Origin of the sequence: Streptomyces polyasparticus (assembly GCF_014493765.1) — a bacterium.
GTDB lineage: Bacteria > Actinomycetota > Actinomycetes > Streptomycetales > Streptomycetaceae > Streptomyces > Streptomyces polyasparticus.
This window is the reverse complement of sequence record NZ_JACTVJ010000005.1, coordinates 741,322-798,424: the sequence shown is the minus strand read 5'-3', so window position 1 is coordinate 798,424 and position 57,103 is coordinate 741,322. Positions and strand designations below refer to the sequence as shown.

47 protein-coding genes and 4 pseudogenes (2 of these 51 running past the window's edge) are annotated in these 57,103 nt (G+C 71.6%); 25 read left to right on the top strand and 26 right to left on the bottom strand.

Going from position 1 to position 57,103, the window contains the following annotated elements; translation table 11 throughout:
* A pseudogene (locus H9Y04_RS48440) lies at positions 1 to 562 on the top strand (aldehyde dehydrogenase family protein); its annotated part reaches 200 nt to the left of the window's first position; the annotation flags it as partial.
* Positions 563 to 656: 94 nt separating this feature from the next.
* Positions 657 to 1,205, top strand: coding sequence for an aldehyde dehydrogenase family protein (locus tag H9Y04_RS47485; protein WP_187813701.1), 549 nt, complete (start codon positions 657 to 659; stop codon positions 1,203 to 1,205).
* A 44-nt stretch (positions 1,206 to 1,249) separates the two neighbouring features.
* Here the strand turns inward: H9Y04_RS47485 and glxA are convergent, their stop codons facing one another.
* Both glxA and H9Y04_RS11880 read right to left on the bottom strand, forming a co-directional pair.
* Positions 1,250 to 3,265 carry a radical copper oxidase GlxA gene (gene glxA, locus H9Y04_RS11885; RefSeq protein WP_187813700.1) on the bottom strand — a complete coding sequence of 672 codons (2,016 nt, stop codon included), beginning with the start codon at positions 3,263 to 3,265 and terminating at the stop codon, positions 1,250 to 1,252.
* Between the two features lie 101 nt (positions 3,266 to 3,366).
* Complete coding sequence (locus H9Y04_RS11880; protein ID WP_187813699.1) at positions 3,367 to 4,149, bottom strand: VOC family protein; 783 nt, start codon at positions 4,147 to 4,149, stop codon at positions 3,367 to 3,369.
* 126 nt (positions 4,150 to 4,275) lie between these two features.
* On the opposite strand from H9Y04_RS11880, the gene H9Y04_RS11875 reads away from it, so the two are divergent.
* On the top strand, positions 4,276 to 5,124 hold the full coding sequence (locus H9Y04_RS11875) for a sulfurtransferase (protein ID WP_187813698.1): 849 nt from the start codon (positions 4,276 to 4,278) through the stop codon (positions 5,122 to 5,124).
* A gap of 226 nt (positions 5,125 to 5,350) precedes the next feature.
* Here H9Y04_RS11875 and sepH read toward each other — a convergent pair whose 3' ends face one another.
* Entirely contained in the window at positions 5,351 to 6,460 is a 1,110-nt protein-coding gene (gene sepH / locus H9Y04_RS11870) for a septation protein SepH (protein ID WP_187813697.1), read from the bottom strand.
* Between the two features lie 474 nt (positions 6,461 to 6,934).
* Here sepH and H9Y04_RS11865 point away from each other — a divergent pair, with 474 nt between their 5' ends.
* Positions 6,935 to 8,191 (top strand): DUF4179 domain-containing protein, encoded by a 1,257-nt coding sequence (locus tag H9Y04_RS11865; RefSeq protein WP_187813696.1) that lies wholly within the window; start codon positions 6,935 to 6,937, stop codon positions 8,189 to 8,191.
* 99 nt (positions 8,192 to 8,290) lie between these two features.
* On the opposite strand, the gene H9Y04_RS11860 is transcribed toward H9Y04_RS11865, so the two are convergent.
* On the bottom strand, positions 8,291 to 9,616 hold the full coding sequence (locus H9Y04_RS11860) for a D-arabinono-1,4-lactone oxidase (RefSeq protein ID WP_236070770.1): 1,326 nt from the start codon (positions 9,614 to 9,616) through the stop codon (positions 8,291 to 8,293).
* Positions 9,570 to 10,847, bottom strand: a complete 1,278-nt coding sequence (locus tag H9Y04_RS11855; RefSeq protein ID WP_187813694.1) for an MFS transporter — start codon at positions 10,845 to 10,847, stop codon at positions 9,570 to 9,572. The genes H9Y04_RS11860 and H9Y04_RS11855 overlap by 47 nt, the downstream gene beginning before the upstream one ends.
* 147 nt (positions 10,848 to 10,994) lie before the next feature.
* Between H9Y04_RS11855 and H9Y04_RS11850 the strand changes: the two genes are divergently transcribed.
* Together H9Y04_RS11850 and H9Y04_RS11845 are read left to right on the top strand one after the other, a co-directional pair.
* A complete protein-coding gene (locus H9Y04_RS11850) occupies positions 10,995 to 12,122 on the top strand; it encodes a ferrochelatase (protein WP_187813693.1) in 1,128 nt (375 codons plus the stop codon).
* Positions 12,123 to 12,130: 8 nt separating this feature from the next.
* Entirely contained in the window at positions 12,131 to 12,967 is an 837-nt protein-coding gene (locus H9Y04_RS11845; RefSeq protein WP_187813692.1) for an inositol monophosphatase family protein, read from the top strand.
* Positions 12,968 to 13,063: 96 nt separating this feature from the next.
* Here the strand turns inward: H9Y04_RS11845 and H9Y04_RS11840 are convergent, their stop codons facing one another.
* Positions 13,064 to 13,225, bottom strand: coding sequence for a hypothetical protein (locus H9Y04_RS11840; RefSeq protein ID WP_187813691.1), 162 nt, complete (start codon positions 13,223 to 13,225; stop codon positions 13,064 to 13,066).
* Positions 13,226 to 13,676: 451 nt separating this feature from the next.
* Here H9Y04_RS11840 and H9Y04_RS11835 point away from each other — a divergent pair, with 451 nt between their 5' ends.
* The 4 genes from H9Y04_RS11835 to H9Y04_RS11820 all read left to right on the top strand — a co-directional run bounded on the left by H9Y04_RS11835 (position 13,677) and on the right by H9Y04_RS11820 (position 17,259).
* The gene (locus tag H9Y04_RS11835) at positions 13,677 to 14,330 is read left to right on the top strand and encodes a response regulator transcription factor (protein WP_052575660.1); all 654 of its coding nucleotides are present in this window, start codon (positions 13,677 to 13,679) and stop codon (positions 14,328 to 14,330) included.
* A 7-nt stretch (positions 14,331 to 14,337) separates the two neighbouring features.
* The gene (locus tag H9Y04_RS11830; RefSeq protein WP_187813690.1) at positions 14,338 to 15,585 is read left to right on the top strand and encodes a sensor histidine kinase; all 1,248 of its coding nucleotides are present in this window, start codon (positions 14,338 to 14,340) and stop codon (positions 15,583 to 15,585) included.
* Between the two features lie 394 nt (positions 15,586 to 15,979).
* The gene (locus H9Y04_RS11825; protein ID WP_165335758.1) at positions 15,980 to 16,276 is read left to right on the top strand and encodes a DUF4193 domain-containing protein; all 297 of its coding nucleotides are present in this window, start codon (positions 15,980 to 15,982) and stop codon (positions 16,274 to 16,276) included.
* A 14-nt stretch (positions 16,277 to 16,290) separates the two neighbouring features.
* Positions 16,291 to 17,259, top strand: coding sequence for a hypothetical protein (locus H9Y04_RS11820; RefSeq protein WP_187813689.1), 969 nt, complete (start codon positions 16,291 to 16,293; stop codon positions 17,257 to 17,259).
* A 36-nt stretch (positions 17,260 to 17,295) separates the two neighbouring features.
* On the opposite strand, the gene H9Y04_RS11815 is transcribed toward H9Y04_RS11820, so the two are convergent.
* Positions 17,296 to 17,766: a DUF3093 domain-containing protein gene (locus tag H9Y04_RS11815; RefSeq protein ID WP_187813688.1), complete on the bottom strand. Its 471-nt coding sequence runs from the start codon at positions 17,764 to 17,766 to the stop codon at positions 17,296 to 17,298.
* 57 nt (positions 17,767 to 17,823) lie between these two features.
* Here H9Y04_RS11815 and H9Y04_RS11810 point away from each other — a divergent pair, with 57 nt between their 5' ends.
* From H9Y04_RS11810 to H9Y04_RS11760, 11 genes are all read left to right on the top strand, one after another.
* On the top strand, positions 17,824 to 18,408 hold the full coding sequence (locus tag H9Y04_RS11810) for a PaaI family thioesterase (protein WP_187813687.1): 585 nt from the start codon (positions 17,824 to 17,826) through the stop codon (positions 18,406 to 18,408).
* On the top strand, positions 18,405 to 18,941 hold the full coding sequence (gene dut, locus H9Y04_RS11805) for a dUTP diphosphatase (RefSeq protein ID WP_187813686.1): 537 nt from the start codon (positions 18,405 to 18,407) through the stop codon (positions 18,939 to 18,941). Before H9Y04_RS11810 ends, dut begins: the two co-directional genes overlap by 4 nt.
* A 1-nt stretch (position 18,942) precedes the next feature.
* On the top strand, positions 18,943 to 19,704 hold the full coding sequence (locus H9Y04_RS11800) for a DUF3710 domain-containing protein (RefSeq protein WP_187813685.1): 762 nt from the start codon (positions 18,943 to 18,945) through the stop codon (positions 19,702 to 19,704).
* Between the two features lie 393 nt (positions 19,705 to 20,097).
* The gene (locus H9Y04_RS47725; RefSeq protein WP_187813684.1) at positions 20,098 to 23,295 is read left to right on the top strand and encodes an FtsX-like permease family protein; all 3,198 of its coding nucleotides are present in this window, start codon (positions 20,098 to 20,100) and stop codon (positions 23,293 to 23,295) included.
* Positions 23,292 to 26,099, top strand: coding sequence for an ABC transporter permease family protein (locus tag H9Y04_RS11790; RefSeq protein ID WP_187813683.1), 2,808 nt, complete (start codon positions 23,292 to 23,294; stop codon positions 26,097 to 26,099). The genes H9Y04_RS47725 and H9Y04_RS11790 overlap by 4 nt, the downstream gene beginning before the upstream one ends.
* Before the next feature lie 444 nt (positions 26,100 to 26,543).
* Entirely contained in the window at positions 26,544 to 27,611 is a 1,068-nt protein-coding gene (locus tag H9Y04_RS11785) for an ABC transporter ATP-binding protein (protein WP_187813682.1), read from the top strand.
* A gap of 76 nt (positions 27,612 to 27,687) precedes the next feature.
* Positions 27,688 to 28,422, top strand: a complete 735-nt coding sequence (locus H9Y04_RS11780) for an ABC transporter ATP-binding protein (protein ID WP_187813681.1) — start codon at positions 27,688 to 27,690, stop codon at positions 28,420 to 28,422.
* A gap of 203 nt (positions 28,423 to 28,625) precedes the next feature.
* Positions 28,626 to 31,172, top strand: a complete 2,547-nt coding sequence (locus H9Y04_RS11775; protein WP_187813680.1) for a sensor histidine kinase — start codon at positions 28,626 to 28,628, stop codon at positions 31,170 to 31,172.
* A gap of 169 nt (positions 31,173 to 31,341) precedes the next feature.
* Positions 31,342 to 32,028 carry a response regulator gene (locus H9Y04_RS11770; RefSeq protein WP_187813679.1) on the top strand — a complete coding sequence of 229 codons (687 nt, stop codon included), beginning with the start codon at positions 31,342 to 31,344 and terminating at the stop codon, positions 32,026 to 32,028.
* A 100-nt stretch (positions 32,029 to 32,128) separates the two neighbouring features.
* Complete coding sequence (locus tag H9Y04_RS11765; RefSeq protein ID WP_187813678.1) at positions 32,129 to 32,527, top strand: OB-fold nucleic acid binding domain-containing protein; 399 nt, start codon at positions 32,129 to 32,131, stop codon at positions 32,525 to 32,527.
* Positions 32,528 to 32,530: 3 nt separating this feature from the next.
* The gene (locus H9Y04_RS11760; protein WP_187813677.1) at positions 32,531 to 33,376 is read left to right on the top strand and encodes a DUF3159 domain-containing protein; all 846 of its coding nucleotides are present in this window, start codon (positions 32,531 to 32,533) and stop codon (positions 33,374 to 33,376) included.
* Between the two features lie 100 nt (positions 33,377 to 33,476).
* Here the strand turns inward: H9Y04_RS11760 and H9Y04_RS11755 are convergent, their stop codons facing one another.
* Both H9Y04_RS11755 and H9Y04_RS11750 read right to left on the bottom strand, forming a co-directional pair.
* Positions 33,477 to 34,145, bottom strand: coding sequence for a potassium channel family protein (locus tag H9Y04_RS11755; RefSeq protein WP_187813676.1), 669 nt, complete (start codon positions 34,143 to 34,145; stop codon positions 33,477 to 33,479).
* A pseudogene (locus H9Y04_RS11750) lies at positions 34,145 to 34,879 on the bottom strand (potassium channel family protein); the annotation flags it as partial. The gene H9Y04_RS11755 and the pseudogene H9Y04_RS11750, both read right to left, overlap by 1 nt.
* Positions 34,880 to 34,975: 96 nt before the next feature.
* Between H9Y04_RS11750 and H9Y04_RS11745 the strand changes: the two are divergent.
* The 3 genes and pseudogenes from H9Y04_RS11745 to H9Y04_RS48660 form a co-directional block, all read left to right on the top strand.
* Complete coding sequence (locus H9Y04_RS11745) at positions 34,976 to 37,027, top strand: APC family permease (RefSeq protein WP_187813674.1); 2,052 nt, start codon at positions 34,976 to 34,978, stop codon at positions 37,025 to 37,027.
* A gap of 144 nt (positions 37,028 to 37,171) precedes the next feature.
* A complete protein-coding gene (locus H9Y04_RS11740; RefSeq protein ID WP_187813673.1) occupies positions 37,172 to 38,509 on the top strand; it encodes a class I SAM-dependent RNA methyltransferase in 1,338 nt (445 codons plus the stop codon).
* 316 nt (positions 38,510 to 38,825) lie between these two features.
* Positions 38,826 to 38,960 (top strand): annotated as a pseudogene (locus tag H9Y04_RS48660) (hypothetical protein); the annotation flags it as partial.
* 183 nt (positions 38,961 to 39,143) lie between these two features.
* Here H9Y04_RS48660 and H9Y04_RS48655 read toward each other — a convergent pair.
* The 11 genes and pseudogenes from H9Y04_RS48655 to H9Y04_RS11680 form a co-directional block, all read right to left on the bottom strand.
* Positions 39,144 to 39,347, bottom strand: a pseudogene (locus H9Y04_RS48655) (MarR family transcriptional regulator); the annotation flags it as partial.
* A 294-nt stretch (positions 39,348 to 39,641) separates the two neighbouring features.
* Positions 39,642 to 40,442, bottom strand: a complete 801-nt coding sequence (locus H9Y04_RS11725) for an alpha/beta fold hydrolase (protein ID WP_187813672.1) — start codon at positions 40,440 to 40,442, stop codon at positions 39,642 to 39,644.
* Positions 40,439 to 41,449: a 4-hydroxy-2-oxovalerate aldolase gene (dmpG, locus tag H9Y04_RS11720; RefSeq protein ID WP_187813671.1), complete on the bottom strand. Its 1,011-nt coding sequence runs from the start codon at positions 41,447 to 41,449 to the stop codon at positions 40,439 to 40,441. Before dmpG ends, H9Y04_RS11725 begins: the two co-directional genes overlap by 4 nt.
* Positions 41,446 to 42,402: an acetaldehyde dehydrogenase (acetylating) gene (locus H9Y04_RS11715; RefSeq protein WP_187813670.1), complete on the bottom strand. Its 957-nt coding sequence runs from the start codon at positions 42,400 to 42,402 to the stop codon at positions 41,446 to 41,448. Before H9Y04_RS11715 ends, dmpG begins: the two co-directional genes overlap by 4 nt.
* The gene (locus H9Y04_RS11710) at positions 42,399 to 43,262 is read right to left on the bottom strand and encodes a 2-keto-4-pentenoate hydratase (protein WP_236070720.1); all 864 of its coding nucleotides are present in this window, start codon (positions 43,260 to 43,262) and stop codon (positions 42,399 to 42,401) included. Before H9Y04_RS11710 ends, H9Y04_RS11715 begins: the two co-directional genes overlap by 4 nt.
* Positions 43,259 to 43,579 (bottom strand): ferredoxin, encoded by a 321-nt coding sequence (fdxA, locus tag H9Y04_RS11705; protein ID WP_187813669.1) that lies wholly within the window; start codon positions 43,577 to 43,579, stop codon positions 43,259 to 43,261. Before fdxA ends, H9Y04_RS11710 begins: the two co-directional genes overlap by 4 nt.
* 7 nt (positions 43,580 to 43,586) lie before the next feature.
* The gene (locus H9Y04_RS11700; protein ID WP_187813668.1) at positions 43,587 to 44,591 is read right to left on the bottom strand and encodes an NAD(P)/FAD-dependent oxidoreductase; all 1,005 of its coding nucleotides are present in this window, start codon (positions 44,589 to 44,591) and stop codon (positions 43,587 to 43,589) included.
* A 186-nt stretch (positions 44,592 to 44,777) separates the two neighbouring features.
* Positions 44,778 to 45,641, bottom strand: a complete 864-nt coding sequence (locus H9Y04_RS11695; protein ID WP_236070719.1) for an IclR family transcriptional regulator — start codon at positions 45,639 to 45,641, stop codon at positions 44,778 to 44,780.
* On the bottom strand, positions 45,638 to 46,597 hold the full coding sequence (locus H9Y04_RS11690; protein ID WP_187813667.1) for a DODA-type extradiol aromatic ring-opening family dioxygenase: 960 nt from the start codon (positions 46,595 to 46,597) through the stop codon (positions 45,638 to 45,640). The genes H9Y04_RS11695 and H9Y04_RS11690 overlap by 4 nt, the downstream gene beginning before the upstream one ends.
* Complete coding sequence (locus tag H9Y04_RS11685) at positions 46,594 to 47,988, bottom strand: M20 family metallopeptidase (protein ID WP_308800945.1); 1,395 nt, start codon at positions 47,986 to 47,988, stop codon at positions 46,594 to 46,596. Before H9Y04_RS11685 ends, H9Y04_RS11690 begins: the two co-directional genes overlap by 4 nt.
* Positions 47,989 to 48,103: 115 nt before the next feature.
* Positions 48,104 to 49,324: an aromatic ring-hydroxylating oxygenase subunit alpha gene (locus tag H9Y04_RS11680; protein ID WP_187813666.1), complete on the bottom strand. Its 1,221-nt coding sequence runs from the start codon at positions 49,322 to 49,324 to the stop codon at positions 48,104 to 48,106.
* A 220-nt stretch (positions 49,325 to 49,544) separates the two neighbouring features.
* Between H9Y04_RS11680 and H9Y04_RS11675 the strand changes: the two genes are divergently transcribed.
* Positions 49,545 to 51,038, top strand: coding sequence for an AMP-binding protein (locus H9Y04_RS11675; RefSeq protein WP_187813665.1), 1,494 nt, complete (start codon positions 49,545 to 49,547; stop codon positions 51,036 to 51,038).
* A gap of 68 nt (positions 51,039 to 51,106) precedes the next feature.
* Here the strand turns inward: H9Y04_RS11675 and H9Y04_RS11670 are convergent, their stop codons facing one another.
* The 6 genes from H9Y04_RS11670 to H9Y04_RS11645 form a co-directional block, all read right to left on the bottom strand.
* A complete protein-coding gene (locus H9Y04_RS11670) occupies positions 51,107 to 52,054 on the bottom strand; it encodes a quinone oxidoreductase family protein (RefSeq protein WP_187813664.1) in 948 nt (315 codons plus the stop codon).
* The gene (locus H9Y04_RS11665; protein ID WP_187813663.1) at positions 52,054 to 52,908 is read right to left on the bottom strand and encodes an alpha/beta fold hydrolase; all 855 of its coding nucleotides are present in this window, start codon (positions 52,906 to 52,908) and stop codon (positions 52,054 to 52,056) included. Before H9Y04_RS11665 ends, H9Y04_RS11670 begins: the two co-directional genes overlap by 1 nt.
* Before the next feature lie 105 nt (positions 52,909 to 53,013).
* Positions 53,014 to 53,862 carry an alpha/beta fold hydrolase gene (locus H9Y04_RS11660; protein WP_187813662.1) on the bottom strand — a complete coding sequence of 283 codons (849 nt, stop codon included), beginning with the start codon at positions 53,860 to 53,862 and terminating at the stop codon, positions 53,014 to 53,016.
* A 177-nt stretch (positions 53,863 to 54,039) separates the two neighbouring features.
* Entirely contained in the window at positions 54,040 to 54,849 is an 810-nt protein-coding gene (locus tag H9Y04_RS11655; protein ID WP_187813661.1) for an SDR family NAD(P)-dependent oxidoreductase, read from the bottom strand.
* A gap of 97 nt (positions 54,850 to 54,946) precedes the next feature.
* Positions 54,947 to 55,747: an enoyl-CoA hydratase/isomerase family protein gene (locus H9Y04_RS11650; protein ID WP_187813660.1), complete on the bottom strand. Its 801-nt coding sequence runs from the start codon at positions 55,745 to 55,747 to the stop codon at positions 54,947 to 54,949.
* On the bottom strand, positions 55,744 to 57,103 hold the 3' portion of the coding sequence (locus H9Y04_RS11645) for a CaiB/BaiF CoA-transferase family protein (RefSeq protein ID WP_187813659.1). 998 nt of this gene lie beyond the right edge of the window; the window shows 1,360 of its 2,358 coding nt (coding positions 999-2,358); the start codon falls outside the window, past its right edge — the gene reads right to left on this strand; it ends in the stop codon at positions 55,744 to 55,746. Before H9Y04_RS11645 ends, H9Y04_RS11650 begins: the two co-directional genes overlap by 4 nt.

Here is a 57,103-nt window from a genome sequence, read left to right as displayed (position 1 = left end):
CACCGTCGAGGCCTGGGCGCCGGCCAGCCTGGAACTCATGTCCCGCCTGATGGACACCCGGGACACCTCGGCGGGACGGGAGATCCGGCTCGTCCGCAAGGCTGACGGCGTGGTCTGCCTCAGCCCGCCGCGCAACGCCGCCATGAGCAACAGCTGTATGGGCCTGTGGGCGCTCGCGGCCGGCAACGCCCTGGTGGTCGGCGCGCCGCGCAGCGCCCCGCTCGGCGCCGTCCACATCTGCCAGCGAATCGTCGCGCCACTGCTGCGCGAGTTCGGCGCGCCCGAAGGCACCCTGAGCGTGCTGTGCGGGGCGACGGCTTCGTTCATGTCGACCTGGCTCGAGAGCGAGTACGTGGACGACATCTACTTCTTCGGCTCGGCCGAACGCGGCCAGAAGATCGCGCTCGACTGCATGGCCCACGGCAAGAAGCCCCTTCTCGAACTCTCGTGCAACGACGGCATGATCGTCTGGAAGGACGCCGAAGTGCCGCTCGCGGCAAGGGCGTTGGCCGAGGGCTTCTACGGCTCGGGACAGATCTGCATGGTGCCCCGCTATGCCGTGGTCCACCCCGACGTGGCCGACCAGCTGATCGACGAGCTGACGACGATCGCCCGCGGGCTGCCCCCCCGGACTGCCGGACACCGACGAACACACCGTGCTCAGCCCCGTACTGCGCAAGGACGGCTTCCTCGGCGCGGTCGACCAGTGCCGGCGCGCCGGCGCCAAGGTCCTGGCGGGCGGGCACATGACCGGCCTCGACGGTCGGCCCGACCCCGAAGGCGTCTGGGCGGCGCCCACGGTCGTACGGGTCGAGGGCATCGAGACCGCCGCCACCATCCCGGCCGTCACCACGGAGACCTTCTTCCCGCTGATCTCCGTCGTGGTGGCCGAACCGGCCGACGACGAGCCGCTGTTGACCGCCGCGCTCGCCTTCCTCGGCGCCAACGCCTACGGGCTGCGCAACTCCCTGTGGAGCCGCGACCCCGAGGTCATCGACCGGGTGGCCACCGAACTCGCCAACGGCGGACTGCTGAAGATCAATGACAGCCATGTCGGCTTCGTACCGCCGCTGCCCACCCGCGGCGGCACCGGTCTGACCAGCGGCCCGTTCGGCGAAGGGGCCTTCCCGATGGTGCTCACCAGCCATGTGCAGGGCATCAGCATCGCCACCGACGTCACCCCGCGCGAGGCCGTGTTCGACTGAGCCCCACGCGACTCGGCGCCCGCCCAACAGGTGGGCGCCGTGGGCTACTTGAGCGCCGGCTCCGGATCCTCGTCCGTCGTCTCATGCGTCGGCGCGTCCGCCGCCACCGGCACATGCAGCCACACCGCCTCGGACGGCACCCCGCGGTCGTCGACGGCCGTCAGCATGTACCAGCCGGGCGGCACGAGTGCCGGATTCTCCGGCAGTGTGATCTCGACCCCCTTGTCCGTACGGTCGAAGTCCAGCGCGATCGACCGCTGTTCCACATTGGTGACATGGGTGAACGACCCCGGCCTGATCAGCCGCATCCTGCTGATCGCCTTCGGGTTGTCACTGTCGTACGAGACCGTCGCGCCGAGCTTCACCGTGCGCCGCCCGCCGTCCGGATCCCGCAGCACTGGTCGCTCACCGCCCTTGTGCAGATACGGCGGGGTGTAGAGCTCCAGACTCTGCTCGAACTTCGCCTTCTTGGAGTTGGCCTTGTCCGAGAAGAGCGAGTCCGAACCGAAGGTCATCACCCGGCCGTCCGGAAGCAGCAGCCCGCCCGAGTGGTAGTTGCGCCCCACGAGCGGATCGGCGGCGGCCGTGAACTTGTCGGTCTTCGGATCGTAGAGCGAGGCCTTGAGGACGTTGCTGTCGGACTTGCCGCGGTAGTCACCGGACCCGTTGGTCGTCAGGACGGTGTCGTCGGGCAGGATCACGCTGCTCGGATAGCGGGCCTTGTCGTACAGCCGCGGCCCGTCGCGGAAACGCGGCTCGTCCTCGCGCAGATCCACGAGCCGCGTCTTGTCCGTGGACTTGGGGGACTCGCCGACCCCGCCACCCCCGAGCACCATGTACCGCTGCTCCTGCGCGGGCGGAAGCAGCACCGACATCGAGGTCTCCAGGATGTCCGGGTCGCTGATCCCGGGCACCTTGGTGAACTTGTTGCTGTCCAGATCCCAGATCCCCGGCTCGCGGCCCTGGTCGTCAGGCCCGTAACCCGCGTTGGAGCCCGTGTAGAAGATCCGCCCGTCGGAGGCGAGGAAGAGCGCGGGGTACGTGGGGAAGAACCGCGCCTTCGGCAGGAACTCCCACTTCTTCGTCCGCGGGTCATAGATCTCGTTCTTGCCCGGCACGACCTGCCCGATGTCGTCGAGCCCGGACACCGAGAGCACCTTGCCGTCCTCCAGCGTCGTCAGCGTCGGATACCAGCGGGCCTCGTGCATCGGATCGACCTGCACATAGCGCTCGGCCACCGGGTCGAACTCGAAGGTGTCCTTGATCCCCTGGAAGTCCTTCTTGTCGAACGACAGCTTCTGCGCGATGCCGTAGATGTTCTGCTTCTCCTCGCCTTCGAGCCCGGAGACGCGGTACTGGTCCTGCGTGCCGGTCTGATGCCGCGGCCCCTTCTCCAGGGCCTCCACGTACACCCGCGCGCTGGAGGCGGTGACCTCGGCCTCGCCGGTCACCGGGTCGATCTTCTTCTTCGCGCGCGGCACGATGATGCTCGCGTGCGACTCGAACGTCTTGCCGTTCTCGCGGCCGGTGAACCGGGTCCCCTTGGGCAGCGTCTTCGGCTCGTCCGGGTTCTCGTTGTAGACGATCATCAGGCCGCCGGCCTTCTCGACATCGCCTTCGAGCGTCTCGTACCGCTGCGTCCCGCCCGCCACGAGCAGCCTGCCGTCCGGGAGTTGGGTGTGCCCGGCGCAGAACAGGTCGGCGGGTGTGTCGATGTTCTCGAAGCTGTTGTCCTGCGGATCCCACAGGACCGTACGGAAGGTCTTCGCGTCGAACTGCTTGGCGTCATTGCCCGAACCCGCCACGAGCAGCACCTTGCCGGTGTGCAGGAGCGCCGCGTGGATCGTGTTGATCCGGTACTCCTCGGGCACGTCCACCAGGCTCCAGTGCCCGCGGTCGGCCTTGTACCCGGGCTGGTCGATCTCGTACGCGTGGTACTGCGTCGAGGCGAAGTCGTAGACGGCGGGCGCGTTGGCCGCGGCGAGCACCACCACGGCTCCCGTGCCGAGCAGGATCTTGGAGGTCCGCCGGCTCAGGCGGCGGCGCTTCGGCTCCGGCATGCACTGACTCCCGCATTCATCCGTTTTGGTACGGAATGCGACTTTAGGCCAGTGCAAGGATGCGCGCGCCCCGGGCGCGCGGGGCGAGTGAGGGCCGATGGTCAGCTTTGGTCGGCGGCGCTCCGTACGACGTTGAACGCCGCGCCTTCCGGATCGGCCACCGTGGCCATCCGTCCGTGCCCGCTCTCGTGCGGAGCACGCAGCACATGACCGCCGAGCTCGCCCACCCGCTGCGCCGTCTCGTCCACGTCCTCGACCTCGAAGAAGGTCGTCCAATACGCGCCGCGGTCACGCGGCAGACCGTGGCCGACGCCATGGATCGCGGCCACGGGACGCCCCTCCACGGAGAGCGCCAGATAGTCGAAGTCCGCGGAGACGACCGGCTCTTCGCCGTATCCGAAGACCGCCTGATAGAACTTCGCGACCGAGGCGGTGTCCCGGGTCACGAGTTCGTTCCACACGGGTGTGCCGGGCCGCCCCACGCCCGCGGCGCCCCCGTGCTCCGCCGCCTGCCACACGCCGAACACGGCGCCGGCCGGGTCCGAGGCGACGAGGAGCCGCCCGGCCCGCTCGGCTTCCAGCGGGCCCACGCCCACCGTGCCGCCGCAGTTGCGGATGGTGTCGGCGGTGGCGTCCACGTCGTCCGAGGCGAGATACGGGGTCCAGGCGATGGGCAGATGCCGGTCGTGCGGCAGGACGCCGATACCGGCCACCTCCTGGCCGTCGAGGACCGCCCGCACATACGGACCGAGCTGCTGGGGACCTGGCAGGAACTCCCAGCCGAAGAGTGCGCCGTAGAACTTCTGCGTACCGGCCAGGCCGTGCACCATCAGGCTCACCCAGCAGGGCGTGCCGGGCGCGCGCCGAGCTGCTGACTCGGTCATCGTCACTCTCTCCTCGGGGCACATGGTCGTGAGCAGCATGCCCGTTTGAATCCTGCTCACCCATCCCGGCGGTGCAGGGTAATGGCCCCTTCCCGGCACGAACAGGCTTTGCGCAAGGATGTGCCCATGAATGCCATCATCTCCGCTGCCGAACTTGCGAGCGAGTCGAAGGGGCAGTACCCGCCGGTACTGCTGGATGTCCGCTGGCAGCTCAGCGTCGCCAAGGCCGCCGGCGAGCCGCCCTTCGACGGCCGCGCCGCCTACGCGGCCGGGCACATCCCCGGCGCCGCCTACGTGGACCTCGACACCGCACTCGCCGGCCCCGCGGGCGCGGGCGGCCGCCATCCGCTGCCCGACCTCAAGGTCTTCGCCGAGGCGATGCGGGCGGCGGGTGTACGTGAGGACCGCCCGGTCGTCGTCTACGACGGCGGTCAGGGCTGGGCCGCCGCCCGCGCCTGGTGGCTGCTCCGCTGGGCCGGCCACCCGTCCGTACGGGTGCTCGACGGCGGCCTCGCGTCCTGGGACGGCGAGCTGACCACCGGGACGCCGACGGTGGAGCCGGGCGACTTCGTCCCGCGCCCGGGCGCGGTCCCGTTGTTGGACGCCGACGGCGCCGCGGCCCTCGCCCGCGAAGGCCTGCTGCTCGACGCCCGCGCGGGCGAGCGCTACCGCGGTGAGGTCGAGCCCATCGACCGCGTCGGCGGCCACATCCCGGGGGCGGTCTCCGCACCCACCACGGAGAACGTGGGCCCCGACGGCCGCTTCCTGCCGGCCACGGACCTGGCCGCCCGTTTCCGCTCCCTCGGCACCGAGGAGGCCTCACGGGTCGGCGTCTACTGCGGCTCGGGCGTCTCGGGCGCCCACGAGGTCCTCGCCCTCGCGGTGGCCGGCATCGACGCGGAGCTCTACGTGGGTTCGTGGTCGGAGTGGTCCTCGGACGAGTCCCGCCCGGTGGCGACGGGGCCGAACCCGTAACTCGATGACCGGGGCCGCGTATCTGTAACCCGGTGGCCATGGCCCCGGCCCGCGACCTGGCGGTGCGGGGGTGCAGGGGGCGGAGCCCCCGCCAGGCCCGAGGTGCGGGTTCGCTGCCGCCTGCGGACCGTGGCGCCTGCGGCGGGCCTTTCCCCTACCCGCCCACCCGCCCGCAACGCGAAGGGGCCCGCACCGACAGCCGGTGCGGGCCCCCACGTAACAGAGCTCAGTCCTTCTTCTTGCGGCGCGTGCCGAACACGATCTCGTCCCAACTCGGCACCGCCGCACGGCGACCCGGCCGGACCCCGTCCGCCTCGGCCTGCCGATCCGTCGTACCGACAAGCCGATCACGATGCCCGGCCACCGACCGCGGCATCAGCACATCCGCATACGCGGACCCCGCCCCCGCCGAGGCAGCAGGAGCCGGCGGCTCCTCCACCTCGGGCTCCGGCGCGGGCGGCTCGTCCACCGTCCGCTCCGTCGCGGGCGCCGCAGGAGCGGAGGCCGAAGCGGCCGGCGCGGGACGCTCCGGCACCACGAGATCGCCACGGAAACTCGGCACCGCCTCCAGGAGGCTGGTGAGCGAGTCACGCTCCGAACTTGTGGACTCCTCCACCGGATCCGGCGACGGCGACGGCGACGGCGCGGGAATCTGCCGCTCCGGCCGCTCCAACTGCCGGTCGAGCGCACGGTCGAGCGGCCGGTCACGCGGCAGCCGGGCGATCCGCGGCACGAACGGGAAGCTGGGCTCGGGCGCCGCGATGTCGTCGGACTCGCCGATCAGCGAGCGCGCCTCGTCGTCGACGGCTGCGACAAGACGCCGCGGCGGATCGTAGGTCCAGCTCGCCGAGTGCGGTTCGCCCGCGACCCCGTAGACGAGCAGGACTTCCCACGTGCCGTCGTCACGACGCCACGAGTCCCACTGGACGGTTTCCTTGTCGGCGCCGCGCAGGAGCAGCCGCTCCTGCACCGCCTCGCCGAGCTGGGGTCCTGCGTTCTCACCGGGGCGGCGGACGGGAGTCTTCCGGGCACGCTCGGCCATGAAGGCGCGCTCTGCGAGCACGGGCCCCTCGAAGCGGCGTACGCGATCGACCGGAATGCCGGCGAGCTGGGCGACCTCTTCCGCGGTCGCACCTGCCCGTATACGCGCCTGGATGTCCCGGGGGCGCAGATGCGACTCGACCTCGATCTCGATCTGGCCGAGCCGTGGCCGGTCGCCGCGCACGGCAGCGCGCAGGCGTTCGTCGATCGGAAGGGTGTACTCCGTTGAGTCCGCAGCCTTCAGCACCAGCCGTGTGCCGTCATTGGAGACGGCCACGACACGCAGTTCGGGCATGGGGACCTCCCGGGTGGTGCCTGCCGACGTCACGTGCGTCGCTGCTTCCGCTAGTCGAGTGTGGCCTGCCCGGGTGCAGCCTGCCACAACCTTGCCGAGTTGCCCGGCGTGTCGGGCATGGGTCCTTGATCGCCGTTATGGCACGGTTACCTATTCGCCACGCAAAGTGACCGAAGTCGGGCAGACCGGTCACCCTGTGCAGCGATCCCCCTCCCGAAGGTCCCTCGCGGGCCCCTGGGTACCCAGGCGGGAGTCCGAACCCAGGGCTCGCAACAGTACTCCATTCGGGCCACCTGGGTGGACCGGCGCGCCGCCGAAGTTGTCCCACGGCAAGGGAGTTGACCCCTGCCGCTTCCATATCCCCTGCTTACAGGGGTGTGCTGCTTCACAGAATCTCCGGAACCGGAACTATCCGCTTCGCCCAAAAGTCCCTTGTGGGTAGTTGTCAGGCGAGTCGGCGATCAAGGGACGGGGATGGCTCAGCAGTCGGAAAACGGTGCGGACGCGGAGAAGAAGCGCATAGATGTGAATGTGCCGCAGGTGGCAGGAGGTGCGCTCGCCGCGGTGCTCGCCGCGAAGTTGGCCTCCAGTTTCGGGGTGTACGGGACGATCCTCGGCGCCGGCGTCATGAGCATTGTGGCCACCTGCGGCGGCCCCGTCTTCCAGCACTTCTTCAAGCGCACGGGCGAGCAGGTGCGCGAGGTCGCGGTGAAGGCGAAGCCGGGCCGCGTCCGCCAGGTGCCGGTGACGGGGGACGGGCGGCCCGTGCCGCAGACGTTCCGCGCCGAGCCGGGACCCGGGCCCCTGGCGCCGGACGCCGCCGCACCGGCCGTACCGAACACTCCGGCCGTACCGAACACCCCGGCGATGCAGACCACTTGGCGTCCGGGCGTGGTGGACGTGCCGCCGGTGCCGCTCGACGATCCCGCCACGACCGTGCTGCCCGTGGTCGACGGCGCCCCCGGCGCCGACCGGACCCAGGTGCTCAAGTCCGCCGATGTGACACGGGTGTTGGGCACCGCAGGCACCGAAGGCGCGGCAGGCACCGAAGGCGCGGCAGGCACCGCAGGCACGGCCGCCGACGCCACCCAGGTGCTGCCGGCCGCGGACCCCGCCATGGCCTCGGGGACCTCCGGCCCCGCGGACCGCACCATGGCCCTCGGCACCCTCGGTTCCGCGGACCGGCGCGAGCAGCCCACCCGGTTCCTGGGCACGGTCGTCGGACCCCATGGCGAGACCCTCGCGACGCCGGCCCAGCCCGCCGACACCGCGTACGCCGTCTCGCCCGTCCAGGGAAAGCGCATCCGCAGCTGGAAGCGGCCGGTGCTCGCCGCCGCCGTCGTGTTCGGCGTGACGATGGGCGGGATCACCGTGTACGAGGCGGTGGCCGGCGAGAACCTCTCCGGGTCGGACGGCTCCACGATCGGCAGCGTGTTCACGGGGCACAACAAGGGGCGGGGCGAGGACCAGGCTCCGCCGGCCCAGGACCCCTCGTCCGGTACCGGCCCGTCGGCCGGCACCGGCCAGGAGAAGGGCGACGGCATCCCGTCGCCCGACCCGAGCACGTCGCAGGGCGACGAGGGCGGGGACGCGGGCGGCAAGACGCCGACCCCGACTCCCACTCCCACGCCGACCCCGACGCCCACACCCACCCCGACCCCCACTCCGACGCCGGACGACCCCACCGGGGAGCCGACGCCGCCGCACCAGCAGGGCGAGACGGCCGAGTAGCCGCGGGGAGCGGGGCGACGTGGGCGGAGCGGCAGTACGGAACGAGGCGACCGTGGATCCGCGCAGCCGCAGCGAGCGAGGCGACCGCCGGCCGGGCACTCAGTCGCCCAGGACCCGCCGCAGGTAGTCGTTGCCGAACACCCGGTCCGGGTCGAGGCGGTCGCGCAGCGCGGTGAACTCGCCGAAGCGCGGGTAGGCCGAGGCGAAGTACTCGGCGTCCCGGGTGTGCACCTTGCCCCAGTGCGGCCGCCCGCCGTGCGCGGTGAAGATCCGCTCGGCGGCGGTGAAGTACGCCTGGTAGGGCGTGCCCTTGTACATGTGGACCGCGATGTACGCGCTCTCGCGGCCGGACGCCGTCGAGAGCGTGATGTCGTCGGCGGGGGCGGTGCGCACCTCGACCGGGAAGCTGATCCGCAGGTTCGAGCGGTCCACCATGGTCCGCAGTTCCCGCAGCGCCTCCACGAGGGCCTCGCGCGGCAGGGCGTACTCCATCTCCACGAAGCGCACGCGGCGTGGAGACGTGAAGACCTTGTAGGGAATGTCGGTGTACGTGCGGGCGGAGAGCGCCTTGCTGGAGATCTTCGCGATCGAGGGGATGGTCCCCGGCACCGCCCGGCCCAGCGAATTGACCACCTGGAACAGGCCGTTGGAGAGCAGCTCGTCCTCGAAGAAGCCGCTCACCCTGCCCACCGGCTGCTCGGGACCCGCGCTGCGGTTGTTGCGCTTGGTGTTGCAGTTGCCGGTGTGCGGGAACCAGTAGAACTCGAAGTGCTCGTTCTCGGCGTGCAGTTCGTCGAACTCCGCCGTGACCCGCTCGAAGCTCATCGGCTCCTCGCGCGCGGTGAGCAGGAACTCCGGCTCCACGGCGAAGGTGATCGCGCTGATCACACCGAGCGCCCCGATCCCGACCCGGGCGGCCGCGAACACCTCGGGGTTCTCCTTGGCCGAACAGGTCAGGACCGACCCGTCCGCCGTGACGATCTCCAAGCCCTGGATCTGCGCGGAGATCGAGGCCGAGTCGCGGCCGGTGCCGTGGGTTCCGGTGCTGGTGGCGCCCGCGACGGTCTGCTCCATGATGTCGCCCATGTTCGTGAGCGAGAGGCCCTCACGGGCGAGCGCCAGGTTCAGGCGCTTGAGCGGGGTGCCCGCCTCGACGGTCACCAGACCGGCCTCGCGGTCGAGCTTGCGTATCCCGGTGAGCAGATCGGGCCGGATCAGCAGGCCGTCGGTCGCGGCGGTGGAGGTGAAGGAGTGGCCGGTGCCGACCGCCTTGACCTTGCGGCCTTCGCCGGCCGCCTGGCGTACGGCGGCGGCGAGTTCCTCGACCGAGGCGGGGGTGACCTCCTGCGCGGGCCTGGCGGTGACGTTGCCGGCCCAGTTACGCCACGTTGTCCCGGACGCCTTCGGGCCGCCCTGGGCCTTCATCGGTCCTGCCGTCGATCCCGTCGTACCCATCAGGTCCTCCCCGCTGCGGAACCGGCCTGGACAGCCGGCGGTAGCCGAGGAACCCGATCACGACCGCGGCCGCACCGGCGACGGCCGGCACCACATACGCCCGGTCCGCGCCCGCCGCGTCGATGACCCAGCCGGCCACGGACGCACCGAGCGCGATGCCCACCGCGAGACCCGTGGAGGTCCACGTCATGCCTTCGGTCAGCTTCGCCCGGGGTACATGCTGCTCGACGAGGGCCATCGTGGTGATCATCGTCGGTGCGATGGACAGGCCCGCGACAAACAGCGCCACGGCCAAGAACAGCAAGTTCCCGACCAGTAGGAGGGGGATCATACTCACGCCCATCGCACACACGCCCAGGAGCCACCGCTTGGCGGCCGGGCCCCTGAAGTGCACGAGTCCGAACAGGACGCCGGCGAGGCAGGACCCGGCGGCGTACACAGCGAGCACCAGGCTCGCCGCCTCCTTGGCCCCCTCGTGCTCGGCGAACGCGACGGTGACCACGTCGACCGAGCCGAAGACCGCACCGGTCGCGACGAAGGTCGCCATCAGGACCTGAAGTCCGGGGGAGCGCAGGGCACTTCCGCCGGTGTGGTGCTCGCGAGGGTGCGGGACCGGTTCGGTGGCGTGCTGCGCGGTCAGCCAGAACGTGCCGATCGCGAGGAAGACACCCGCGAGCAGCGGCCCCGCCTCGGGGAACCAGACCGTGGACAGACCGATCGAGACGATCGGCCCGAAGATGAAGCAGATCTCGTCGACCACGGACTCGAAGGAGTACGCGGTGTGCAGCCGGCGCCGGTCGGTGCGGTACACCTCGGCCCAGCGCGAGCGGATCATCGACCCGAGACTCGGTACGAAGCCGACGAGCGCGGCGCACAGGAAGAGCGTCCAGTCCGGCGCCTCGAACTTCGCGGCGAGCAGCAGCGCCGCGACGGCGGTGAGCGAGACCAGCGTGGCCGGGCGCAGCACACGCGCCTGCCCGTAGCGGTCGACGAGCCGCGAGATCTGGGGGCCGATCACGGCCGCGGACAGCGCGAGCGTCGCGGAGAGCGCACCCGCCAGGCCGTACCGCCCGGTGAGCTCGGAGATCATCGTGACGACGCCGATGCCCATCATGGCCAGCGGCAGCCGCCCGATCAGTCCTGCGGCCGAGAAGGACAGAGTCCCGGGCGGCGTGAATATCTCGCGGTAGGGACTGGGCAAGGGGCGCTCCGGTGCGGCTCCGGTAAGGCGTGAGATGGGCCCATACAGCTTACGTCCACGGGGTGTCGCGGCGCGCGTCAATTGCGGGGGCGCGACGGGCCGAAGGGCACGGCCGCACTGTCCGTGCGACGACCTAGGATCGAAGGCATGTCCCACGCGCCCGACCCCACTCCGTACGACGCCCTCCTGCTGCTCTCCTTCGGCGGCCCCGAAGGCCCCGATGACGTGGTCCCGTTCCTGGAGAACGTGACCCGGGGCCGCGGCATCCCCAAGGAGCGGCTCAAGGAGGTGGGGCAGCACTACTTCCTGTTCGGCGGCAAGAGCCCGATCAACGACCAGAACCGCGCGCTGCTCGACGCCCTGCGCAAGGACTTCGCCGAGCACGGCCTCGACATCCCGGTCTACTGGGGCAACCGCAATTGGGCCCCGTATCTCACCGACGCCCTGCGCGAGATGGTCACCGACGGCCACCGCCGCATCCTGGTCCTCACCACCAGCGCGTACACCTCGTACTCGGGCTGCCGCCAGTACCGCGAGAACCTCGCGGACGCGCTCGCCGCCCTGGAGGCCGAGGGCCTGCCGCTGCCGAGGATCGACAAGCTCCGGCAGTACTTCAACCACCCCGGCTTCGTGCGCCCCATGACCGACGGCGTCCTGAAGTCCCTGGCCGAGCTCCCCGAGGACGTACGGGACAGCGCGCACCTGGCGTTCACCACGCACTCCATCCCGGACGCGGCCGCCGACACGTCGGGCCCCGTCGAGGGGCACGGCGACGGAGGCGCGTACGTACGCGAGCACCTGGACGTCGCGCGCCTGATCGCCGAAGCCGTACGGGAGGAGACCGGCGTCGAGCGGCCCTGGCAGCTCGTCTACCAGTCGCGCTCCGGCGCCCCGCACATCCCGTGGCTCGAGCCCGATATCTGCGATCACCTCGAGGAGCGGCACGGCGCCGGCGTCCCCGCGGTCGTGATGGTGCCGATCGGCTTCGTCTCGGACCACATGGAGGTCCTGTACGACCTCGACACCGAGGCCACCGCCAAGGCCGCCGAGCTCGGCCTGCCCGTGGCCCGCTCGGCCACCGTCGGCGCCGACCCGCGCTTCGCGGCCGCCGTACGCGATCTGCTCCTGGAGCGGGCCGCCGCCGAGCGCGGCGAGGCCGTCACGCCCTGCGCCCTCGGCGCCCTGGGCGCGGGCCACGACCTGTGCCCCGTCGGCTGCTGCCCGGCCCGCGCACCCCGTCCGGCCGCCGCCGGCGTCGACAGCCCCTACGCGTGAGGACCCTCGTGACCGACCAGCACACGGACCCGGCCGACCCCCTGCACACGGACCTGCTCGCCCTCGCCCAGGAGGCCGCAGGCCGCGCCGGCGCGCTGCTGCGGGACGGGCGGCCCGCCGATCTGGCGGTCGCGGCGACGAAGTCGAGCCCCATCGACGTCGTCACCGAGATGGACATCGCGGCGGAGAAGCTGATCACCGGCCTGATCGCCGAACGCCGCCCCCACGACGGCATCCTCGGCGAGGAGGGCGCGTCGACCGAGGGCACGAGCGGCATCCGCTGGGTGATCGACCCGCTCGACGGCACGGTCAACTATCTGTACGGGCTGCCCACTTGGGCCGTCTCCATCGCCGCCGAGCAGGACGGCGAGACCGTTGTCGGCGTCGTCGCGGTCCCGATGCGCGGCGAGACCTTCCACGCGGTGCGCGGCCGCGGCGCCTGGGCCACCGGCTCCTGGGACGGCGAGCGCGCGCTGGCCTGCCGCCCCGCGCCGCCCCTGGACCAGGCCCTGGTCTCCACCGGCTTCAACTATGTCGCCGCGGTCCGCGCCCACCAGGCGGAGGTCGCCGGGCGCCTCATCCCGCTGCTCCGCGACATCCGGCGCGGCGGCTCGGCCGCGGTCGACCTGTGCGACCTGGCCGCGGGTCGCCTCGACGGCTACTACGAGCGCGGGCTGCACGCCTGGGACCTCGCGGCGGGCGACCTGATCGCCCGCGAGGCGGGGGCGCTGACCGGCGGCCGCCCCGGCGAGCGCCCGTCGGGCGAGCTGACGGTGGCGGCGTCCCCGGGCGTCTTCGCGCGGCTGCAGGGGTATCTCGACGAGTTCGGCGCCTGGCACGACTGAGGCGGACGCCTGGGCACACGACCCGGGCATACGAAGGGGCCCACCGCATCCGATGCGGCGGGCCCCTTCGACGTACGGACGTACAGGCGTCGCGAACTAGGCGACCTGCACGCCGTGCTCGGCAGCGAGGCGGTGCAGGTCCTCGAGCTCGGCCTGTTCCACCTCCGCGAGGAAGTCGTCGCCGTCCTCACGTGCCCGCGTGAGGTCCGTCTCCGTGGCCTTTATGCGCTGCAGAAGCCCTGCGGTGAATGCGTCCATGGTGCGCCCCCTCGTCGTGGGTCGAGTGTCGGTGGCACGGGGGTGTGCCCTCGGGAAGGGGCGATCACGTCTCTTGCCGTCTCGACGGATGCGGTGCGGGTGCCGCTCCACAAAAACGGTTCGTGGCGTGCCACTTGCAAAGAGTGATCGCGGGTGTAAGGCCGTCCTCCCCTGGGTTCCTGTCGCGGAAACCTCAACCGGCCGAGGGATCTTTTGATTCCCGTACCGAGGCGAAAGCTTCGAGGCAGGGGCGTACGGGGCTCCCGGGCCCTTCTCTTCGCGGCCCTTGGCGTCTTACAGCCGGTTTACGGCCCAAAGGGGCAGGATGGAGGCATCACCATGTGACCGGAACCTGTCGCTCATGCCGCGGGCCGGTCGGTGGGACGGCCCTCTGCCCAGCGGGCTCATCAGGACTCAGCCCGCTCACCGGGCTCACAGAAGGGACAGCGACGTGCGCGTACTCGTCGTCGAGGACGAGCAGCTGCTCGCCGATGCGGTGGCCACCGGACTGCGCCGCGAGGCCATGGCCGTGGACGTCGTGTACGACGGCGGCGCGGCCCTCGAACGCATCGGCGTCAACGACTACGACGTCGTCGTACTCGACCGCGACCTGCCCGTCGTCCACGGCGACGACGTCTGCCGCAAGATCGTCGAGCTCGGGATGCCCACGCGCGTCCTGATGCTCACGGCGTCCGGCGACGTCAGCGACCGTGTCGAGGGCCTGGAGCTCGGCGCGGACGACTATCTGCCCAAGCCCTTCGCGTTCACCGAGCTCACCGCGCGCGTGCGCGCCCTGGGCCGGCGCACCACCGTCGCGCTGCCGCCCGTCCTGGAGCGGGCCGGCATCAAGCTCGACCCGAACCGCCGCGAGGTCTTCCGCGACGGCAACGAGATCCAGCTCGCCCCCAAGGAGTTCGCGGTCCTTGAGGTGCTCCTCCGTTCCGAGGGCGCCGTGGTCTCCGCGGAGCAGCTCCTGGAGAAGGCCTGGGACGAGAACACCGACCCGTTCACGAACGTGGTCCGCGTGACCGTCATGACCCTGCGCCGCAAGCTCGGCGAGCCCCCGGTGATCGTCACGGTCCCCGGCTCGGGCTATCGGATCTGATCCCTCGATGGCCGCCACTCCGGCGCCTCCAGCGGCGCCGCCCAAGCCGACGTGGGACCCCCACAAGACCGAACCGCCCTTCCCGTGGCTGCGCCCGACCATCCGGATAAGGCTCACGCTCCTTTACGGCGGGATGTTCCTGATCGCCGGCATCCTGCTGCTCTCGATCATCTACCTGCTGGCCGCACAGGCCGTGCACGTGGGCAACGAGATGCCGTTCAGGATCGTCAGCGGCGAGGTGAAGATCGACTCCAGTTCCTGCCCGGCCCTCTCCGGCCGCTCGTTCGACAGCGTCGACGCCTTCAACGAGGCGGCGCGCATCTGCGTGGACCACCAGCGCCAGAAGGCCCTCGACGACCTCCTGAGCCGCTCGCTGCTCGCGCTGCTCGGCCTCAGCGTCATCGCCTTCGGATTCGGTTACGCGATGGCCGGACGCGTCCTGTCACCGCTCGGCCGGATCACCCGGACCGCCCGCCAGGTGGCCGGCTCGGACCTGACCCGCCGTATCGAACTGGACGGTCCCGACGACGAGTTGAAGGAGCTCTCGGACACCTTCGACGAAATGCTCGACCGTCTGGAGCGCGCCTTCACCGCGCAGCAGCGGTTCGTCGCCAACGCCTCGCACGAGCTGCGCACCCCGCTCGCCATCAACCGCACGCTCCTCGAAGTGCATCTGTCGGACCCGGGCGCGCCCGCCGAGCTCCAGCAGCTGGGCAAGACGCTCCTGTCCACCAACAAACGCAGCGAGGAGCTGGTGGAGGGCCTGCTGCTGCTCGCGCGCAGCGACAACCAGATCGTCGAGCGCAAGCCCGTGGACCTCGCGGAGGTCGCCTCGCGCGCCCTCGACCAGGTGCGCCCGGAGGCCGAGGAGAAGGGCGTCGAGATCCGCGGTGAGCGCGGTCTGGCCGTCGTCCAGGGCAACGGGGTGCTCCTGGAGCGGATCGCCCTCAACCTCGTCCAGAACGCCGTGAGGTACAACATCCCCGAAGGCGGCTGGGTCGAGGTCACCACGGAGGCCGTGCACGGGCAGGCGGTGCTCGTCGTGTCCAACACGGGCCCGGTGGTGCCCGCGTACGAGGTGGACAACCTCTTCGAGCCCTTCCGGCGCCTACGGACGGAGAGGACGGGGAGCGACAAGGGTGTCGGACTGGGCCTCTCGATCGTTCAGTCGGTGGCGAGGGCCCACGGGGGCCGTATCATCGCCGAGCCACGTGAGGGGGGTGGTCTCGTGATGCGAGTCACCCTGCCGATCTGAGATGCTGTCGCGAATCGCTTGCGAAGTTCGCTTTTAGCGGAATTTTCGGGACCTGCTCCCGAGGAGGTCGTGTGGAATCGATCACAGGGGCGATTTTTCGGCCATCTACTCTCCGTGATCGCCGCAGATGTCGGAAAGCCCGGAAAATCCAGGGTTTTCAGGGGTCTTGATCACGGGAAGTACACGGGGTGGCGCCCGTGAAGAGGAAGAAGTGGACCGTGTACGGTCCCCATCGCCATCCAAACGATCACCTCTTGGGAGGGGCGGTTGGGTGTCGATTGAGTAACAGACCTTGATGTGAGGCAAAATCTCCGCCTCGGGTCGGGCACAAGTCCGGCCTCTCACGCGTTACGTGCGCTGGAGACACCGCAGACACCCAGAGGGGGAGAGCGACATGGCAACGGATTACGACACCCCACGCAAGACCGATGACGACGTCGAGTCCGACAGCATCGAAGAGCTGAAGGCCCGGCGGAACGACAAGTCGACCTCGTCGGTCGACGTCGACGAGTTCGAGGCCGCGGAAGGCCTGGAGCTGCCCGGCGCAGATCTCTCGAACGAGGAACTGGCCGTCCGGGTCATGCCCAAGCAGGCGGACGAGTTCACCTGCATGAGCTGCTTCCTGGTCCACCACCGCAGCCAGCTGGCCCGCGAGAAGAACGGCCAGCCCATCTGCCGCGACTGCGACTGAGGCGTGGGTCGGCCGTGACTGGCTCGACCCCGCCCCGGAAGCGAAAGTTCCGGCTGGGCTCGACGAAGAGGCGGAAGGCGGACGGCTCGCAGACGTCCGCACCGTCACCAGGCGCACGTGACGACGAGCGAGGCCCCGGGGCCTCGCTCGAACCGGCGGACGCCACCGGCCGGCCCGTGCCGGCCGGCACGATTGCGCCCGCCTCGGCGGGCGCAGAGGTCTCCACGACGGACGGCGACGTCACCGCCGCCGCCCCGTCGCGCAGACTCGACAAGGTCAAGAAAGGCGTGCGCAAGGGCCAGGAGAGCGCCAAGGCCGGTATCGGCTATCTCGCCGACCGGATCATCGACAACGCACCGCGTGTGCCGGTGCGTGATCTCGCCACGCTGCGGCGGCAGTTCCCGGGCCTCGGCCCCGAGCAGCTCGCCGACAAACTGGTCGCCGGAGCGGCCAACGCGTCATCGACCGTCGGCGCCGGAGTCGGCGCGGCGGCGATGCTGCCCGTGCCGCCCGCGATGCCGGCCGAGATGGCCGCGGAGATCACCGGCGTGGCCGCGATCGAGCTGAAGCTGATCGCCGAACTGCACGAGGTGTACGGGCTGCGGCCGCCCGGCAATCTGAAGTCCCGCTCCACCGCGTATCTGACCTCCTGGACGGAGGAGCGCGGCATCGAGGTGAGCAAGCCGCAGACGATAAACGCGGCGCTCGGCGGGCAGATGAAGCGCGAGCTGCGCCAGCAGATCATGAAGCGGATGGTGCGGAACCTGCCGAACCTGATGCCGTTCATGGTCGGCGCCGCCGTGGGCGCGGTGATGAACCGCCGCGACACGAAGAAGCTCGCCGAGAAGGTCCGCAGGGATCTGCGGGCGCACCAGGTCCCGTGGGACGCGCTGGATGCGCTGCCGCCCCTGGAGCGGCCCGTGAACCCGCTGGATCCGTTGAATCCGCTGGCGGCTCCGGACCGCAAAGAGCTCGAGGGCTAGGGCCCGCTCAAGGGCCGGGCCCTGGAGCCGAGTGCGTCAGGAGCCGAGTGCGTCGGGCGGCTGGCGCGTCAGCGCCGCCGCCAGGCGCTCCGGCGCGCGCGTCGACACATACACGTACGGGGTCGGGTCCTCGGGGTCCGTGACCGGGATGCGGACCGCCTGCGGGACATAGCTGCGCAGCAGCATGAAGGCGCGGGGATCCGACTTGTGGGTGCGCCAGGCGAGCGCCTCGTCCCGGTCCAGCACCTCAGGGGTGCCGAGCGCGGTCAGCGGGATACGGGCCCGGCCCGCGACCAGCGAGCCGGCCACGACACGGACGCGGGCCGAACCGTACGAACTCACCATGACCGAGGCCAGCGCGGTGCCGCCGATCAGGCCGCCGAGCATCGGGAGCGTGCCGAGCGGCAGCAGCATCAGGGCGCAGGAGATCCCCACGGCCACCGCGATCACCCACCAGGAGCGGGGAGCGGTGAGACGTTCGTCGTACGTTTCGGTGGCTTGCTGCATGGGTCAAGCTTGGCACGGTGCTCAAGGCAATCGATTGCGCGGGTAAGGTCTCCGCCTGTGAGTGGACGAACACCATCGTTGACGCCCCCGGACGACGCCACGGCGCCGGTACGGCACCCCGACGCGCCGCCCCCGGGAGAGCTGCTCGGAGCGCACTACGCGCACTGCTTCGGCTGCGGAGACGCCCAGCCGCACGGACTGCACCTCCAGGCGCGGGCCGGTGAAGGCGTGGCGATCACCGCGGAGTTCACCGTCAAGCCCGAGCACCAGGGTGCGCCGGGCCTCGCGCACGGCGGTGTGCTCGCCTCCGCGCTCGACGAGACGCTCGGCTCCCTGAACTGGCTGCTCCGCGCGATCGCGGTCACCGGACGGCTCGAGACCGACTTCGTACGGCCGGTGCCCGTCGGTACCGTGCTGCACTTGGAGGCCGAGGTCACCGCGGTGGCCGGACGCAAGATCTACTCCACGGCCGTGGGACGGATCGGCGGCCCCGACGGCGAGGTCGCGGTGCGGGCCGACGCGCTGTTCATCGAGGTCAAGGTCGACCACTTCATCGACAACGGGCGGCCCGAGGAGATCGACGCCGCGATGAGCGACCCCGACCAGGTGCGGCGCGCACGCGCCTTCGAGGTGAACCCATGAGCAACCCCCTGCTCGACGTGCAGATCCGCCGCATCGACCCCGAGGTCCCGCTGCCCGCGTACGCGATGCCGGGCGACGCGGGTGCGGATCTGCGGACGACCGAGGCCTGTGAACTCGCCCCCGGGGAGCGGACCGTTCTGCCGACCGGTGTGGCTATCGCGCTCCCCGAGGGGTACGCGGCCTTCGTGCACCCGCGCTCGGGGCTCGCGGCCCGCTGCGGCGTCGCTCTGGTGAATGCCCCGGGGACGGTGGATGCCGGGTACCGTGGAGAGATCAAGGTGATCGTGGTGAATCTCGATCCGCGCGACACCGTGCGGTTCGAGCGCTTCGACCGGATCGCCCAACTTGTCGTCCAGCAGGTCGAGAAGGTCCGCTTCCACGAGGTGGCGGAGCTTCCCGGATCGGCCCGGGCCGAGGGGGGCTTCGGGTCCACCGGCGGCCATGCCGCGGTGGACGGCGACGCAGGCGGTACGGCCGCCGACAAGGGTGGGAATCGATACGCTTCGGTCGTATCCGACCGGGAAGGACAGTGACGTGTTCGGACGTCGTAAGAAGGACGCGGCCGAGGCTGCGGCAGGCGAGGCCGAGCAGGTCGTCGAGGACATGGACCAAGAGGTCGGCGAGGAGGGCGAGCCCGGCCGGGTGAACCTTCCGCCGGCTCCGCGCCCCGACGGGCCGTGGGATGTCTCCGAGGTCGGCCGCCCCTCCGAGGGCCGGGTCGACCTGGGCGGTCTGTTCGTGCCCGGTGTCGAGGGCATGGAGCTGCGGGTCGAGGTCGCCGGTGACGCCATCGTCGCGGCCACCGTGGTCCTCCAGGACAGCGCGGTTCAGCTGCAGGCCTTCGCCGCCCCCAAGAAGGAGGGCATCTGGGGCGAGGTCCGCGAGGAGATCGCCTCCGGCATCACCAAGCAGGGCGGTGTGATCGACGAGGTCGAGGGCCCGCTCGGCTGGGAGCTGCGGGCGCAGGTACCGGTCCAGCTGCCGGACGGCACGGGCGGTGTCCAGGTCGTGCGCTTCGTGGGCGTGGACGGTCCGCGCTGGTTCCTGCGCGGTGTCATCTCCGGCCAGGGTGCGGTGCAGCCGCAGGCCGCGGGTCTCCTGGAGCAGATCTTCCGCGACACCGTCGTGGTGCGCGGCGAGGGTCCGATGGCCCCGCGCGACCCGATCGTCCTGAAGCTGCCCGAGGACGCCCAGATGGTGCCCGAGGGCGTCAAGGAGGAGTCGCAGGCCGAGTCCCGCTTCTCCGGCGGCATGGGCCAGCTGCAGCGCGGACCGGAGACCACCGAGGTCCGCTGAGGTTTTTTCGTACCACGCGAGATCCGCTGGGGTTCTTCGCACTACGCGAGATCCGCTGGGGTTCTTCGCACTACGCGAGATCCGCTGGGGTCTTTCGCACTACGCGAGATCCGCTGAGGTTCTTCGTACTACGTGAGGGCCGCGTCCTGAGGTCAGGGCGCGGCTTTTCGTATGTCTGCCGTGTCTGGAGAGGGCGTCCGGGGCGGGTGGGACCTGCGGGACTCCGCCCCCGGAAGGCCGTCGCGGGGGCGCACCCGCCGGGATGGTCAACCAGCCCTCCGGGCAACCGAGTTGAGGGGTCGCGGCCATTGCGGCGCTCTTCGGCGGGGGCACATACTGTGCCCTCGAAACGGGGGGTGACCGGTGCGGGGGAGTACGCGCACGCCTGCCGTGGTGCGCAAAGGACGGCATCACGGGCTGGTGCTCGGTGCGGCCGGGCTTGCCATGCTGCTTGCCGCGACCGTGCTCGCCGCTCTCGCCACGCTGACCGAGCAGACCGTGCTCGGTGCCGCACGGCAGCGGCTCGCCGCGGACAGGGACGCCGTCATCTCGGTCGGCGGGCCCTACGCGCCCGGCAAGGAGCAGGCGTACGAGCAGACCGGCGCCGCCGTACGCAGGGCCCTGGACGGAGCGTACGGGGGCGTACCGCAGCAGACCTACGATGCCCTGCGCGTCCCCGAGAACCGGGCCACCGAGCTCTCCGTCGCCGATGCCGACGGGCGGGTGCGCGGCGATGTGACGGTGGCGCTCGCGGCGCTGGAAGGCCTGCGCGAGCACGCCGAGACGGTGAGCGGACGGCTGCCGGGGCCGCGGCCCGACGGCACCGTCGAGGCCGCGCTGTCGCAGCCGCTGGCCGCCGAGCTCCGCGTCCGCCCCGGCGACCGGCTGACCGTTCTGACGAGCGCCGACACGGAGCTCGCGGTGGAGGTCACCGGGATCTACCGGCCGCGTGCCGAAGCGGCCGCGCTGTGGGGGAGCCAGACCGGGAGCTTCGGCGGGACCGACAGCCTGGCCGTCGTACCCCTGACGACCGTGACCGGGACCCCGGAGCTCGCCGGGGACAGTGTGCGGTCGTGGCTGGCCGTGCCGGACGCCGGGCGGTTCCGGCTCGACGACATCGACGGACTGAGCGACCGGGCGGCCGCGTTCAGCGACAGCGATCCCGCACGGTCGCTGTTCGGCGGACAGGTGCCGCCCGAGGCCCGGGACCTCGAGATCGACTCGGGGCTCGGTCCCGCCCTCGACCGGCTCAGGACACCGATCGCCGTGTCACGGGCCGGCATGTACATCCCCGCTTCGCTGCTCGCCGCCCTCGCCCTGGCCACCCTGGTGCTCACCGCACGCCAGCTCGCCACGCACCAGCGGGCGGAGCTCGCCCTCCTGGCCGCGCGCGGCGCGGGCACATGGCGCCTCGCCGCGGGGGCCGCGGGGCAGTGGGCGGTGCTCGCCGTGCCCGCGGGGATCGCCGCGCCGTTCCTCGCCGGACCGCTGCTCGGGCTGCTGCCGCGCGTGGGCCTGGCGGAAGGCGACCTGCCGGGCACCGCGCTGATCGCCGCGGGCTGGACCGCCGCCGCGCTCGCGGTCGTGGTGCACGGCGTCGCGGTGCTCGTCCCCGTGGTCCGCTCGGTGCGCGACCGCAGGGCCGTGAGCCGGCTGCGGTGGCGGCCCGCGCGGTTCGCGGCGGCGCAGCGGCTCGGAGCCGATGTGGTGCTTGCCGCCGTGGCCGTTCTGGGGTGGCTGCAGCTGCGCCAGTACCGTTCGCCGGTCGGCAGTGCCTCCACCGTCGACCTGGTGCTCGTGTTCGCCCCCGTGATGATGACCGCGGCGGCGGCCGTGCTCGTCCTGCGGCTGCTCCCGCCCGCCGCCCGGCTGTTCGATCCGCTCGCGCAGCGCGGCACCGGGTTCGTGCTGCCGTTCGGCGGCTGGCAGTTGGGCCGGCGCGCGGCCGGGCACGCGGCAGCGGCCCTGGTGGTGACGCTCGCGCTGGCCGTCGCCGCGCTCAGCTCGACCGCGCTGGTGATCCTCGACCGGGGCGACCAGGACCAGGCATCGTTCCAGGTCGGATCCGATCTGCGGATCGATCCCTCCGACCGCCTCGCCGACGACCGACGCCGGGACGCCTACGCGCAGTCGCCCGGCATACGGGCCGTGACCCCGGTGACCGAGGTGGACGCCTCGGTGGCACAGCAGTCGGTGGGCGTCACCGCCGTCAACACCGGCTCCGGCGCGCTCACGGACCACGCGGGCCCGAAGGCGGCGCACCTGGGCGAGGGCATACCCGAGCACGGGCTGCGCCTCGTCGGATCGCCGAAGGAACTCACCCTGCGGGTACGGCTGTCCGCCGACGGACCCGGCAAGGCCCACCCGGTACTGCTCACGGGCTACTTCGAGGACGGCGACGGTCTCGTGCACGGCCGTGAGGTGGAGCTGCGCGAGGGCGGCCCGGTCACGGTGCGGCTGCCCGTGCCGCCGCACACAACTCACCTCGTACAGCTGGGTCTTACGATGCCGTACGAGGTCGAGCGGCGCACCTACCGGCTGGTCGTGGACGAGGCCGACGAACTGGACCGGCCGGGCCGCTGGCGCGATCTGTTCCTGCCCGCGCCCGACCTGCACGTGGCGGGCTGTCCCGGCGCCGAACCGCGCAAGCGGCCCGGTGAAGCACCCGGCCCCGTCCTCTGCTCCTCGGGGCCCGAGCGCCCCGGTGTGCTGATCGACGGGGTGCTGAGGGGGCCCAACACCGCACTCGTCTTTCCCGTACGGTCGATCCGGCTCGGCTTCAAGGGGCCGAAGCGGCCCCCGGCCGCGCCGGCGCTGGCCGATGCCACGCTGATCGATGACGGGCTCGCCGTCGTCGGGGACACCGTCACCGTTCGGCAGGCCGTGGGCGGCAGCGCACGGCTGAAGATCGTGGGCACGATCGAGGCGATCCCGGGCGACGAGGCACGGGACCAGCCGAATCTCCTGGTCGACTCCCGTGCGTTCGCGGCCCAGTTGCTGCTCTCCGGCGGTACGCCGGGTGTCGAGACCTTCTGGTGGGCCCGCGCGGACGACGGCGACGCCCGGGCCGCGGCGCTGGCCGTGCGCGCGACTCCACGGCTCGGCAAGGCGATCGATGTGGCCACGGCCCGCGAGGCGCTGGCCGCGGATCCGCTGCGGCGCGGCACCCGGGCCGCGCTCGCGCTGTGCCTTGCACTCGCCCCGCCGTTCGCGGTGGTCGCGTTCACGCTGCACACGGTGCTCGCGGCGCGCTCCAGAAGCCGGGAGTTCGCGCTGCTCAGAGCGATCGGCGTACGCAAACGCCAACTGGCCGCGTTCCTCTGGACGGAACAGCTCGGCCTGGCCGCCGTGGCGGCGGTGCTCGGCACCCTGCTCGGTGCCGGTCTCGCGGTCCTGATCATGCCGGTCGTCACGGTGGAAGCGGACGCCAGACCGGTCTTTCCCGACCTCGCCACGGAGGTGCCCTGGATGCGGGTGGTGGTCACGGCCGCCGTGACGACCGCCTTGATCTGCGCGGTCGTCACCGTCGCCGCCCGCTCTCTCGGACGGGTGGATCTGGCGCGGGTGCTGAGGGCGGGGGATGACGTATGACGAAGGCCGGGGGTGCGGGGCGCGGGCCGGCGGCGAAGCGTCGCCCGCCGCGCGGTCCGGGAGGCCGGCGAGGTCTGCGAAGTCGTCTGCACGGTCTGCGCGGTGACCTCCCGCTCCTGGTCTGTCTGACGCTCCTGACCTGCCTGCTCACCGCTGTCGCCGCCGGGGCGCCGCCCCTCCTCGACCGGCTGGCGGGCCGGGCGTTCGGCGACCGGCTTGTCCAGGCGCAGGAGTCGGCGCCCGGTGTCACGTACAGCGTGCGTGTCGACGTCTTGCAGAAGAAGGGCGACGACCCGGGCGCATACCTCGCCGCGGACATGGCCGCGATGAGCGAAAGCCTCGAGAACTGGGTGGCGCCCGGGCTGCCCGGCGAACTGCGCACCGACTCCGCACGCATCGTGCTGCCCGGGATCGGCACCCTCACCGAGGCCGGGCCCGCGGAACTGTCGCTGCTCCACGCCACCGACGCGCCCCGCAAAGGCGGTTACGCCGCCGGACGCGCCCCGCGAGCGAACGCCCGTACGGTGGAGATCGCCGTCTCGTCGGCCACGCGCGACCGGCTCGGGCTGCGCCTGGGACAGCGGCTCGACCTCGGGATGGGCGGACTGTCCGGCATCCATGCGACCGCGCAGGTCGTGGGCGTCTTCGCGGCGGACGACGACTCCGTGCTGTGGCGTGAGGAGCCGCTCCTGGCCGCGCCGTTGAAGAGCACCGGGCGACCGCACCAGGCCATGGTGCTCGCCGAGCCCGGATCGATCATCCGGCTGCAGGAGCAGAGCGGGATCGAGATCACCGCGCAGTGGGGCCTGCGGCTGCACCTGACCGACGAGGAGGCCAGGAAGCACCACGGGGCCGACGGCCGGCGCCAGATCGAGCGCGCCCTCGTCGTCACCAGCGAGCTGGCCCCGGACAAGTACTGCCCGCTCGCCACATTCGGCGGGCTCGTCTGCAGCCTCGGCCTGAACCCCACCGGCGGTCTCGACTACTCCTCCCGACTGCCCGACGCCATCGGCGAGTTCGGGCGCCAGTGGGGACAGGGCCAGGCCGTCGTGGCCTTCGGCCTGGCCACGCTCTTGATCGTGGCCCTCGCCGCCGCATTCGTCACGGCGCTGCTCGCACTGCGCCGCCGCCTCGACGTGCACCGGCTCCAACGCGCCCGCGGCGCCTCGGCCCTGGGGCTCGCCGCGGCACGCGCCGGGCACACGCTGCCCGGTGCGCTGCTCGGCCTGGCAGCGGGCCTGGCCCTGGCCGGACGCGTGGGCGAAGGCACCGCGACGGGGTGGGGCGCGGCGGTGGCGCTCGGCTGCTGGCTGCCGCTGCCGCTCGTCACCTTCTTCGCCGTACGGGACGGGGCGCTGCTGCGTGCGGACGGGGCGGCGAGAGCATCGTCGATACGGGGGCGGCGCGTCGTCGCCGAACTGGCGTTGCTGTTGCTCGCGGTGGCCGGGGTGTGGGCGCTGCGCTCGCGCGGGACCAGGGCGCAGGCGGGCCCGGATCCGCTGCTCGCGGCCGTACCGGCGCTGCTCGGTCTGGCCACGGTCGTGATCCTCGTCCGCTGCTACCCGCTGCCCGTACGGCTCCTCGCCCGCTGGTCCGCGCGGCGGCGCGGAGCCGTGGCACTGATCGCCCTGCTGCGGGCGGCGAAGGAGGCGCCCGCGCGGGCGCTCGCCCTGCTTGTCCTGGTCGTGACGCTCGCCGGAGCCGTGTTCGGCGGTCTGATCGCCGGCACGCTCACCGAAGGGCGGGAGGAGGGGACGCGTGCGCGGGTCGGTGCGGACGCCTCGTACACAGGCGTCCGGAGCAATCCGCAGGCGGCGCAGGAGTTGGCCCGGGCCCGTGGCGTCGAACACTCCGCCCAGGTCGGCGAGTTGCGGATCAGCGCGCGCGACAGCGCCCGTGGCTCCGCGTACGGCACGACCAGTCTGCTCGGTGTCGAATCCGAGGCTCTGCTCGAGGTCGGCGGTGAATCGGCGGCCGCCCGTGCTGCGGCCGCGCTGCCGGACGCGGGCGGTGCCGTGCCGGTGCTCGCGCACGGTGGACCGCGGGTCGGCGACCGGCTCGAGGCCGAGGTCGGCGGGCGGACCCTGCGGATGAAGGTCACGGGCACCCTGCCCGACGCGGTCGTCGACGACGTCGCGCTGGGGCCGCTGCGCTCCGCCGAGTCCCCGGAACTGCTGCTGTTCACCGACCTGCGGGCGCTGCGGTCGATCGAGCGCGAGGATTTCGGGCAGCTGGTGCTGCTCCTGTACGGCGACGGGATACGCGCCGAGGAGTTGCGCGCGATGGTGCCGCGTGCCGCGCCCGAGACGAATCCGGGTGAACTGTTCGTTCTGGAAGAGGAGTTGGCGCGCCTTTCGGACGACGGTCTGGTGGGTGCGCTGACCCTGGCCCACACCGTGGCGACCGGGCTTGCCGTGGCCCTGGCGCTGCTCGCGCTGGTCCTTGAACTGCTGCTCTCGGCGCCGGCGCGCGGGCGCACCGCCGCGCGGCTGCGCACGATGGGGCTCGGCGACCGGCAGACGGCGGCGCTGCATCTGGTGCAGCTGCTGCCGCTGGTGGTCGCGGCGGTCGTGGGCGGTACGGCGCTCGGACTGGCGCTGCCGTCGCTGCTCGGACCGGCCCTGGACCTGGGGGAGTTCACGGGCACACCCGGCGACCCGGGCATGCACGCCGACGTGCTGCTGACCGTGGCCCTCGGGGCGGGGTGCGCGGGGCTGGTGGCGGGAGCGGTCGCAGTGGAGACATGGCTGGGGCGCAGGAGGGGGTTGGGGCAGGTGTTGCGGGTGGGGAGGGTGGACGATTGAGGACGGGCGGGGAGAGCGGTGCAACGCGGTTGGTGCGGGGGCGTGTTGGGCGCGGGGCGGTGGCGTATCGGCGGTGGGACGGTTGCGTTGCGGGGTGGGGACGGTGGCGTTCTGCGGTGGGGACGGTGGCGTATCGACCGGGGGACGGTTGCGTTGCGGGGTGGGGACGGTGGCGTTCTGCGGTGGGGACGGTGGCGTATCGGCCGCGGGACGGTCGCGTTGCGGCGGTGGGACGGTGGCGTATCGACCTCGCGACGGCTGCGTATCGGCGACGGGACGGTTCAGTGCCCGCGGCGGAACGGCACCGTACCGACCGCGGAACAGCCCCGGCCCGGCGAAGGAACGGTGCCGTCCCGACGCCCGCCGGCGCAGCGACCACGTACCAGCGACCACGTACCAGCGCACACCCGGGCGACCCCGCGCCGCCCAGCGGACGGAGGGGCCATGAGCCGATCTGAACAGCCGGGCGCAGAACGGGAGTCGCGCGGTCCCCGGCTCGCCGACCTGGAGGCACGCGCCCGCTCCGCCACCACGCGGAGCCTCGACGACGGCGTGATCGTCTGCGACAACCTCGTACGCGTCTACCGCACCCAGGAAGTCGAGGTGCAGGCGCTCCAAGGCCTCGACCTGACCGTCTCCGAGGGCGAGTGCGTGGCTCTCGTCGGCGCCTCCGGCTCCGGCAAGTCCACGCTCCTGTCGATCCTCTCCGGCCTCGACCTGCCCACCGCGGGACGCGCCCGCGTCGCCGGACACGACCTCCTCGCCATGGGGCGCCGCGAACGGCTCGGCTACCGGCGCGCCACCGTCGGCTTCGTATGGCAGCAGACCGGGCGCAACCTGCTGCCGTACCTCACGGCCCAGGAGAACGTCGCCCTCCCCATGAAGTACGCCCGGGTGCCCCGCCGCAAGCGCCACGAACGCGCCGCCGAACTCCTCGGCACCCTCGGTCTCGCCCACTGCCGCGACCGCCGCCCCGCCGAACTCTCCGGCGGCGAACAGCAGCGCGTCGCCGTGGCGGTCGCCACCGCCAACGAGCCCCGGGTGCTGCTCGCCGACGAACCCACGGGCGAACTCGACACGGCCAGCGGCGAGGACGTCTTCGCCGCCTTGCGCCGCGCCAACGAGGAGCTGGGCGCGACCGTCCTCGTCGTCACCCATGACCCCCAGGTCTCCGAGCAGGTACGGCGCACCGTACGGATCCGCGACGGACGCACCTCGACGGAGACGCTGCGGGGCGCGGAGCGGGAGTTCGCCGAGGAGTTCACCGTCCTGGACCGCGCGGGACGGCTGCAGCTGCCCCAGGAGTACGTGGAGCGGTACGGGCTGCGGGGGCGGGTCCGCCTGACCGGCGAAACCGATCACGTGGGCGTCTGGGCCGCGGACCGGCCCTCGGACCCGGACCCGGCCACGGACCCAGACCCAGGCCCAGACCCAGGCCCAGGCCCAGGCCCAGAGCCCGGCCCTGCCCCAGACCCAGGCCCAGCCCCAGCCCCGGACCCGGCCACGGAATAGGGCTTCGTGCATTGCCCGCCCGCAGGGCGGTGACGAATACTGGCGCGCAACAACAGGTACGTACGGGGGGTTGAGCATGACGCGGAGTGCGAGCAGTGCCACGGGGACGATCGCGGCCGGCGCCGACGAGGGTGCGCCGATGGTCGTCGTCGACGGGGTGCACCGGTCGTACGGCAGCGGGGCCGCCGCGGTGCACGCACTGCGCGGGGTGTCGTTCAGCGTGCCGCGCGGCGAACTCGTCGCGCTCAAGGGGCGTTCGGGCTCCGGCAAGACCACGCTGCTCAACCTGGTCGGCGGCCTCGACTCGCCCGACGGCGGCACCATCACCGTGGACGGTCTCGACACCGGCTCGCTCGGCGAGAGCGGACGGCTCGCGCTGCGGCGCGACCGGATCGGCTTCGTCTTCCAGTCCTTCGGCCTGATCCCGATCCTGTCCGCCGCCGAGAACGTCGGCGTACCGCTGCGGCTGCGCAAGGCGGACCCCGTCGAGCGCGAGGAGCGCGTCGCGCTCCTGCTCTCCCTCGTGGGCCTCGCCGAGCACGCCAAGCAGCGCCCCGGCGAGCTCTCCGGCGGCCAGCAGCAGCGCGTGGCCATCGCCCGCGCGCTCGCCAACCAGCCCGCCCTGCTGATCTGTGACGAACCCACGGGCCAGCTCGACGCCGAGACCGGGCACGCCGTCATGGAGCTCCTTCGCGCGGTCGTCCGCAGCGAGGGCGTCACGGCCCTGGTCGCCACGCACGACCCGGCGATGCTCGACCTCGCGGACCGGGTACTGGAGCTGAGCGACGGCGAGATCGTCGAGAGCGACTGAGGGGCTGACCGGCCCCGTAGAGGGCACGCAGCACGGCGCCTTTCCGGCGTCTTCCCGCAGCTGTTCCGAAGCCGCGTATCAGAATCCCGTCAAAGGGGGCGCCCGGACTCCCCTGTGATCCCGTTTGTCCGAATTGCGGGGCTTATGGTCGACCCAGCGCCGGACAGCGGGTTGGGCAGCGGGATCTGAAAGACAATGGGGCCATGGGACGCGGCAAGCTTCGGATCTATCTCGGTGCGGCACCGGGCGTCGGCAAGACGTACGCGATGCTCTCCGAAGCCCACCGCCGCGTCGAGCGGGGCACGGACTGCGTGGTCGCCTTCGTCGAGCACCACGGCCGCCGCCGTACCGAGGTGATGCTGCACGGCCTGGAGGAGATCCGGCGCCGAGAGCTCGAGCACCGCGGCACCACGTTCACGGAGATGGACGTGGACGCCGTGCTCGCCCGCCACCCGCAGGTCGCCCTCGTAGACGAGCTCGCGCACACCAACGTCCCCGGCTCGCGGCACGCCAAGCGCTGGCAGGACGTGGAGGAACTGCTCGCCGCGGGCATCGACGTCATATCGACCGTGAACATCCAGCATCTGGAGTCGCTCGGCGACGTGGTCGAGGCGATCACCGGCGTACGGCAGCGCGAGACCGTCCCCGACGAGGTGGTCCGGCACGCCGACCAGATCGAACTGGTCGACATGTCGCCCCAGGCACTGCGCCGGCGCATGGCGCACGGCAACATCTACCAGCCGGACAAGATCGACGCCTCGCTCTCCAACTACTTCCGGATCGGCAATCTCACCGCCCTGCGCGAGCTGGCGCTCCTGTGGGTGGCCGACCGGGTCGACGAGTATCTGCAGCAGTACCGCGGCGAGCACAACATCAAGTCGACCTGGCAGGCACGAGAGCGCATCGTCGTCGGCCTGACCGGCGGACCCGAGGGCCGCACCCTGATCCGCCGCGGCGCACGGCTCGCGGAGAAGGGCGCCGGCGGCGAGGTGCTCGCCGTCTACATCGCCCGCAGCGACGGCCTCACCAACGCCTCACCCAAGGAACTCGCCCTCCAGCGCACCCTCGTCGAAGACCTCGGCGGCACCTTCCACCACGTCATCGGCGACGACGTGCCCGCCTCGCTCCTGGAGTTCGCGCGCGGAGTCAACGCCACCCAGATCGTGCTCGGCTCCAGCCGCCGCAAGGCCTGGCAGTACGTGTTCGGGCCCGGCGTCGGCGCCACGGTGGCCCGCGAATCGGGCCCCGACCTGGACGTCCACATCGTCACGCACGACGCCGTCGGCAAAGGCCGCGGCCTGCCCGTCGCCCGCGGCGCCCGGCTCGGCCGTGCCCGGATCCTGGCCGGGTGGCTGGCCGGTGTGGCCGGGCCCGTGCTGCTCACACTGCTGCTCACCGCGATCCCGGGTGACCTCGGGCTCGCCAACGACATGCTGCTCTTCCTGTCCCTGACGATCGCCGCGGCCCTGCTCGGCGGTCTGCTGCCGGCGCTCGCCTCGGCGGCGCTCGGCTCGCTCCTGCTCAACTACTACTTCGCCGAACCGCTGCACCGCTTCACCATCGCCGACCCCCGCAACATCGTGGCGATCGCGGTGTTCGTGGGCGTCGCGGTCGCGGTGGCCTCCGTCGTGGACCTCGCGGCCCGCCGTACGCATCAGGCGGCGCGGCTGCGCGCCGAATCCGAGATCCTCTCCTTCCTCGCCGGCAGCGTGCTGCGCGGCGAGACCACCCTGGACGCCCTGCTCGAAAGGGTCCGCGAGACCTTCAACATGGAGTCCGTGGCCCTCCTGGAGCGGGAGAGCGACGTCGAACCGTGGACCTGCGCGGGCAGCGTCGGTACGAGCAGCCCCATAGAGCGGCCGGAGGACGCGGATGTCGACATGCCGGTCGGCGACCACATGGCCCTCGCGCTCACCGGCCGGGTGCTGCCCGCCGAGGACCGCCGGGTCCTTGCCGCGTTCGCGGCACAGGCCGCCGTGGTCCTCGACCGCCAGCGCCTGCTGAGCGAGGCCGAGCAGGCCCGTGCGCTGGCCGAGGGCAACCGCATCCGCACCGCGCTGCTCGCCGCCGTGTCCCACGATCTGCGCACCCCGCTCGCCGGCATCAAGGCCGCCGTCACCTCGCTGCGCTCGGACGACGTCGAGTGGTCCGAGGAGGACCGGGCCGAACTCCTCGAAGGGATCGAGGACGGCGCCGACCGGCTCGACCACCTCGTGGGCAATCTGCTCGACATGTCCCGCCTGCAGACCGGCACGGTCACCCCGCTGATCCGCGAGATCGATCTCGACGAGGTGGTGCCGATGGCGCTCGGCGGCGTCCCCGAGGGCGCGGCGGAGCTCGACATCCCCGAGTCGCTGCCCATGGTCAGCGTGGACAAGGGGCTCCTGGAGCGGGCGGTCGCCAACATCGTCGAGAACGCGGTGAAGTACAGCCCCGACGAGAAGCCCGTACGGGTGTCGGCCAGCGCGATCGGCGATCGCGTCGAGATCCGGGTCGTGGACCGCGGCCCCGGGATCCCCGACGACGCCAAGGAGCGGGTCTTCGAACCCTTCCAGCGGTACGGGGACGCTCCGCGGGGCGCCGGGGTGGGGCTCGGCCTCGCGGTCGCGCGGGGCTTCACCGAGTCGATGGGCGGCACGCTCGCTGCCGAGGACACGCCGGGTGGCGGCCTCACGATGGTGCTCACCTTGCGTGCCGCCCGGGTCGCCGAGCATGTGCCCGCTGGGCTCGACGCATCGGGTGCGTCATGACGGGGCCTCCCGGCAGGTTGTTTTCCCCCACCCCGCCCCTTCCCGAAACCGGAGCTCCGCCCCGGACCCTGCATCCGAACTCCGTTCGGATCTGCTCAAACGCCGCAGGGGCTGGAATGCCCGCAGCGGCTGAGATGCCCCCAGGGGCTGAATTGAAAGGCAGGAACGTATGACCCGGGTGCTCGTGGTCGACGACGAGCCGCAGATCGTCCGCGCCCTCGTCATCAACCTCAAGGCGCGCAAGTACGAGGTGGACGCGGCGGCCGACGGCGCCTCCGCGCTCCAGCTCGCGGCGGCCCGCCACCCCGACGTGATCGTGCTCGACCTCGGCCTGCCCGACATGGACGGCGTCGACGTGATCCGGGGCCTGCGCGGCTGGACCCGGGTCCCGATCCTGGTCCTGTCGGCCCGGCACAGCTCGGACGAGAAGGTCGAGGCCCTGGACGCGGGCGCGGACGACTATGTCACCAAGCCCTTCGGCATGGACGAGCTCCTGGCCAGGCTGCGCGCCGCGGTGCGCCGTGCGGAGCCGGTCGCGGGCGCGGGCGACGACGACGTCACCGTGGACACCGGCGATTTCACCGTCGACCTGGCCGCGAAGAAGGTCCACCGCGAGGGCCGCGACGTCCGCCTGACCCCCACCGAGTGGCACCTTCTGGAGGTCCTGGTGCGCAATACGGGCCGCCTCGTCAGCCAGAAACAGCTCCTCCAGGAGGTCTGGGGCCCGTCCTACGGCACGGAGACCAACTATCTGCGGGTCTACATGGCGCAGCTGCGCCGCAAGCTGGAAGCGGACCCCTCGCACCCGAAGCACTTCATCACGGAGCCCGGCATGGGGTACCGCTTCGAGCGGTGAGCGGGTTTCCCCGGGCCGCGGGCCGGGCATCCCGTGTAACGGAACAGCCCAGGCTGAGGGGCCAAGGAGTAACCCGGGCCCACCCCGGTACGCTTCCTGTATGAGTGACGATCCGCGCCCGCAGAAGCCCGCGGGCCGCTTCCGCCGCATGCTCGACCGGCTTTCCACCTCCCAGGCGGAGCTGGAGTCGGAGGAGCTGCAGGAGGACGCGGCCACGGCAGGCTGCACCCGTATCGGAGACTGCCGGGACCGGCAGATCGTCACGGTTACTGGTACCTTGCGCACCGTCACCCTGCGGCCACGCGCCGGAGTCCCGGCCCTGGAGGCCGAGCTCTTCGACGGCACGGCCGCGCTGGACGTGGTGTGGCTCGGCCGACGCTCCATCGTGGGCATAGAGCCGGGGCGCAAGCTCATCGCATCGGGCCGTATCTCGGTGGACCGCGGACGCCGGGTGCTGTTCAACCCGAAGTACGAACTCAGACCGCTCGGACGGGAGTAGCCGGTGACGTCAGTCGACAAGCCGACCGACGAAAACGCAGGGCCCAGCGGCCAGGCGTCCCAGGCGGATGTGCAGGCGGTCACCGAAGCCGCCCTCTTCGAGGCCTTCGGCGGTCTGCGCGGCATGATCGAGACGGTCCTGCCGGGCCTGCTCTTCGTGACGATCTACACGATCAACAAGGACCTGCACCTCTCCGCGATCGCCGCGCTCGGTGTCTCGCTGCTGCTCCTCGTGGCCCGGCTGACCCGCCGCGACACCGTCAAGCACGCCTTCAGCGGTGTCTTCGGTGTGGCCTTCGGTGTGGTCTTCGCGATGATGACCGGCAATGCCAAGGACTTCTACCTCCCCGGCATGCTCTACACGCTGGGCCTGGCCCTCGCGTACATCATCACGACCCTGTGCGGCGTCCCTCTGATCGGCCTGATCCTCGGCCCGGTCTTCAAGGAGAACCTCTCCTGGCGCACCCGCAACCCGGGGCGCAAGGCCGCATACGCCAAGGCCAGCTGGGCCTGGGGCCTGATCCTGCTCGCCAAGTGCGCGATCCTCTTCCCGATGTACTGGTGGGCGGACACCACCAAGTTCGGCTGGGTCCTGATCGCCCTGAAGATCCCGCCGTTCCTGCTCGCCGTATGGCTGACGTGGGTGTTCCTGGCGAAGGCTCCGCCGCCGATCGACGTCTTCGCCGAGATGGAGGCGAAGGAGAAGGCCGAGCAGGAGGCCAAGGAGGCCCGCGAACGCGCGGCCGACACCGAGGAGCGCTTCGCCCAGCAGATGGATCCCCTGGTGGACGAGACCCTGCAGCGCCTCACCCAGGAGGAGCCCCAGCGGGCTCGTCACCGCAAGCCGTAGAACTTCGCTCCAGTCGTACGAGGAGGGGGCACCCGGAACGTTCCGGGTGCCCCCTCCTCGCTCTACGCGCAGGCCGCGCGGGCCGTCGCCCGTCCCGCGGCTAGTCGTCCCGCCGCACCGACAGCAGATCCTCCAGCTGCTCCTCGCGCGCCTGGGCCGCCACGAACAGGAGCTCGTCGCCGGCCTCCAGGGAGTCCTCGTGGGTCGGCGAGAGCACCCGCGTGCCGCGGATGATCGTGACCAGCGAGGTGTCCTCGGGCCAGCTGATCTCGCCGATGATGGTGCCCGCGAGCGCGGACTCCGGCGGCAGGGTCAGCTCGACCAGGTTGGCGTCGCCGTGGCTGAAGCGAAGCAGACGCACCAGGTCGCCCACGCTGACGGCCTCCTCGACGAGGGCCGACATGAGCCGCGGCGTGGAGACGGCGACGTCCACGCCCCAGGACTCGTTGAACAGCCACTCGTTCTTCGGGTTGTTGACGCGGGCCACCACGCGCGGCACCCCGTACTCGGTCTTCGCGAGCAGCGAGACGACCAGGTTGACCTTGTCGTCACCGGTCGCGGCGATGACCACGTTGCAGCGCTGCAGGGCCGCCTCGTCGAGCGAGGTGATCTCACAGGCGTCGGCGAGCAGCCACTCGGCCTGCGGCACCCGCTCCACCGAGATGGCGGTGGGCGCCTTGTCGATGAGCAGGACCTCGTGCCCGTTCTCCAGGAGCTCGCCCGCGATGGAGCGGCCGACAGCACCGGCTCCGGCAATAGCGACGCGCATCAGTGACCGCCCTCCTCGGGGCCCTCGGCGAACGCCGCCTCGACCTTCTCCATCTCGTCGGTGCGCATCATGACGTGCACCAGGTCGCCCTCCTGGAGGACCGTCTGCGACGAGGGCAGGATCGCCTCGCCGAGCCGGGTGAGAAACGCGACACGTACGCCGGTCTCCTCCTGCAGCTTGCTGATCTTGTGTCCGACCCAGGCCGTCGAGGCATGCACCTCGGCGAGCTGCACCCCGCCGGTGGGGTCGCGCCACAGCGGCTCCGCGCCCGAGGGCAGGAGCCGGCGCAGCATCTGGTCGGCGGTCCAGCGGACCGTGGCGACCGTGGGGATGCCCAGGCGCTGGTAGACCTCGGCGCGACGCGGGTCGTAGATACGGGCGGCGACATTCTCGATGCCGAACATCTCGCGGGCGACGCGCGCGGCGATGATGTTCGAGTTGTCGCCGCTGCTCACCGCCGCGAAGGCGCCGGCGTCCTCGATGCCCGCCTCGCGGAGGGTGTCCTGATCGAACCCGACTCCGGTGACCCGGCGGCCGCCGAATCCCGAACCGAGCCTGCGGAAGGCCGTGGGGTCCTGGTCGATCACGGCGACCGTATGCCCCTGCTGCTCCAAGGTCTGCGCGAGAGCGGCACCCACTCGTCCGCAGCCCATGATGACGATGTGCACGACCGTCCTTCCGGCTGTCAATGTTCCGTTAAGAGTCTGGCGCGGCGGTGTCCGCCTTGACGCGGTCTCTGCGCCTTCACCAGGGTCTCAGACCACAGGCCAAGCTACACACGCGCCCGGGCAGGTGCGCAGGGCACCGTTCGAACGCTTACGATCCTCTGCGTGTCCAAACTGACCGACGTGCCCAAACGGATTCTGATCGGGCGCGCACTGCGCAGCGACAGGCTCGGCGAAACGCTCCTGCCCAAGCGCATCGCACTCCCCGTGTTCGCCTCCGACCCGCTGTCCTCGGTGGCGTACGCGCCCGGCGAGGTGCTCCTCGTCCTGTCGATCGCGGGCGTGTCGGCGTACCACTTCAGCCCCTGGATCGCGGTCGCGGTCGTGGTGCTGATGTTCACCGTGGTGGCTTCGTACCGCCAGAACGTGCACGCGTACCCGAGCGGCGGCGGCGACTACGAGGTCGCCAACACCAACCTCGGCCGCAAGGCGGGCCTGACCGTCGCGAGCGCCCTGCTCGTCGACTACGTCCTGACGGTCGCCGTGTCGATCTCCTCGGGCATCGAGAACCTGGGCTCGGCGATCCCGTTCGTCATCGAGCACAAGGTGCTCTGTGCGGTCGGTGTGATCGTGCTGCTCACTCTGATGAACCTGCGCGGCGTCAAGGAATCCGGAAAGCTCTTCGCGATCCCGACGTACGTCTTCGTCGTCGGTGTCTTCCTGATGATCGCGTGGGGCGCCTTCCGCGGCCTGGTGCTCGACGACACGCTCAAGGCACCGACCGCCGACTTCGAGATCAAGCCCGAGCACCAGGGGCTCGCGGGCTTCGCGCTCGTCTTCCTTCTGCTGCGGGCCTTCTCCTCGGGCTGTGCCGCGCTCACGGGCGTGGAGGCGATCTCCAACGGCGTGCCCGCCTTCCGCAAGCCCAAGTCGAAGAACGCCGCGACCACGCTGGCCCTGATGGGCGCCCTGGCCGTCACCATGTTCTGCGGCATCATCGCGCTCGCGATGGCCAGCAACGTACGGATGGCCGAGAACCCCGCGCACGACCTGATCCGCGACGGTCAGCCGGTCGGCAGCGGCTATGTGCAGAACCCGGTGATCTCCCAGGTCGCCGAGGCGGTCTTCGGCAACGGATCGTTCCTCTTCATCGTCCTCGCCGCCGCCACCGCCCTGGTCCTCTTCCTCGCCGCGAACACCGCGTACAACGGCTTCCCGCTGCTCGGCTCGATCCTCGCGCAGGACCGCTACCTGCCGCGTCAGCTGCACACCCGCGGCGACCGGCTCGCGTTCTCCAACGGCATCGTGCTGCTCGCGGGCGCCGCGGCGGTGCTCGTCTGGGTCTACGGGGCCGACTCGACCAAGCTGATCCAGCTGTACATCGTCGGCGTCTTCGTGTCCTTCACGCTCAGCCAGACCGGCATGGTGCGGCACTGGAACCGTCATCTGCGCACCGAGAAGGACCTCGCCAAGCGCCGGCACATGAAGCGCTCGCGGGCGATCAACACCTTCGGCGCCTTCTTCACCGGCCTCGTCCTGGTGGTCGTCCTGGTCACCAAGTTCACGCACGGTGCCTGGGTCGCGCTGCTCGGCATGGTCATCTTCTACGTGACGATGAGCGCGATCCGTAAGCACTACGACCGGGTCTCCGAGGAGATCGCCGCGCCCGAGGGCCCCTCCGACGACAGCGTCCGGCCTTCGCGCGTGCACTCGATCGTTCTGGTCTCCAAGATCCACCGGCCGACGCTGCGCGCCCTCGCCTACGCGAAGCTGATGCGCTCGGACACCCTCGAAGCCCTCAGCGTCAACGTGGACCCGGCCGAGACCAAGGTGCTCAAGGCGGAGTGGGAGCGGCGCAACATCACCGTCCCGCTCAAGGTCCTCGACTCCCCGTACCGCGAGATCACCCGCCCGATCATCGAGTACGTGAAGAACCTGCGCCGGGAGAGCCCGCGGGACGCGGTCTCGGTGATCATTCCGGAGTACGTGGTCGGCCACTGGTACGAGCACCTGCTGCACAACCAGAGCGCGCTGCGCCTGAAGGGCCGTCTGCTGTTCACGCCCGGCGTGATGGTGACCTCGGTGCCGTATCAGCTGGAGTCCTCGGAGGCCGCCAAGAAGCGGGCCCGTAAGCGCTCCGAATGGAACGCGCCGGGTGCGGTGCGCCGCGGCCCCGTCGAGAAGAAGGCCCCCAAGGAGCCGTCGGCCAAGGGCTGACCCCGCGCCGGCAACGGCCGACCCCGCGCTGGTAAGGCGGCCGGACGATCCCCACGTAGACTCGTGGGTTGTCGTCCGGCCGTTTCCTTTCGGGCCGGGGGCCGTCTTCCGCCATATCCCTCAGCGCTTTGGAGCCACCCCGCCATGCAGGCAGATTCCGATTCGAAGAACTCGCTGGTCGGGACGGAGTACGAGGTCGAGGTCGGCCCGGTCGCACACGGCGGCCACTGCATCGCCCGTACGTCCGAGGGCCAGGTCCTCTTCGTCCGGCACACGCTGCCCGGCGAGCGCGTGATCGCGCGCGTGACCGAGGGCGAGGAGGGCGCGCGCTTCCTGCGCGCGGACGCGGTGACCATCCTCGAGGCCTCCAAGGACCGGATCGAAGCGCCCTGCCCGTACGCGGGCCCTGGCCGCTGCGGCGGCTGCGACTGGCAGCACGCCAAACCCGGCGCCCAGCGCCGCCTCAAGGGCGAGGTCATCGCCGAACAGCTCCAGCACCTGGCCGGGCTCACACCCGAGGAGGCCGGCTGGGACGGCACGGTGATGCCGGCCGAGGGCGACAAGCTCCCCGCGGGCGAGGTGCCGCAGTGGCGCACGCGCGTGCAGTACGCGGTGGATGCCTCGTCCGGCAAGGCGGGTCTGCGCCGGCACCGCTCGCACGAGGTCGAGGTGATCGACCACTGCATGATCGCCGCTGCCGGTGTGAGTGAGCTGGGCATCGAGAAGCGGACGTGGGAGGGGATGGCGTCCATCGAGGCCATCGCGGCCTCCGGCTCCCAGGACCGCCAGGTGATCCTCACCCCGCGCCCGGGGATGCGGCTGCCGATCGTCGAACTCGACAAGCCGGTCTCCGTCCAGCGCATCGGCGAGAAGGACGGCGCGGTCCACCGCGTCCACGGCCGCGCCTTCGTCCGCGAGCGCGCCGACGACCGCACGTACCGCGTCGGCGACGGCGGTTTCTGGCAGGTCCACCCGAAGGCCGCCGACACCCTGATGCGCGCCGTGATGCAGGGCCTGCTGCCGCGCAAGGGCGACATGGCCCTCGACCTCTACTGCGGCGTCGGCCTCTTCGCGGGCGCCCTCGCCGACCGCGTCGGCGACAAGGGCGCGGTCCTCGGCATCGAGTCCGGCAAGCGCGCGGTGGAGGACGCCCGGCACAACCTGGCCTCGTTCGACCGCGTCCGCATCGAACAGGGCAAGGTCGAGTCCGTCCTTCCCCGTACGGGCATCAGCGAGGTCGACCTCATCGTCCTCGACCCGCCCCGCGCGGGCGCCGGCAAGCAGACGGTCCGCCACCTGTCGGGCCTCGGCGCACGCCGCATCGCCTACGTGGCCTGCGACCCGGCGGCACTCGCGCGGGACCTCGGGTACTTCCGCGAGGGCGGGTACAAGGTGCGGATGCTGCGGGCGTTCGATCTGTTTCCGATGACATCGCATGTTGAGTGTGTTGCTGTTCTGGAGCCAGTAGCGAAGGGTTCCTGACCTGCACCTTTATAGGTTCGGTGAGCCTGCTCGACCTGCTTTCGAGGCTGGGACGGCCACACCGGGCGGAGTGCGTGCGCTCCCTCGTCTGCCCTTCGTTGAGCCGCCGTGCACGTGGCCCTCCCGTGGCTTGACGGCTCTACTGCCCCGGAGAGCTGGTCGGGCGCTACGACGCTGCGAGGGCCAATAGCACGGGCTGGCCAGTTCCTTGGCTGCAGTTCTGCAGAATTCGCAGTCCGTATGCGTGATGCCTCGCTCGGCGTGGACACGCCGCCCGGCCGGCGGCCTGGCCGCCCGGACGAGCGAGGATTGAGTCATGGTCGCGGCAGGGGCTTCCACTCCCAGCGATGACCACATGCGGCTGCTGGTCAAGGTGGCCCGCATGTATCACGTGCGCGGCGTGCGTCAGGCCGAGATCGCGGCACATCTCAATGTGTCCCGGCCGCGTGTGTCCCGGCTCCTGAAGGAAGCTGTCGACCGCGGAGTGGTGCGCACCGTCGCCCAGCTTGCCACCGAGGATCAGCGCGGCGGCGAGGGCCGGCAAGTAGGCGTTGGCCTCGGCCGGCTCTCGCCGTGCCTTCGCAGTCAGGTGCAGGTGCGCGACCCGCTTGTCAGCAGGGTCCTGACGGCGCTCCAGGAGTCCCTGCTCGGTCAGTTGCGTCACGAGCGCACTGACGTTGTTGGGCTTCATGAGCAAGGACGCAGCGGCCTTGCGTACGGTGACACCGTCGTGTGCCTCGACGTGCCGGAGCAGGGTGAGTTGAGCCTCTGGCGGCTTCGCGGTCGCATAGTCCTGTCCGACTCGCCGGTCCAAGCGCGGGACAGCGCGGGCAGGCATGCCACGAGCGCGGAGGCCACCTGGCTGATGCTCTGTGCAGACGCGCTGTTCCGACTCACGTCGTGGAGGCGAGTGTGGCTGCGCGAAGTGTTTACGGGTGCGCCTTGTCCCATGGCTGTGGACATGGCGGCCGAACTCTCTGCGCACCAGGCGTTGAGCGGAGGTCGGCCACCACGTGCTGATGTCCTCGGGGTGCAGCGGCGTCTTGACGCTTCCCGGGAACGTTCGCAGGCATCACCATCGCCTGTGTCGGCAGACGGGCGGACCCGGTCGCGTGCGTCCGGATCCGCCCGGTCAGCCGAGGGACACCCAGTCCATGACGGTGGCGGCGAACTCCTGCGGCACCTGTTCCGGGGCCGCCACGTGTCCGTCGGAGAGCACCTTGGTCGGGCAGCCGAGTGCGGACGCGAACTTTTCCAGGGAGGGCAGGGAGTAGTGGTCGTGGGGTGCGCAGAAGGCGAGGGTGCGTGCGGTGATGTGCGGCAGGCGGGGCTCCATGGCGTAGCGGCGCAGTGCTTCATGCCCCTCCTCGACGCGGTCGAGGACGGTCAGAGCATCGATGACGTAGCGGGTCAGATACGCCTCCTCGCCCGGGCGGTAGAAGCCGCGCCGTCTGTCCCACAGCTCCCGCAGATGTGAGCCGTCGGGCCGCGGGTCCACCTGGTCGACCCGCCCGTGCCCGCCGCCGCGCTTCTCCTCGTCGACGAACGCGGTCGCCGACAGCGTGAGGCTCAGCACGCGCTCCCGGAGACGGGCCGCCACCTCCACGGCGACCACCCCGCCGGTGTGGTGCCCGACCAGGTGGAACCGGTCGAGGCGGAGCGCGGCGGCAAGGTCCTGCACACCGTCCGCGAACCGTTCCACGGAATGCGGCCCCGCGGGCTTCGCCGACGCCCCGTAGCCCACGGTGTCCATGGCGATCGCCCGGTACCCGGCGCCGATCAGGGGCAGGACGTCGCGGTACTCCGTCCAGGAGCGGGGAGTCTGGTGGAGCAGGAGTACGGGCTCGCCCGCGCCCGACTCGACATAGTGCAACTGGCCGAAGCGGCTGGGCACATAGCCCTTGCGCACAGTGCCGGGGTGCGCCGCGCTCATTCGGCGGCTCGCGCCGTCAGGTCGAGAGCGATGTCCGTGATCATGTCCTCCTGGCCGCCGACCATCCCGCGCCGGCCGACCTCGACCAGAATGGTGCGGGTGTCCAGGCCGTAGCGGGCGGCCGCGGCCTCCGCGTGGCGCAGGAAGCTGGAGTAGACGCCCGCGTAACCGAGGCTCAACGTCTCGCGGTCCACCCGCACTTCGCGGTCCTGGAGCGGTCGTACGAGGTCGTCGGCGGCGTCCATCAGCGGGAACAGGTCGCAGTCGTGCTTCCAGCCCATGAGGTCCGCGACCGCCACGAACGCTTCGAGTGGGCAGTTGCCCGCGCCCGCGCCCTGCCCGGCCAGTGAAGCGTCGACGCGGGTGACGCCCTCCTCGACGGCGACGACGGTGTTGGCCACACCGAGCGCGAGGTTGTGGTGCGCGTGGATGCCCAGCTCGGTGGCCGGGTCGAGGACGTCGCGGTAGGCGCGGAAACGACTCCGTACGCCGTCCATGGTGAGGCGGCCTCCCGAGTCCGTGACGTAGACGCAGTGCGCGCCGTAGGACTCCATCAGCATGGCCTGGCGGGCGAGTTCGGCGGGCTCGGCCATGTGGGACATCATCAGGAACCCGGCGACGTCCATGCCCAGCTCGCGGGCCGCGGCGATGTGCTGGGCGGCGATGTCGGCCTCGGTGCAGTGGGTGGCGACGCGCACCGAGCGGATGCCGAGCGCGTGGGCCTGCCTCAGGTCGTGGATGGTGCCGATGCCCGGGAGGAGGAGCGTGGTGGGGATCGCGGTCGTCGTCGCGTCGACGACCGCCTCGATCCACTCCCAGTCGGTGTGCGCGCCGACACCGTAGTTGACGCTGGAGCCGGCGAGTCCGTCGCCGTGCGCGATCTCGATGGCGGCGACCCCGGCGTCGAGGGCCGCCGCGATCGTACGGGCCTGGTCGGTGGTGTAGCGGTGGTGGACGGCGTGCATGCCGTCCCGCAGGGTCACGTCCTGGACGTAAAGGCTGGTCACTTGGCCGCCTCCTTCGAAGCAGTGGCGCGGTGGGCGGCCATGCGCTCGGCGGTGCGCAGCGCGGCCGAGGTCATGATGTCGAGGTTCCCGGCGTAGGCGGGCAAGTAGTGGGCGGCGCCCTCGACTTCGAGGAACACCGAGACCTTGAGGGCGTCACCGGAACCGGCCGGTGCGAGGGAGTGCAGGGGGTGGCCGGGGCGGACCGGCTCGTACTGCACCTTCTGCTTGAGGCGGTAGCCGGGCACGTACGCCTGTACGCGGCCGACCATCTCCTCGACGGACGCGGTGATCGCCTGCCGGTCGCTCTGCGACACCACGCAGTGCACGGTGTCCCGCATGATCAGCGGGGGTTCCGCCGGGTTGAGGACGATGATCGCCTTGCCGCGGGCCGCGCCGCCGACCTGCTCGATGGCCGAGGAGGTCGTCTCGGTGAATTCGTCGATGTTGGCGCGGGTGCCGGGCCCGGCGGAGCGCGAGGAGATCGAGGCGACGATCTCGCCGTAGTGGACCGGGGTGACCGCGTGGACCGCGGCGACGATCGGAATGGTGGCCTGGCCGCCGCAGGTGACCATGTTGACGTTCGGGGCGGCGAGGTGGGCTTCGCCGTTCACCGGCGGGACGACGTACGGGCCGACGGCCGCCGGGGTGAGGTCGATCAGCGTGCGGCCGAGGGGGCGCAGGACGTCCTCGTGGTGGCGGTGGGCGCCGGCCGAGGTCGCGTCGAAGACGATCTCGATGTCCTCGAACTCCGCCATCTTCACCAGGCCTTCGACGCCCTCGTGCGTGGTGGCGACCTTCAGACGGCGGGCGCGGGCCAGGCCGTCGGAGTCCGGGTCGATGCCGGCCATCGCGACGATCTCCAGCGACTTCGAGAGGCGCAGGATCTTGATCATCAGGTCGGTGCCGATGTTGCCGGAGCCGATGACGGCGACCTTGGTACGTGTCGTACTCATGCGGTGTGTCCCTCCTGCGGCGCGAACCGCACGCTGATACGGCCCAGTTGACTGATGCGCGCCTCGAACCGGTCGCCGGGCGCGGCGACCGCCATCGGCCCGAGCGCCCCGGTGAGCACGACGTCCCCGGCGCGCAGCGGATCGCCTGCGGCGGCCAGCGTCGAGGCGAGCCAGGCGGCGGCGTTGAGCGGGCCGCCCAGGCAGTCGGCACCCGTGCCCTCGGACACCGGGTCCGCCGCGCCGTCGCGCGTCATCGTCATCCGTACGGCGCGCAGGTCGAGGCCCGACAGCGGTACGGGGGTGCCGCCGAGTACGTACAGGCCGCTGGAGGCGTTGTCGGCGACGGTGTCGACGATGGTGATGTCCCAGTCGGCGTTGCGGCTGTCCACGATCTCCAGGGCGGCCAGGGCGAAGTCGGTCGCCCGGATCACGTCCGCGACGGTGCACTCGCGGTGCGGCAGGTCCGCGCCGAGCACCAGCGCCACCTCCGCCTCGACCTTCGGCTGGATGAGCCGCCCCGCCGCGACGGTGCCGCCGTCGGGGACGGCCATGTCGGCGAAGAGCGTGCCGAAATCCGGTTGTCCTACGCCGAGTTGGGCCTGGACCGCGGGGGAGGTGAGGCCGATCTTGCGGCCGGCGATCCGGCGCCCCGCGGCCAGGCCGCGTTCGACGTTGACGCGCTGCACGGCGTACGCGGCGTCGAGGTCGCCCTCGAGGAGCAGGGAACGGACCGGTGGGCAGGGGGAGTTCGTACGCTCGGCCGCGAACAGCAGGTCGGCCGCCTTCGTGACGTCGGCCGCCTTTGTGACGTCGGCCGCCTTTGTGACGTCGGCTGCCTTTGTGGCATCGGCCGCGCTCATCGGGCGCTCACCAGCTCGGTGTCGACGCCCACCGGGCCGAGCGGCGTCGCCCCGCCGGGGGACCCCAGCGCGCTGTCGCGGCCGGGCAGGACTTCCACGAAGAAGCGCCGGTTGTCCTCGCGGAAGGCGGGGTCGGCCTTGCGGTCGACGGTGATCGCCTGCTCCGGGCAGGCCACTTCGCAGGCCCCGCAGTCGATGCACTCCATGGGATTGATGTAGAGCTTGCGCTCGCCCTCGTAGATGCAGTCGACGGGGCACTCCTCCATGCAGGACCGGTCCATGATGTCGACGCAGGACGCGCCGATGACGTACGCCATGGTGTGCTCAGTGCTCCTTCTCGGTGGAGTGCCCGGGGAACAGGGCCGCCTCCGGGTCGATGACGGTGGCCGCGTTGTTGACGGCGGTGGCGGCCTCGCCGAAGCCGACCGAGATGAGGCGGACCTTGCCGGGGTAGTCGGTGATGTCGCCCGCGGCGAACACCCGGGGCAGGTTGGTCGCCATGTGGGTGTCGACGGTGATCTTCCGGGCATTGAGGCCGAGCCCCCAGTCCTTGAGCGGGCCGAGGTCGGCGAGAAAGCCGAGCGCGGCGACCACGGCCTGGGCCGGGACGACGCGGGTCTCCTTCGTCGTACGGTGGCGGATCTCGGCCCGCTCCACCCGGTCGGCGCCGATGAGCCGGCTCACCTCGCTGTCGGTGACGATCTCCACGCCGAGCGCGCGCACCTTCTCGACCGACGCCGTGTGGGCGCGGAAGCGGGCGGTGCGGTGAACGAGGGTGACCGAGCGGGCGATCGGGGCGAGCAGGGCCGCCCAGTCGAAGGCGCTGTCGCCGCCGCCGACGACCACCAGGTCCTGGTCCGCGTGCACGGAGGGGTCCGGCACGAAGTAGGAGAGTCCGCGCCCGAGGAACTCCTCCCCGGCGGGCAGCGGCCGCGGTGTGAACGTCCCCACGCCGCCGGTGATGACGACGGCCTTGGCGCGCACCGTCGTCCCCTGGTCACTGGTGACGACGGGCAGGCCGTCGGCGCCGTGCGCCAGTTCGGCGGCCCGGTGGTCGAGGAGGTAGAGCGGGGAGTACGGCTCGGCCTGGGCGACCAGACCGTCCACCAGGTCGCGGCCGCGTACGGACAGGAAGCCGGCGATGTCGAAGATCGGCTTCTCGGGGTACATCGCGCTGATCTGCCCGCCGAGCTGCGGCAGGACGTCCATGACGGTGACGGACAGGCCGCGGAACCCGGCGTAGTACGCGCCGTAGAGGCCCGCCGGACCGGCGCCGATGATCAGGACGTCGGTGGTCAGGACGCCGGTGTCGTCGGTGAGTTGGCTCATGTCCGTGAGCGTAGGAACGCGGGGGTGGTTCTCCCTACGGAGTCGTTCCGGTGACCGGGACGCGCGGACGACGGGTGCTCGGGAGGCGCGGACGACGGGTGGCCGGGACGCACGACGAGCGGGCCGGAACGAGGCGAGGGGCCCACCTCTTGGTGGGCCCCTTCATGCGCATACCGCGTCACGTCTTCACGCCAGTGACCGGCCGATCCCCAGAGCCGCCGTACGCAGGGCCGTGGCGTGCCCCGCCGCGTCCATCCGGTACGTGGGCGCCGTGATGGACAGCGCGCCCACCAGGGTGGTGCCCCCGGCGAACACCGGCACGGCCAGGCTCGCGTAACCCAGCCTGATCTCCTCGGACTCCAGGGCGATGCCCTCCTCCCGGATCCGGTCGAGCTGGGCGCGCAGACGTCCCGGCGAGACCACCGTGTGCCGGGTGAGCGGCTTGAGCCCGCCCCGGACCACGTCGACGAAGAGCGACGGCGGGGAGTGCGCGAGGATCGCCTTGCCGGTGCCCGTGCAGTACAGCGGGAGCCGGCCGGCCACCCGTGACTCGGCGTTGAGACCGCGGTGCGGGAAGATCTTGTCCAGGTAGACCACGTCCAGGCTGTCGTGGATGGCGAAGTGGATCGTCTCCCGGGTGATCAGGAGCAGATCCTCCATGTACGGCTGCACGGCCTCGCGCAGAATGCGCTGGCGGTGCACCCGCTGCCCCAGCTCGAACAGGCGCAGGCCGAGCCGGTAGTCGCATCCCTCACGTTCGAGCAGCCCCCAGGTGACGAGCTCCCCGGCCAGCCGGTGCACCGTGGCCTTGGCCGCCCCCGAACGCCGCACCAGCTCGGCGAGCGAGAGCGCGGCGTCGTCGGAGGTGAAGGCCTCCAGGATCGGACGGACCTTCCCCAGAACGGAGTTCATCGGGTCGCAGCCGTCGGCCGGTTCCGGTCCGGGCCCCGGCACGCTGTGCGCCGAGAGCACGGAGCCGGAGCCGGAACCGGAACCGGAACCTGAGCCCGGGCGGTGACCGGCCACGCCTGCCTCGGCCGGCGCCTTCATGCCGACTGCCCCGAATCCACGGCGGCCGGATCGATGACCGCGACGCCCATCCCGGTGAGCCACTCGGGCATCGGCTCGTACGCGAGGCGCCGGCCGGGCGCATGGTCGAGGGCGGCGGCCATCAGGAGCCAAGTCCGCAGCTCCTGCGCGCCGTTGCCCGCCGCCTTCTCCAGCTCCTCGGTGGTGTACGCGGTGAGGCGGTGTGTCTCGCCGCGTTCGACGAGGGCCAGGAACTCCTCGTCGAACTCCGGGGTGAGAGACGCCTCGGCGGCCCGGATGATCTCGCGGCGGCGGGCGTCGTAGTCCTGCCAGTTCTCGCGGCCGTCGAGCCACGCGCCGACCATGAACTCCTCGTCGTCGCCCTGCGGTGCGCGCCAGTCGGGCCAGGGCAGCCGGTGCGAGAGCCCGCCCGAGCCGACCACCGCGACCCGCCGTCCGCCCGGGAACGCCAGCACGGCCTCGCGCAGGGCGCGCCCCAGCTCCTCGCACCGCCGCAGGGTCGGCAGCGGAGGCGCGAAGACGTTCACCACCAGCGGCACGATCTCCACGTCGAGCCCGTCGAGCAGGTATTGGATGGCATGGGACTGCCCGTGATCGATCTGCAGCCGCGCGGAGAACGCGAGGTCGAAGCGCCCGCTCTCCACCAGCGACTCGGCGATATGCCGCGCGAGCGGCACATCCACCGGCTGGGGGCCCTTCGGCGTCCCGGACTCGCCGCTCGCGACGCACTCCCCGACCCCGATGGTGAACGGCGGGATCAGGTCGAGCCAGAACCCGCGGAAGTGGTTCGAGCCGATCAGGACGACGGTGTCGGGGCGGACCCGGGCCAGTTCGTCGCGGGCCGTGCCGAGTGCGGCACGGAAGCGTTCGGCGCGGTCCTTGTGGAAGGTCTCCTCCCAGTGCGTGTTCATCAGCGTGCTGTGGGAGGCCCCCACGCCGAGCACGATCTCGCTCATGCCGTTGCTCCTTCCGGTGCCGTGCCGGGCTCGCACTCCGCGCGAGCACGGGTGACCGTGTCGACCGCCGTGCGGATCAGGTGGCGGGTCAGCTTCTGCATCTCCCGTACGGAGACGGTGTTCATGCCGCGCGCGAAGTCGATGTCGAAGGGCGCGTCGGCCACCTTGGGCATGCCGACGCGGACCGTCGGGATACCGCGCCCGCGCAGGATGTTGGCGTCGGTGGCGCCGCTGTTGCCGCGCACGACCTCGTGCGGACGCCCTTCGAGGGCCTCCCAGCCGGCCACGGCGCTGCGGAAGACCCAGCTCTCCCGGCTGGTGGACGTGCCGGGAATCGCCAGGATCATCTCCACCGTGGCGTCGAGCCCTGGCAGGGAGCGCTTCAACTCGTCCAGGGCGGCGGTGAATTCACGCTTCGCCCGCAGGGGTGTCGTCTCCGGGGCGATCCGCAGGTCGACGCGGAGTGTGCAGGCCGCGGTGGTGACGGCCGCCATGCGCGGCCAGCCGCCGCGCACCGACGCCACGATGCCCTGCGGTGCGACGGTACCGGCGGTGTGCCGCTCGGCGTACTCGGCGAACCACCTCTCCAGGTGCCGTACGACGTCACCGGCGCGGCCGATCGCGTTCTCGTACGGGAGCCGGTGGCGGGAGCCGACATAGGTGTGCGTGCCGTGCACCGTCACCTCGAACCAGACCAGGCCGACCTCGTCCCACGACACGGTCCAGCCCGGCTTGGCGATGACCGCGTAGTCCGTCCACACCCCCTGTTCGAGGAGGAACGAACAGCCCACGCCCTGACCGGTGTTGAACCGGTCGCTGCCCGGCCGGGCGTTGGTCGGCATGCCGCCGGCGCCGAACGCCACCACCAGGTCCCCGGTCAGCGGTACACCGGCCAGCGCGATCGCCTCGGCCGCCATCATCACGCAGGCCGCGTGGCCCTTGGGGTTGGAGGCACCCAGGCCGGTGACCAGATCGTCGTAGACGGTGGCGGCGGGGCGCATGTCCTCGCGCAGCTTCGGCCCGATCCACGGCACGTCCTCGCTCTCCTCGCCGACGGTGAGGGTGTCGATGGGCGCGTACAGCATCAGGTCCGGTCCGGTGCGGTCGCCTTCGAGGCGGGCCCAGGCGTTGGCCTGCCGTGCGTCGATCGGCTGGCAGGCCGCGCGCAGGCCGGCCGACGCGAGCGTCGCCGCGATGTGCTCGGCGAGCGGCCGCTCGTCACCGGTCGGGCTGGGGATGCCGACGAGCCCGATGAGCAGCTCGCGCAGCCGCTCGTCGGTGACGTGCCGCCACGCCTCCGACACCCAGCTCCGGCGCTGCTCGTCGAGGCCGGAGAGCCCGTCGAGCACGTCGTGCCCGTCGAGCACGTCGACGGATTTGCCGCCGCTCACTGGTTGATCCGGTGGACCTGGGTCCTCGTGGTCTGCGCGATGTGCTTCGTCGCGCGGGGCAGGGCCACCGCGAAGGCGGCACCGAGCAGGATCTTGAACAGGGTGCGGGCCATGATCAGGCCTCCTTCTTCGGGGCGTCCGTGGCGTCCGCGGTGGGTCCGGTGACTCCGGCGGCGGCGAGTTTCTTGCCGTACTCCTCCTCGCTGAGATTGCGCCAGGAGGTCAGCGACACATCGGGGCGGTAGAGCTTCTCCGGGGGCGCGTCGGTCACGTCGACCATCCAGGCGTCCTGGCCGGAGAACTGGCCGTGGAACAGCCAGCGGACGGCGCCCAGGTACTTGGCGTAGAAGCGGAGCGTCTCCCAGCCCTGCGTGAAGTTGACCATCACGCCGACGTACTGGTGGTGGTCCGCGTCGACGGGGACGTAGAACTCGTAATGGATGAACTTCGGGTACGCGATCCGCAGCACGCCCGGCATCGACAGGGAGGCGAATCCGGGGAACTCCTGGGCTTCGATCACCGGGTCGACGTCGTCGGTCCTGCCGGTGTTGCCGAGGTTGAACGTCTCCTTGGGCGGCTGCTTCTTCCACCACCGCTTGTTGGACCAGCGGCCCACCCCCGGGAAGTCGGCCTCCCAGTGGACCTCGTCCTGGACGCGGAAGATCCAGCGGCCCTGCGGCACGATCCGGGTGATGTTCCACGTCGGCATCGGCTTGAACAGGCGCCAAAGGGCCGTCCGGTGGAGGTACTTGGCGTGCCCCTCGTCGAAGCCGTTCTCGCAGGCGAAACGCCAGTTGCCGCCGCGAGGCTCGATGCGGCCGCCCATCACGAAGGCGTGGGACACCAGCTCCTCGGGGAGCTGCTCATCGATCGGGTGCGGCTCCTCGTCGGCGACCGGGATGTACACCCAGACCATGCCGATGCGCTCCTCGACGGCGTACGTGCGCACGCCGAGCTTCCCGGTCAGACGGCAGCCGGGCCCGTCGGTGATGACCGCCGAGAGCTTTCCGGTCGGCAGGTCGAAGGTCCAGCCGTGGTAGGGGCAGCTGACCGTGCCGGGGAACTGCTGGTTGCCCTCGGACAGCGGTACGCCGCGGTGCGGGCAGCGGTTGTGCAGCGCGTAGATCTTTCCGCTGTCACGGATCAGCGTGATCTTCTCGCCGCAGAGCGTGAACGGCTTTGGGTCGCCTGTGATGTGGCTCGACCAGGTGACCGGATACCAGTAGCCGCGGAACCCGGTCGCCGCGGCGTCGTAGTGGGGCCAGGACGACCAGTCCTGCCGGCCGAGTTTGTCGGTGGATTTCCGCACGGCGGGGGATCGTTCGCTCGTGGTCATCTCGTCGTGGCCTCCTGCTCGGTGGGTGTGCGCCACGAGCATCCGGCGCGGCGGGGCACGCGCCTATGAACCTGTTCCGGTGAACGGACCGGGGCCTGCGGTGGACCGGTCTGCGGGCCGTGGCCAGGGGCAAAGACCGCTCGGCGGACCGTGGCCGCGGTGGACCGGTCAGCGAACCGTGACCCTTGAGCGGCCGGGAGCGGACGGACAGCATCCGGCCATGCACCGAATGACGATCCCCGGCCTGGTCGAGGCGGCCGCCGCACGCCACGGCGAGCGGCCCTTCCTCACCGTCGACGGGACCCGGCGCACCTACGCGCAGACGCGTGCGGCGGCCGCCACCATGGCCGGCGCGCTGGCGGCCCGCGGCTGCCGCCCGGGGACCCGGGTCGCCGCGCTGCTCACCAACCGCGTCGAACTGACCGACCTGGTCCTCGGCTGCGCCTGGCTCGGTGCGGTCGTGGTCCCGCTGAACACGGCGCTGCACGGACGGCTGCTCCGCCACGCGCTGGACGAGGCACGGCCTCAATTCCTGTACGTGGAGCAGGAACTGGAGCCGCGGGTGGAAGAGGTGGGGTATGCGGGCGAGGTGTGGGTGACCGGTTCGCCGCAGGCTCCCGTCCCCGGCGTCGAGGCGGCGCTCGATCCGTACCCGTCCCGCCCCGGCGACACCGCCGCCGTCCTGTTCACCTCCGGCACCACCGGCCCCTCCCGCGGTGTGCGCTGCCCGCACGCCCAGTTCGCCTGGTGGGGCCGGAACGTGGCCGACTCGCTGCGCCTGACCGCCGACGACACCCTCTACAGCTGCCTGCCCCTGTTTCACACCAACGCCCTAAACACGCTCGTGCAGGCGATGACCGTGGGCGCCCGCGTGGTCGTGGACCGCCGGTTCTCCGCGTCGCGGCACTGGGCGCGGGCCGCCGAGACAGGGGCGACGTGCGTGTACGTGCTCGGCGCCATGGTGCCGATGCTGCTCGCGCAGCCGCCGGGGCCGGGGGACCGTGCGCACCGGGCGTGGCGCGGACTCGGCCCGGGGACGCCGGGTGCGCTGTGGGAGCCGTTCCGTGAGCGGTTCGGCGTCACGCTCGTCGACGGGTTCGGCTCCACGGAGACCAACCTCGTCATCGGCTCCGTGCCGCAGGAGTGCCGGCCCGGCTACATGGGGACGGTCCGCGACGGCTTCGAGGCGCGCGTCGTGGATGCCGGGCTGTCCCACGTGCCGGACGGGACGCCCGGCGAACTCGTCGTACGCACCCGCCGCGAACACGCCTTCGCCACGGGGTACTTGGGCGAACCGGCCGCCGAGCCCGGCGCCTGGCGCCGCACCGGGGACCGGGTCGTGCGCGAGCCCGACGGATGGTTCCGGTTCGTCGACCGCGTCAAGGACCGCATCCGGCGCCGCGGCGAGAACATCTCCTCGTACGAGGTCGAGACCGCGCTGCGCGCGCATCCCGATGTCGCCGAGGCGGCCGCCTTTCCGGTCCCGTCGGAACTGGCCGAGGACGAGGTGATGGTGGCGGTGGTGCCGCGAGCCGGCCGTGTGCTCGACCCGGCGGAGGTGGCGCGGCACTGCGCGGGGGAGCTGCCGGTGTTCGCGGTGCCCCGATTCATCGATGTGGTCGAGGAGTTGCCGCTCACGGAGACGGGGAAGGTGCGCAAGTCCGTGTTGCGGGAGCGGGGCGTGACCGGGGGGACCTGGGACCGGTGCGGCTGAGGACGCGGGCCCGCGCGACCGGCTCCCACCGAACCCGCGGTCGGTGACGGACGCGCAGGCCCGTGACCTCACCCGGGCAGCAGAACGGCCCGTCCCCGCACCCGCCCGCCCCGCAGGGCGTCGAGCGCCGTCGCGGCCTCGGTGAGCCCGAACTCCTGGACAGCCAGCTCCAGTTCGCCCTCGGAGAGCCTGCGGACCAGGTCACCGGAGACCTCGCGGGCCCGGCGTTCCTGGCGGATCATGTTCACCGGCAGCAGGGCGACCTCGTCGAGGAGCCAGCTCGGCAGGTCGAGTTCCACGTGCGGCCCCGCCACGTACCCGATGACCACGGCGCGTCCGCCCTGCCGCACCCAACGGCTGCGGCTGATGAGGCCGGCCCCGCCGAGCGTGTCGACGAGGAGCGAGGCCGAACGGTCCCGGGCGAGACCCTCCGCGTCCTGAAGTGTCACGGCCTCCACCCCCTTCGGCACATCGGCCACCTGGTCCGCCCGGCCGACCACTCCGGTCACCCGCGCGCCCGCGGCCATTGCCTGCTGCGCCACCATCGCGCCCACCGCGCCGGCGGCGCCCACCACGACCACGTGCTCGCCGGACTCGATCCGGCCGACGTCGTGCAGGGCCACGTACGCGGTCGTCGCGGGGACGAAGAAGCTCGCCGCGACCGCGGGATCGAGCGGGGCCATGAGCGCCGTGACGGCCTTGCGCTTCACGCTGACCCGCTCGGCCCAGGTGCCGTCGCGCAGCAGGCCCAGACCGCCGCCGCGCAGTACGACCCGCGTGCCCGGCGCGAGACCGGAGTCGGTGTCCGCCTCCAGGACCGTGCCCGCGCCCTCGACGCCCCCGACGTACGGCAGGGACGGCTTGAGGTCGAACTCGCCGGAGGCGACGGTGACATCGAGGTGCGAGACGCCCGCCGCCGACAGCTCGACGAGGACCTCACCCGGCGCGCGGACCGGTTCGGGCACCTCGTCGAGGACCGGAGCGGCGCCCCACGCGTGGAACCGGACGGCCCGCATCAGCCGGCGGCCTTGCCGATGAAGTCGAGGCTGAGGGCGTTGTAGCGCTCGGCCTGCTCATGCTGCGGCCAGTGTCCGCAGTCCTCGAGGAGCTCCAACCGGGAGCCCGAGATCGCCTGGTGCAGCGCCGTCGCCTCGGGTACCTCGCCGAACGGGTTCTGCCGCCCCCATACGACCAGGGTCGGCTGCGTGATCCGCGCCAGGTGCTCGGGACGGAGCAGATTGCGCTGGCGCCGCTCCATGTCCTGGAGGGAGAGCAGGTTGTCCACACCGGCGACGAACTCCGGGGCGTGGTAGATCGCGTGCCGGACCTCGACGAGTTCCTCGGTCGCGGAGGCGTCGTCGGCCATCAGCAGCCGCATCCGCTTGCGTGTGAGGTCGATGTCGTCGGAGGTGACGGCCTTCTTGGTGCTGGTCCGGATGCGCTCCATGACCTCGGGGTTCGCCACGGTGCCGCCGGAACAAAGGAGTTGGAGGCTGCGTACGCGCTCGGGGTGCTCGATGGCGGCCCGTGCGCCGACCCAGCCGCCCAGGGACTCGCCGACGATGTGGACGCTGTCGACACCGACGGCGTCCAGGTAGTCGAGCAGGTGGGTCACGTAGTCGGCGATCTCGTACGGCTTGTCGGGCTTGCCGGTGTAGCCGTGGCCGAGCATGTCGATGGCGTGCAGGTCGTAGGCGGCGTGCGCCGTGATGTTGCGCGCGAACGCCTCCAGGTGGCCGCTCGTACCGTGCAGGAACACGACGGCCTGGGCGGTCGGGTCACCCGCACGCAGGGCCCGGGTGGGGACCTGGCCGGCGTCCACGTACTCGACGCGGAAGGGGGTGGGGCTGATCTCGGTCCAGATGGTCACAGGGCTTACTCCGTACGTGAGTTGGCGTGGGCTGAGGTGCGGGGAGGCGAGGGAAAGGGGAGGCGGGGAGGGGAGGGGAGGGGCCGGGAGAGTGGCCGGGGAAGCTCAGGAGAGCGAGTCGAGGAAGCCGCTGACCACCGAGTGGTACGCCTCGGGGCGCTCCTCCTGGAGGTGGTGGGAGGCGTGGTCCATGACGTGGAGGCTCCCGCTCGGCACCATGCGGGCGAGCATCAGCGGGTAGTCCGGGGTGAGGAACGCGTCCTGCATGCCCCACATGAACAGCGTCGAAGCCTGGACCAGGCCAAGCTCCTCGGTGAGGTCCTGCCAGTCGCCGCGCGGCGAGTCGGACATGGCGGCGAGCGCGCGCTCGCCCTCGTCGAGGCTCTGCTCGTAGCGCAGCGTCAGCGTCTCCTCGGGGAGCTTCGCGCCGTCGTACCACTCCAGCTTCGTGATGAGCTGCCGCATCTTCTCGCGGGTCGGGCCTTCGCCGCCGTAGTAGACGTCGCGGGCGGTGCGGCCGCGGTGCCCGTTCTCGGGGAGGGGGGCGAGCGGCCCGTAGAAGACGGGCATGCTGCCGGTGATGACCAACGACCGCACCCGGTCCGGGTACTTGGCGGCGAGGTTGAGGGCGATGGTGCCGCCCCAGGAGTTGCACACGAAGTCGGCGCGGTCGACGCCGAGCGTGTCGAGCAGGCCGACGGTCTTCGCCGCGTGGTGGTCCCACATCGGGCCCTCGATACGGGACTTCTCCGACTTGCCGTACTGGTGGATGTCGATGAGCAGGCAGCGCCGGTCGGCCGCGAACAGCGGCGCGACGGGCCCGAAGTCGCTCCACGCGGTGCAGCCGGGACCGCCGCCGTGCAGGAACACGGTGTCGGGCCCCGAACCGAGGTCGTGGTAGTGGTAGCGGATGCCCGCGCCGTCCGCGTAACGGCTCTGTGGTGCTGGTGACATGCGAGTCCTTCCCTACGAGAGCGGGGGAGTGCGGTCCCGAGCCCATCACCGTGCCGGGCGTGGGCCCAGCGTCGCGGTCCGCTGAGCGAACCCCTCTCGCTGGGCGATGCGGGCGCGTGATGCGGGCGGGCGATGCGGGAGTGCGATGAAGGGATGCGTCACCCGGGGCGGGGCGACTCACTGTGCGGTGTAGCCGCCGTCCACATGGATGACGGCACCGGTGGTGAAGGACGAGCCCGCGGCGAGCAGTGGCAGCACGGCGTGCGCGAGCTCCTCTGGGCGGCCCCAGCGGCCCAGCGGCACCTTCGCGGTGAAGGCGGCCTGGGCGGCGGCGTCGGTCGTCGCGTCGCCTTCGTTCATGGCGGTGCGGACGGGCCCCGGGGCCACGCAGTTGACGGTCACGCCGGTGCCGGCGAGTTCCAGCGCCACCGACCTGGTCAGCGCGGCGACCGCGCCCTTGGTGGCGGCGTAACCGGACCGCTCGGGCGCGCCGGTCGAGCCGAGCACGGAGCCGATCGTGACGATGCGCCCGTGGCCGGCGTCGACCATCCCGGGCAGGACGGCGCGAATGGCCAGCCAGGTGCCGATGACGTTGGTGTCGAGGGCCGCGCGGAAGTCGCCGGGCGTGAGCGTGAGCACCGAACCACGGGCGAGGCGCCCGGCGGCCGTCACGAGTGCGGTGACGGGGCCCCACCGGGCCTCGGCCCGGCGTACGGCATCGGCGAGATCGTCGGCGTCCGTGGTGTCCGCGGTGAGTGCCAACTGTGGTGCGCCTGATGCGTGTTGGAGCAGGTCCGCGGCCGCGCGGCAGCGTTCCGGCGAGCGCCCGGTGACCACCACCGGGCGGCCGGTACGGGCCACCGCCTCGGCGACGGCCAGACCGATGCCGCTGGTGCCGCCGGTGATGAGCACGGCGCCGGTGTCGTCGCCGGGTGTGTCGGGCGCAGGGCCGGCGTGGTGGTGCGGGGAGTCGGTTCGGTGGGTCATCCGGCGAGGATGCGCCCAGTCCGCGGCCCCGCCAACGCGGGCGGTCCGGCCAACGGACCGCCCGCGTTGCGGCTTTCCCGGAGCTACGGGCCGGCCGTCACCGCCCGGTGAACACCGGCTCCCGCTTGTCGAGGAACGCCTGGAGCCCCTCCGCCGCATCGGCGGTCCCGGTCAGATCGGCGACCCCCTTCTCCTCGCGTGCCAACGCCTGCTCGACCGGCAGCCCGTACCCCTCGTCGACCACCCGCTTGAGCAGTCCGATGGCGGCGGTGGGCTGTGCGGCGAGGCGGCGGGCCCGCTCGGCGACCGCCGCGTCGAACGCGCCGTGCTCCACCACGACATCGACCAGCCCGAGTTCCAGGGCGCGCCCAGCCGTCAGCCGTTCCCCCTCGATCATCAGCCGCTTCGCCAGATGCGGCCCGACGAGCCGGGGCAGACGCTGGCTGCCGCCCGCGCCCGGGAACAGCCCGAGCCGTATCTCCGGAAATCCGAAGGTGGCATCGGCCGAAAGGATCCGCAGATCGCAGGCCAGCGACAACTCGGCCCCGCCGCCCAGGGCGTGCCCGTTCATCGCGGCGACGACGGGCTTGGGCGCCTGCTCGATCACCCGCTGTACGTCGATCCAGTGGCGCATCCTCGCCTGGTTGTCCGCCGACAGGTCCCGCATGACGGCGATGTCGGCGCCCGCGATGAAGAACCGTCCGGTGCCGGTGACGACGACGCAGCGCACCTCGGGGTCGGCGGCGAGCGGCCGCAGGACGGTGAGGAACTCCTCGATCATGGCCGGGTTCACGGCGTTCGCCTTGGGCCGGTCGACGCGGATCGTGGCGACGGCGCCGTCGTACGTCACGTGCAGAACGGACGGCCTGTTCTCCGAGTGCGTGTGGGCCTCGCTCATTCGGTCACTCCCTCGGCGGTCAGCGCCGCCAGCTGTTCGTCGTCCAGGCCCAGCAGTTCACGCAGGACCTCATGGGTGTGCTGGCCGAGCAGGGGCGCGGGCCGGTCGAGTCCGCCGGGTGTGGCCGACAGCCGCGCGACGATCCCCTCGTGCGGGACCGGTCCGGTCAGGGGGTGGTCGAGTACGGGATAGAAGTCGCGGGCGGCGAGCTGTTCGTCGGCCTCGACCAGGTCCTGCCCGGTCGCCACGACGGCTGCCGCGACGCCCTCCGCCTGCAGGAATCCGGCCAGCTTGTGTGCGTCCTGGCCGCGGGTCCAGGCGGCGAGGGCCGCGTCGATGTCGTCCTCGTGTGCCCGCCGGCCGATCAAGTCGCTTTCGCTGTACGGCAGTTCGGCGACCTGTGACAGGGCGCGCCACTGTGCCTCGTCGAGCGCGGCCACCGCCACCCACCGGTCGTCACCGGCCGCCGGGTACACGCCGTGCGGTACGGCATGCGGGGACCGGTTCGGGAATCCGGCGGTCCGCGGGTCGGGCGCGCCCGTGCCCAGCACTCCTTCCAGGGCGGCCGGTCCCATCGCCGCGGCCATCGCCTCCAGCTGCGACAGGTCCACGTGGCCGCCGTGACCCCGTGCGAGGAGGTCGAGCGTGGCGAGCACCGCCGAGTTGGCCGCGATCATGTCGCCGAGCCCGAAGGTCAGACCCTGCGGCGGGCCGCCGGGCTCGCGGGTCTCGCTGGACAGCCCGGACATCGCGGCGAGGGTGTCGGCGAACGTCACGGCGTTGCGCCAGGGGCCCGTCTGACCGACCCCCGCCATCGACACCAGGATCACGTCCGGGTTCAGCGCGCGCAGGGACGCGTAGTCCATGCCCCAGCGGGCGAGCACTCCCGGACTGAAGTTCTCCACGATGACGTCGCAGTGCGGGACCAAGTCGCGCAGCAGGCGCCGGCCTTCCTCGGTCCGCAGGTTCAGGGCGACGCCGCGCTTGTTGCGGTTGAAGTTGAGGAAATAGCCGCTGTCGTCGGGGTCGGAGCCGGGCCGCAGATGCATCGACGGGGCGAAGCGCGTGGGGTCCTGGCGGTGCCGCGACTCGATCTTGACGATATCCGCGCCGTGCTCCCCGAGCTGCTTGGTCACGTACGGACCGGCGAGGACCCAGGTCAGGTCGAGGACCCGAACCCCTTCCAGGGCACGGGACTTGGGCCGGTCCGCCGGGGTGTCGGCCGCGGGTTGTCCGTCCGTGGCACGGGCCTTGGATCGCCGGCCCCGGTCGCGTATCCGGGCGGGCTCACGCCACGGCGCCTCGCCCACCGCCTCGTGGAGCGCGGGCAGGGTGACCGGCCGCGGCAGCGCCGCC

Coding starts and splice junctions, on each gene's coding strand:
- H9Y04_RS11865 (WP_187813696.1), top strand. CDS start 6,935: ATGGCTCAGCAGTCGGAAAACGGTGCGGACGCGGAGAAGAAGCGCATA.
- H9Y04_RS11815 (WP_187813688.1), bottom strand. CDS start 17,766: ATGCAGCAAGCCACCGAAACGTACGACGAACGTCTCACCGCTCCCCGC.
- fdxA (WP_187813669.1), bottom strand. CDS start 43,579: ATGGCGTACGTCATCGGCGCGTCCTGCGTCGACATCATGGACCGGTCC.
- H9Y04_RS11825 (WP_165335758.1), top strand. CDS start 15,980: ATGGCAACGGATTACGACACCCCACGCAAGACCGATGACGACGTCGAG.
- H9Y04_RS11700 (WP_187813668.1), bottom strand. CDS start 44,591: ATGAGCCAACTCACCGACGACACCGGCGTCCTGACCACCGACGTCCTG.
- H9Y04_RS11680 (WP_187813666.1), bottom strand. CDS start 49,324: ATGACCACGAGCGAACGATCCCCCGCCGTGCGGAAATCCACCGACAAA.
- H9Y04_RS11690 (WP_187813667.1), bottom strand. CDS start 46,597: ATGAGCGAGATCGTGCTCGGCGTGGGGGCCTCCCACAGCACGCTGATG.
- sepH (WP_187813697.1), bottom strand. CDS start 6,460: ATGCCCGAACTGCGTGTCGTGGCCGTCTCCAATGACGGCACACGGCTG.
- H9Y04_RS11710 (WP_236070720.1), bottom strand. CDS start 43,262: ATGAGCGCGGCCGATGCCACAAAGGCAGCCGACGTCACAAAGGCGGCC.
- H9Y04_RS11830 (WP_187813690.1), top strand. CDS start 14,338: ATGGCCGCCACTCCGGCGCCTCCAGCGGCGCCGCCCAAGCCGACGTGG.
- H9Y04_RS11780 (WP_187813681.1), top strand. CDS start 27,688: ATGACGCGGAGTGCGAGCAGTGCCACGGGGACGATCGCGGCCGGCGCC.
- H9Y04_RS11675 (WP_187813665.1), top strand. CDS start 49,545: ATGCACCGAATGACGATCCCCGGCCTGGTCGAGGCGGCCGCCGCACGC.
- H9Y04_RS11850 (WP_187813693.1), top strand. CDS start 10,995: ATGTCCCACGCGCCCGACCCCACTCCGTACGACGCCCTCCTGCTGCTC.
- glxA (WP_187813700.1), bottom strand. CDS start 3,265: ATGCCGGAGCCGAAGCGCCGCCGCCTGAGCCGGCGGACCTCCAAGATC.
- H9Y04_RS11875 (WP_187813698.1), top strand. CDS start 4,276: ATGAATGCCATCATCTCCGCTGCCGAACTTGCGAGCGAGTCGAAGGGG.
- H9Y04_RS11715 (WP_187813670.1), bottom strand. CDS start 42,402: ATGAGTACGACACGTACCAAGGTCGCCGTCATCGGCTCCGGCAACATC.
- H9Y04_RS11765 (WP_187813678.1), top strand. CDS start 32,129: ATGAGTGACGATCCGCGCCCGCAGAAGCCCGCGGGCCGCTTCCGCCGC.
- H9Y04_RS11860 (WP_236070770.1), bottom strand. CDS start 9,616: ATGAAGGCCCAGGGCGGCCCGAAGGCGTCCGGGACAACGTGGCGTAAC.
- H9Y04_RS11725 (WP_187813672.1), bottom strand. CDS start 40,442: ATGAGCGCGGCGCACCCCGGCACTGTGCGCAAGGGCTATGTGCCCAGC.
- H9Y04_RS11840 (WP_187813691.1), bottom strand. CDS start 13,225: ATGGACGCATTCACCGCAGGGCTTCTGCAGCGCATAAAGGCCACGGAG.
- H9Y04_RS11770 (WP_187813679.1), top strand. CDS start 31,342: ATGACCCGGGTGCTCGTGGTCGACGACGAGCCGCAGATCGTCCGCGCC.
- H9Y04_RS11650 (WP_187813660.1), bottom strand. CDS start 55,747: ATGAGCGAGGCCCACACGCACTCGGAGAACAGGCCGTCCGTTCTGCAC.
- H9Y04_RS11790 (WP_187813683.1), top strand. CDS start 23,292: ATGACGAAGGCCGGGGGTGCGGGGCGCGGGCCGGCGGCGAAGCGTCGC.
- H9Y04_RS11695 (WP_236070719.1), bottom strand. CDS start 45,641: ATGAAGGCGCCGGCCGAGGCAGGCGTGGCCGGTCACCGCCCGGGCTCA.
- H9Y04_RS11755 (WP_187813676.1), bottom strand. CDS start 34,145: ATGCGCGTCGCTATTGCCGGAGCCGGTGCTGTCGGCCGCTCCATCGCG.
- H9Y04_RS11775 (WP_187813680.1), top strand. CDS start 28,626: ATGGGACGCGGCAAGCTTCGGATCTATCTCGGTGCGGCACCGGGCGTC.
- H9Y04_RS11880 (WP_187813699.1), bottom strand. CDS start 4,149: ATGACCGAGTCAGCAGCTCGGCGCGCGCCCGGCACGCCCTGCTGGGTG.
- H9Y04_RS11785 (WP_187813682.1), top strand. CDS start 26,544: ATGAGCCGATCTGAACAGCCGGGCGCAGAACGGGAGTCGCGCGGTCCC.
- H9Y04_RS11670 (WP_187813664.1), bottom strand. CDS start 52,054: ATGCGGGCCGTCCGGTTCCACGCGTGGGGCGCCGCTCCGGTCCTCGAC.
- H9Y04_RS11660 (WP_187813662.1), bottom strand. CDS start 53,862: ATGTCACCAGCACCACAGAGCCGTTACGCGGACGGCGCGGGCATCCGC.
- dut (WP_187813686.1), top strand. CDS start 18,405: ATGAGCAACCCCCTGCTCGACGTGCAGATCCGCCGCATCGACCCCGAG.
- H9Y04_RS11655 (WP_187813661.1), bottom strand. CDS start 54,849: ATGACCCACCGAACCGACTCCCCGCACCACCACGCCGGCCCTGCGCCC.
- H9Y04_RS11740 (WP_187813673.1), top strand. CDS start 37,172: ATGCAGGCAGATTCCGATTCGAAGAACTCGCTGGTCGGGACGGAGTAC.